50 protein-coding genes and 2 tRNA genes (2 of these 52 cut by a window edge) are annotated in these 57,671 nt (G+C 45.1%); 25 read left to right on the top strand and 27 right to left on the bottom strand.

Annotated elements, in window-relative coordinates; translation table 11 throughout:
* Nucleotides 1–316 carry the end of a vitamin B12 ABC transporter ATP-binding protein BtuD gene (gene btuD / locus AACT42_RS06420; protein ID WP_094133607.1) on the top strand. 440 nt of this gene lie to the left of the window's left edge, so 316 of the gene's 756 nt are visible here — the last part of the coding sequence; its start codon lies beyond the left edge, outside the window; it ends in the stop codon at nt 314–316.
* Between the two features lie 227 nt (nt 317–543).
* Here btuD and AACT42_RS06415 read toward each other — a convergent pair whose 3' ends face one another.
* The 3 genes from AACT42_RS06415 to AACT42_RS06405 all read right to left on the bottom strand — a co-directional run bounded on the left by AACT42_RS06415 (nt 544) and on the right by AACT42_RS06405 (nt 3,127).
* The gene (locus tag AACT42_RS06415) at nt 544–1,119 is read right to left on the bottom strand and encodes a nucleoside triphosphate pyrophosphohydrolase family protein (RefSeq protein ID WP_094133608.1); all 576 of its coding nucleotides are present in this window, start codon (nt 1,117–1,119) and stop codon (nt 544–546) included.
* 157 nt (nt 1,120–1,276) lie between these two features.
* A complete protein-coding gene (locus tag AACT42_RS06410) occupies nt 1,277–1,843 on the bottom strand; it encodes a DUF1415 domain-containing protein (RefSeq protein WP_026027360.1) in 567 nt (188 codons plus the stop codon).
* A gap of 69 nt (nt 1,844–1,912) precedes the next feature.
* The gene (locus AACT42_RS06405) at nt 1,913–3,127 is read right to left on the bottom strand and encodes an MFS transporter (protein ID WP_094132970.1); all 1,215 of its coding nucleotides are present in this window, start codon (nt 3,125–3,127) and stop codon (nt 1,913–1,915) included.
* Between the two features lie 154 nt (nt 3,128–3,281).
* Between AACT42_RS06405 and AACT42_RS06400 the strand changes: the two genes are divergently transcribed.
* Nucleotides 3,282–4,151 carry a LysR family transcriptional regulator gene (locus AACT42_RS06400; RefSeq protein ID WP_026027359.1) on the top strand — a complete coding sequence of 290 codons (870 nt, stop codon included), beginning with the start codon at nt 3,282–3,284 and terminating at the stop codon, nt 4,149–4,151.
* 23 nt (nt 4,152–4,174) lie between these two features.
* Here AACT42_RS06400 and AACT42_RS06395 read toward each other — a convergent pair whose 3' ends face one another.
* A complete protein-coding gene (locus AACT42_RS06395) occupies nt 4,175–4,402 on the bottom strand; it encodes a glutaredoxin family protein (protein WP_010318599.1) in 228 nt (75 codons plus the stop codon).
* A gap of 165 nt (nt 4,403–4,567) precedes the next feature.
* Between AACT42_RS06395 and AACT42_RS06390 the strand changes: the two genes are divergently transcribed.
* The 3 genes from AACT42_RS06390 (at nt 4,568) to AACT42_RS06380 (ending at nt 6,389) form a co-directional block, all read left to right on the top strand.
* Nucleotides 4,568–5,071 carry a M48 metallopeptidase family protein gene (locus tag AACT42_RS06390; protein WP_094132971.1) on the top strand — a complete coding sequence of 168 codons (504 nt, stop codon included), beginning with the start codon at nt 4,568–4,570 and terminating at the stop codon, nt 5,069–5,071.
* Entirely contained in the window at nt 5,071–6,105 is a 1,035-nt protein-coding gene (gene rlmF, locus AACT42_RS06385) for a 23S rRNA (adenine(1618)-N(6))-methyltransferase RlmF (protein ID WP_094132973.1), read from the top strand. The genes AACT42_RS06390 and rlmF overlap by 1 nt, the downstream gene beginning before the upstream one ends.
* A gap of 62 nt (nt 6,106–6,167) precedes the next feature.
* On the top strand, nt 6,168–6,389 hold the full coding sequence (locus AACT42_RS06380; RefSeq protein WP_010318596.1) for a hypothetical protein: 222 nt from the start codon (nt 6,168–6,170) through the stop codon (nt 6,387–6,389).
* Between the two features lie 22 nt (nt 6,390–6,411).
* Here the strand turns inward: AACT42_RS06380 and pilW are convergent, their stop codons facing one another.
* Nucleotides 6,412–7,125 carry a type IV pilus biogenesis/stability protein PilW gene (gene pilW, locus AACT42_RS06375; RefSeq protein ID WP_017049141.1) on the bottom strand — a complete coding sequence of 238 codons (714 nt, stop codon included), beginning with the start codon at nt 7,123–7,125 and terminating at the stop codon, nt 6,412–6,414.
* A 145-nt stretch (nt 7,126–7,270) separates the two neighbouring features.
* Complete coding sequence (gene metA, locus AACT42_RS06370; RefSeq protein WP_013856656.1) at nt 7,271–8,212, bottom strand: homoserine O-acetyltransferase MetA; 942 nt, start codon at nt 8,210–8,212, stop codon at nt 7,271–7,273.
* Nucleotides 8,213–8,349: 137 nt separating this feature from the next.
* Here metA and AACT42_RS06365 point away from each other — a divergent pair, with 137 nt between their 5' ends.
* Nucleotides 8,350–8,724 (top strand): ATP-binding protein, encoded by a 375-nt coding sequence (locus tag AACT42_RS06365; RefSeq protein ID WP_047691756.1) that lies wholly within the window; start codon nt 8,350–8,352, stop codon nt 8,722–8,724.
* 4 nt (nt 8,725–8,728) lie between these two features.
* On the opposite strand, the gene AACT42_RS06360 is transcribed toward AACT42_RS06365, so the two are convergent.
* The 5 genes from AACT42_RS06360 to AACT42_RS06340 form a co-directional block, all read right to left on the bottom strand.
* Nucleotides 8,729–9,865, bottom strand: coding sequence for an ABC transporter permease (locus AACT42_RS06360; protein ID WP_013856658.1), 1,137 nt, complete (start codon nt 9,863–9,865; stop codon nt 8,729–8,731).
* Nucleotides 9,858–11,006, bottom strand: coding sequence for an ABC transporter permease (locus tag AACT42_RS06355; RefSeq protein WP_094132975.1), 1,149 nt, complete (start codon nt 11,004–11,006; stop codon nt 9,858–9,860). The genes AACT42_RS06360 and AACT42_RS06355 overlap by 8 nt, the downstream gene beginning before the upstream one ends.
* Before the next feature lie 5 nt (nt 11,007–11,011).
* Entirely contained in the window at nt 11,012–11,986 is a 975-nt protein-coding gene (locus AACT42_RS06350; RefSeq protein WP_017042989.1) for an HlyD family secretion protein, read from the bottom strand.
* Entirely contained in the window at nt 11,983–13,407 is a 1,425-nt protein-coding gene (locus AACT42_RS06345) for a TolC family protein (RefSeq protein ID WP_094132977.1), read from the bottom strand. Before AACT42_RS06345 ends, AACT42_RS06350 begins: the two co-directional genes overlap by 4 nt.
* A gap of 144 nt (nt 13,408–13,551) precedes the next feature.
* On the bottom strand, nt 13,552–13,806 hold the full coding sequence (locus AACT42_RS06340; protein WP_013856662.1) for a hypothetical protein: 255 nt from the start codon (nt 13,804–13,806) through the stop codon (nt 13,552–13,554).
* A gap of 360 nt (nt 13,807–14,166) precedes the next feature.
* On the opposite strand from AACT42_RS06340, the gene AACT42_RS06335 reads away from it, so the two are divergent.
* The 6 genes from AACT42_RS06335 to AACT42_RS06310 all read left to right on the top strand — a co-directional run bounded on the left by AACT42_RS06335 (nt 14,167) and on the right by AACT42_RS06310 (nt 25,950).
* Nucleotides 14,167–15,786, top strand: a complete 1,620-nt coding sequence (locus AACT42_RS06335; RefSeq protein WP_017044817.1) for an ATP-binding protein — start codon at nt 14,167–14,169, stop codon at nt 15,784–15,786.
* On the top strand, nt 15,783–16,463 hold the full coding sequence (locus AACT42_RS06330; RefSeq protein WP_013856664.1) for a response regulator: 681 nt from the start codon (nt 15,783–15,785) through the stop codon (nt 16,461–16,463). The genes AACT42_RS06335 and AACT42_RS06330 overlap by 4 nt, the downstream gene beginning before the upstream one ends.
* Nucleotides 16,464–16,620: 157 nt before the next feature.
* The gene (locus tag AACT42_RS06325) at nt 16,621–17,400 is read left to right on the top strand and encodes a substrate-binding periplasmic protein (RefSeq protein WP_094133401.1); all 780 of its coding nucleotides are present in this window, start codon (nt 16,621–16,623) and stop codon (nt 17,398–17,400) included.
* A gap of 24 nt (nt 17,401–17,424) precedes the next feature.
* A complete protein-coding gene (locus AACT42_RS06320) occupies nt 17,425–18,399 on the top strand; it encodes a chemotaxis protein (protein ID WP_026027355.1) in 975 nt (324 codons plus the stop codon).
* A gap of 488 nt (nt 18,400–18,887) precedes the next feature.
* Nucleotides 18,888–24,929 carry a pullulanase-type alpha-1,6-glucosidase gene (pulA, locus tag AACT42_RS06315; RefSeq protein ID WP_094167979.1) on the top strand — a complete coding sequence of 2,014 codons (6,042 nt, stop codon included), beginning with the start codon at nt 18,888–18,890 and terminating at the stop codon, nt 24,927–24,929.
* A 349-nt stretch (nt 24,930–25,278) separates the two neighbouring features.
* A complete protein-coding gene (locus AACT42_RS06310) occupies nt 25,279–25,950 on the top strand; it encodes a DUF2726 domain-containing protein (protein WP_094131690.1) in 672 nt (223 codons plus the stop codon).
* Here AACT42_RS06310 and AACT42_RS06305 read toward each other — a convergent pair.
* A complete protein-coding gene (locus AACT42_RS06305; protein ID WP_017042981.1) occupies nt 25,938–26,999 on the bottom strand; it encodes a GGDEF domain-containing protein in 1,062 nt (353 codons plus the stop codon). The genes AACT42_RS06310 and AACT42_RS06305 overlap by 13 nt on opposite strands.
* 272 nt (nt 27,000–27,271) lie before the next feature.
* Here AACT42_RS06305 and AACT42_RS06300 point away from each other — a divergent pair.
* The 4 genes from AACT42_RS06300 (at nt 27,272) to AACT42_RS06285 (ending at nt 29,199) form a co-directional block, all read left to right on the top strand.
* Nucleotides 27,272–27,348, top strand: a tRNA-Val gene (locus AACT42_RS06300).
* A gap of 37 nt (nt 27,349–27,385) precedes the next feature.
* A tRNA-Val gene (locus AACT42_RS06295) sits at nt 27,386–27,462 on the top strand.
* A gap of 309 nt (nt 27,463–27,771) precedes the next feature.
* Nucleotides 27,772–28,818: a lactonase family protein gene (locus AACT42_RS06290; protein WP_094131689.1), complete on the top strand. Its 1,047-nt coding sequence runs from the start codon at nt 27,772–27,774 to the stop codon at nt 28,816–28,818.
* Between the two features lie 18 nt (nt 28,819–28,836).
* Entirely contained in the window at nt 28,837–29,199 is a 363-nt protein-coding gene (locus AACT42_RS06285) for a RidA family protein (RefSeq protein WP_094131688.1), read from the top strand.
* Between the two features lie 114 nt (nt 29,200–29,313).
* Here AACT42_RS06285 and cydX read toward each other — a convergent pair whose 3' ends face one another.
* The 8 genes from cydX to AACT42_RS06245 form a co-directional block, all read right to left on the bottom strand.
* Nucleotides 29,314–29,415, bottom strand: coding sequence for a cytochrome bd-I oxidase subunit CydX (gene cydX, locus AACT42_RS06280; RefSeq protein ID WP_094131687.1), 102 nt, complete (start codon nt 29,413–29,415; stop codon nt 29,314–29,316).
* A gap of 12 nt (nt 29,416–29,427) precedes the next feature.
* On the bottom strand, nt 29,428–30,564 hold the full coding sequence (gene cydB / locus AACT42_RS06275; protein WP_094131686.1) for a cytochrome d ubiquinol oxidase subunit II: 1,137 nt from the start codon (nt 30,562–30,564) through the stop codon (nt 29,428–29,430).
* A gap of 11 nt (nt 30,565–30,575) precedes the next feature.
* On the bottom strand, nt 30,576–32,156 hold the full coding sequence (locus AACT42_RS06270; protein ID WP_094131685.1) for a cytochrome ubiquinol oxidase subunit I: 1,581 nt from the start codon (nt 32,154–32,156) through the stop codon (nt 30,576–30,578).
* 120 nt (nt 32,157–32,276) lie between these two features.
* The gene (locus AACT42_RS06265) at nt 32,277–32,876 is read right to left on the bottom strand and encodes an HvfX family Cu-binding RiPP maturation protein (protein WP_094131684.1); all 600 of its coding nucleotides are present in this window, start codon (nt 32,874–32,876) and stop codon (nt 32,277–32,279) included.
* Nucleotides 32,873–33,619 (bottom strand): HvfC family peptide modification chaperone, encoded by a 747-nt coding sequence (locus AACT42_RS06260; protein ID WP_094131683.1) that lies wholly within the window; start codon nt 33,617–33,619, stop codon nt 32,873–32,875. The genes AACT42_RS06265 and AACT42_RS06260 overlap by 4 nt, the downstream gene beginning before the upstream one ends.
* The gene (locus AACT42_RS06255; protein ID WP_094131682.1) at nt 33,612–34,475 is read right to left on the bottom strand and encodes a DUF692 domain-containing protein; all 864 of its coding nucleotides are present in this window, start codon (nt 34,473–34,475) and stop codon (nt 33,612–33,614) included. The genes AACT42_RS06260 and AACT42_RS06255 overlap by 8 nt, the downstream gene beginning before the upstream one ends.
* Nucleotides 34,463–34,777: a hypothetical protein gene (locus AACT42_RS06250; RefSeq protein ID WP_094125505.1), complete on the bottom strand. Its 315-nt coding sequence runs from the start codon at nt 34,775–34,777 to the stop codon at nt 34,463–34,465. The genes AACT42_RS06255 and AACT42_RS06250 overlap by 13 nt, the downstream gene beginning before the upstream one ends.
* On the bottom strand, nt 34,767–35,723 hold the full coding sequence (locus tag AACT42_RS06245; protein ID WP_094131681.1) for an MBL fold metallo-hydrolase: 957 nt from the start codon (nt 35,721–35,723) through the stop codon (nt 34,767–34,769). The genes AACT42_RS06250 and AACT42_RS06245 overlap by 11 nt, the downstream gene beginning before the upstream one ends.
* Nucleotides 35,724–36,118: 395 nt before the next feature.
* Here AACT42_RS06245 and AACT42_RS06240 point away from each other — a divergent pair, with 395 nt between their 5' ends.
* The 4 genes from AACT42_RS06240 to AACT42_RS06225 all read left to right on the top strand — a co-directional run bounded on the left by AACT42_RS06240 (nt 36,119) and on the right by AACT42_RS06225 (nt 42,180).
* Nucleotides 36,119–36,538, top strand: coding sequence for a hypothetical protein (locus tag AACT42_RS06240; RefSeq protein WP_017048641.1), 420 nt, complete (start codon nt 36,119–36,121; stop codon nt 36,536–36,538).
* A 153-nt stretch (nt 36,539–36,691) separates the two neighbouring features.
* Complete coding sequence (locus tag AACT42_RS06235) at nt 36,692–39,496, top strand: TolB (RefSeq protein ID WP_094131680.1); 2,805 nt, start codon at nt 36,692–36,694, stop codon at nt 39,494–39,496.
* Between the two features lie 354 nt (nt 39,497–39,850).
* Nucleotides 39,851–41,191: a cytochrome ubiquinol oxidase subunit I gene (locus AACT42_RS06230; protein WP_094131679.1), complete on the top strand. Its 1,341-nt coding sequence runs from the start codon at nt 39,851–39,853 to the stop codon at nt 41,189–41,191.
* On the top strand, nt 41,188–42,180 hold the full coding sequence (locus AACT42_RS06225; protein WP_017042970.1) for a cytochrome d ubiquinol oxidase subunit II: 993 nt from the start codon (nt 41,188–41,190) through the stop codon (nt 42,178–42,180). The genes AACT42_RS06230 and AACT42_RS06225 overlap by 4 nt, the downstream gene beginning before the upstream one ends.
* 63 nt (nt 42,181–42,243) lie before the next feature.
* Here AACT42_RS06225 and AACT42_RS06220 read toward each other — a convergent pair whose 3' ends face one another.
* Complete coding sequence (locus AACT42_RS06220) at nt 42,244–43,875, bottom strand: methyl-accepting chemotaxis protein (protein ID WP_094131678.1); 1,632 nt, start codon at nt 43,873–43,875, stop codon at nt 42,244–42,246.
* Nucleotides 43,876–44,338: 463 nt separating this feature from the next.
* Here AACT42_RS06220 and AACT42_RS06215 point away from each other — a divergent pair, with 463 nt between their 5' ends.
* Complete coding sequence (locus AACT42_RS06215; RefSeq protein ID WP_094167978.1) at nt 44,339–45,106, top strand: potassium channel family protein; 768 nt, start codon at nt 44,339–44,341, stop codon at nt 45,104–45,106.
* Nucleotides 45,107–45,152: 46 nt separating this feature from the next.
* On the opposite strand, the gene AACT42_RS06210 is transcribed toward AACT42_RS06215, so the two are convergent.
* The 3 genes from AACT42_RS06210 to AACT42_RS06200 all read right to left on the bottom strand — a co-directional run bounded on the left by AACT42_RS06210 (nt 45,153) and on the right by AACT42_RS06200 (nt 49,240).
* Nucleotides 45,153–46,541, bottom strand: a complete 1,389-nt coding sequence (locus tag AACT42_RS06210; RefSeq protein WP_237666841.1) for an EAL domain-containing protein — start codon at nt 46,539–46,541, stop codon at nt 45,153–45,155.
* Between the two features lie 254 nt (nt 46,542–46,795).
* A complete protein-coding gene (locus AACT42_RS06205; protein WP_094131823.1) occupies nt 46,796–47,716 on the bottom strand; it encodes an aminoimidazole riboside kinase in 921 nt (306 codons plus the stop codon).
* 84 nt (nt 47,717–47,800) lie between these two features.
* A complete protein-coding gene (locus tag AACT42_RS06200) occupies nt 47,801–49,240 on the bottom strand; it encodes a sucrose-specific PTS transporter subunit IIBC (RefSeq protein ID WP_088728884.1) in 1,440 nt (479 codons plus the stop codon).
* A 272-nt stretch (nt 49,241–49,512) separates the two neighbouring features.
* On the opposite strand from AACT42_RS06200, the gene AACT42_RS06195 reads away from it, so the two are divergent.
* The 4 genes from AACT42_RS06195 (at nt 49,513) to AACT42_RS06180 (ending at nt 54,839) form a co-directional block, all read left to right on the top strand.
* On the top strand, nt 49,513–50,499 hold the full coding sequence (locus AACT42_RS06195) for a LacI family DNA-binding transcriptional regulator (RefSeq protein ID WP_094168049.1): 987 nt from the start codon (nt 49,513–49,515) through the stop codon (nt 50,497–50,499).
* A gap of 118 nt (nt 50,500–50,617) precedes the next feature.
* A complete protein-coding gene (locus tag AACT42_RS06190) occupies nt 50,618–52,297 on the top strand; it encodes a glycoside hydrolase family 32 protein (RefSeq protein ID WP_094134231.1) in 1,680 nt (559 codons plus the stop codon).
* Between the two features lie 246 nt (nt 52,298–52,543).
* Complete coding sequence (locus AACT42_RS06185) at nt 52,544–54,082, top strand: methyl-accepting chemotaxis protein (protein WP_081245236.1); 1,539 nt, start codon at nt 52,544–52,546, stop codon at nt 54,080–54,082.
* Nucleotides 54,083–54,107: 25 nt separating this feature from the next.
* Nucleotides 54,108–54,839 (top strand): transporter substrate-binding domain-containing protein, encoded by a 732-nt coding sequence (locus AACT42_RS06180; RefSeq protein ID WP_013856728.1) that lies wholly within the window; start codon nt 54,108–54,110, stop codon nt 54,837–54,839.
* Between the two features lie 92 nt (nt 54,840–54,931).
* Here the strand turns inward: AACT42_RS06180 and trhO are convergent, their stop codons facing one another.
* From trhO to AACT42_RS06165, 3 genes are all read right to left on the bottom strand, one after another.
* On the bottom strand, nt 54,932–55,915 hold the full coding sequence (trhO, locus tag AACT42_RS06175; protein ID WP_094134232.1) for an oxygen-dependent tRNA uridine(34) hydroxylase TrhO: 984 nt from the start codon (nt 55,913–55,915) through the stop codon (nt 54,932–54,934).
* A 90-nt stretch (nt 55,916–56,005) separates the two neighbouring features.
* Nucleotides 56,006–56,788, bottom strand: a complete 783-nt coding sequence (locus AACT42_RS06170; RefSeq protein ID WP_094134233.1) for a heme ABC transporter ATP-binding protein — start codon at nt 56,786–56,788, stop codon at nt 56,006–56,008.
* Nucleotides 56,785–57,671: the 3' portion of a FecCD family ABC transporter permease gene (locus tag AACT42_RS06165; RefSeq protein WP_232471681.1), read on the bottom strand. 58 nt of this gene lie beyond the right edge of the window; the window shows 887 of its 945 coding nt (coding positions 59–945); the start codon falls outside the window, past its right edge; its stop codon occupies nt 56,785–56,787. Before AACT42_RS06165 ends, AACT42_RS06170 begins: the two co-directional genes overlap by 4 nt.

The raw sequence follows: 57,671 nt of genomic DNA, 5'->3' as shown, positions 1-57,671 counted from the left end.
TTGGCCAACCTTAAACCCTTACGCGCAGTTATTGATATTAGATGAACCTGCGGCGCCTCTTGATATTGCTCAAGAAGGGTTGCTTTATCGTTTGATTGAAGAGGTTGCACAGCAAGGGATAGCGGTAGTGATGGCCAATCACGATCTCAATCGAACATTGCGCCATGCCGATCGCGCTCTGTTACTGCAAGATGGCGTATTGCAAAGTTCCGGCTCGGTTGAACAAGTATTAGAGAGCCAAGCGTTAAGTGCAGCGTTTCAGACTCAGGTGAAGCAGGTTGTTGTTGAAGGAAAGCCTTATCTTATCTTTGATTAAAAGCACAACTGTCGTGCAGTCAGCACACTTTTAGCGCATCAATGTGCTGAAGATAGAATGATAAAAATAGTAAGTCTATTAAAAACAAATGGTTAGGTTTTATGTGAAAGTTGGCACGCCAATCGCATTAATAGAATCGATACATTCTCGTTCTTGTTAGACTTTTTATAAGTCTCTTAACCACCTTGCTCCCACAAGGTGGTTTTTTTATCTGAGTCTTTGCAAGGTTATTGCGTCAATGAAGCAAGGTCAGCAGGACGGTAATAGACTGATTTGAGCACTTTACCTTGGCGAATCGTTTTGCCTTCAGAGACAAAATCTTGTGCGCATTTAGCAATAATGTAGTCGCCTTTTTGTACGGCCATCAGCTCAATACCTTGCTCAGCATAGTAGGCTTGGGTATCGGCATACTCTTTTTCATTGCGACACACTTTACTCATGTTCGAGCTGTGCACTTCATCCCAGCATGGAATAAATTCGATGCCACGATTCACGGCAACATTGAGCAGAAGATCAATCAAATAGCTGATCGCTAAGTTGTCACTCACTTGGCTATGCCCAAGGTGGACTAAGCGACCCATCAAAACGTACACAGTATCGATGATCGCATCCGCTTGTTCTGTTTTATTGTCAGCTTCAGCAAGTTCAGTCAATTCTTCAATCGCGAGCGAAGTATGCAACGTGTCAGCTTTATCGTTTAAGCTGCTGGCATCAGCAACGGGGAGATCAAAGGAGCTACGAAACTCGGTAATATCGCGGTAAAGATGATCGTAAATCTCTTGAGTAAGCTTGGATAAATGCATTATCTCGGTCCATTGGTTTGGTTAACAGGGATTGTGACGCGTAGTAACAAATTAATAGTAATAAATTAATAGTAATAAACTGATAGTAAGAAAATGGATAGTAACAAACTGATGGTAAAGCTGCGACCCATGCCATCAGTTTGGTTAAAGAACAGGGTTACTTATTGAGAAACAAATAAGGAAACAGTTGGCGGCGTTCTTGGTCACTTAGAGCACTAACACGAGCGATATTGGTATCGGGAATCGCTTCTGGGTTAGGGTAGTGCTTGAGTACTTTTTCCATGCTCTCTTCGCGAATAAGATGGAAAATCGGGTACGGCGAACGGTTAGTTAGGTTTTCGTCATCTTCGGGGCGTGTGCCGCCAAAACAGTAGTGAGGGTGAAAGGTAGCGACTTGGAAGATGCCTTGCCAATCTTGTTGCGTAATTAATGCTTCGACCCAATCGATAAAAAAGTTGTACTCAAAAAAATCTTCGAGCATGTTTGGCACTACCACTAAGGTGGTCTCAAGAGACTGTGCCGAGCTGCCTTCTAACTCTAGCAATTGTTGCAAAATATCTTGCAGCAATTGTTCTTCAGTATCGGCTTCACTGACGAAAATTTTGATCTGTTGGTTACGTTGTGGTTTTGCGGCGAAAGGGCAGAGATTTAAGCCAATCACCACATCGTTAAGCCACTGTTCGACTTCAGTTGTGATGGCGGTTTTATTTATCGTTACGCTCATAGTGCTTATTAAAACAGTCAATTTGGCGCAAGCATAACATGAGTCTTTTGATAAAGTGAGTGGATAACACTACTTGATCAATTCATGCAGCGGCTGGCGGTGTGCAAGGGCGCGGTCATCATGGCGCAATTTCCAACAGAGAAAAAACATCGCCACATACAACACCATTCCACCCGAAACCACCACCGCCCAACCGCCATTTTGCCAGCAATAGAGTAGGAAAAACCCGCCGAGGCTGCCACCCACATAATAATGAACCAAATACAGAGCGGTCGCGGTTGCTTTTGCGCTGCTGGCCTTTTGGCTCACCCATGAATAGGCGAGCGTATGAGTAAAAAAGGCGCCGAAACTGATCAACATTAAACCGATCAGCATAAACGGGATTGATTCAACCAAGGCTAGCCACATCCCCGATAAACTGAGCAAGGCTCCCAACATCATGCCCGAAATGGCATTGTAGCGTTTTGTCCAGTTAGCGGTCAGTTTCGAGCTGAGTGTTCCCGTCAAATAACATAGGAAGATCAATGATGCTAAGCCAATCGGTAGCGAGTAGGGTTCGGCGACAAGCCGAAAGCCCATCACTGAGTAGAGATTAACAAACAGCGCGAAGTTAGTACCACCAATCAGCATCGCTAGCCACAGTGTGCGGTTAGAAAGATGTTTTACCAGCGCACGATTGTGGTGAAAGAACAAGCCTCTTTGCGGCGTGAAATTGCGTTGAATGGGTAGTAACCACAGCACAATGATGGCGCATACGAAAGTCAGTATGGCAATCACAATCACGGCTTGTTGCCAGCCAAAGGCATCGGTCAATATACCGCCTAAAATTCGGCCACTAATGCCACCTAATGAATTCGCAGCAATATAACCGCCAATCGCTTGGCTAAATGCTTGAGGCGAAAGCTCCTCAGCCATGTAAGCCACGGCAACCGAAGCAAAGGCGGCCAATGCGACGCCCATTAGTGCACGTGTTAAAACCAGCACCCATAGCTGTTGGCTGATCAACATTAAGCTGCCGATTAATGGCATCATGAATAGCCCTAATAACATCACTTTGCGGCGGCCAAAGGATTCAGAGCTGATTGCCCAAGGGACTAAACTGACGGAGAGTGCGAGGGTTGATGCGGCAAATAACCAGTTAATTTGGGTTTCCGAAACCGCAAAATGCGTAGCAAGGTAGGGCAACATTGGCTGAAAAAGATAGAGATTACAAAAGACTAAGAACGAGCCGAGCGCAAGTCCCCAAGTGACTTTTCGGTATTCTTTACTGCCAATTTCGATCATGATTACGCTTCACTTACGTTATGTATCTGTGATCACAGTAGCAGTGGCTTGATGATTAATAAAATATATTAAAAATATCGTCGTGATATATAAAATATATCCAAACCTCGTTGGACGAATATCGCTTCGTTTGATTTTGTGGAACCATAACGCTATGGATACTCGCCATCTAAAACATTTTTCGGCTGTGGTTCAGTGCGGCAGCTTTACTTTAGCAGCCCAGCAACTGCACATTGCGCAGCCAGCGCTTAGTATTTCGATTAAAAAATTTGAGCAGCAATTAGGGGTTGTTTTGCTAAAAAGAGATGAGCGAAAAGTGACGCTGACCCATGAAGGGCAAGTGTTATATGAACACGCCACTCGTATTTTGCAGCAACTTGAAGATGCACAATTGGCAATGGATGAGCTTAAAGGGCTCGTCAAAGGCGAAGTGAGGCTCGGCGCGCCGAGCATGATGGGATCCTATTTCTTTCCAGAAATTGTAATGGCTTTTAAAAGTCACTTTCCCTTGCTAAAAATGACGGTGATAGAAGCAGGAACTCAGTCGATTAGAAAAATGTTGCTCAGTGGTGAGCTAGATATTGGCGTGATCCTCAATCATGATCTTCCTCCGGATTTAGAAGTTGATCCCCTCTTATCATCGCAAATGGTGGCGGTAGTGGGGAAAGAACATGAGTTAGCACAACGAGAATCGATAGATTTTAAGACCTTTTTTGAGCATGAATTGGTAATGTTTAAGCCCGGTTATTTCCACCGCGACTTCATTGATAAAGTGTGTAAAGAGCATAAGCTCAGCGCACATTTCTCTTTTGAAACCAATCTGTTGCCAATGATTTTAAGTATTGTCAAACATGAGTACGCAGTGACTGCGTTATTAGAGCTTGTAACGGAGCATGAACCGGATGTACGAGCGATCCCTTTTGAACCGCCAGTCTGGTTAGATTTAGCCCTCGCATGGCGCAAAGAGGGCTATTTGTCTAATGCCGACCGTACTTTTATTGAATTTGTGAAACAGTATGTGTGAAAGGGGTGATGTGTATCGTTCGATTAACTTTGATAGATTTTTTCAAAGTTGTTTGGGTTCCAGCCAATCATAATTCGATCACCAATTTTTAAAGCCGGTACACTGCGCGCGCCGATCGCATCCAGTTCCTTCCGGCCGCGTTGCATTTTTGCGTTACATAAGCGGTAGGGGATCTGTTTGGCGTCAAGATAGCGCTGAGCATCTTTACAGTGCGGGCATTTATCTTTGACGTAGAGCACAATACGTTTCATCCAATTCACTCATTAACCGAACATAAAGGGCGGCAAGTTTACCCACCGAGGCGCTGAGTTTCAACTCTCTCGGATACGAAGCCTTGCTCCTTGTGATTGGAAAGATGAAACGCAGGCTTGATTCAGTTACACTTAGCGCCTTTTTTATGAGTCAGTTGCTGGGCTATGCATCCATCTTTTCGTTACATACAAAACTATCCGCCTCATCTCGTTTCACAAGTTGAACAGTTGATCACGGCCGGTAAATTCGTTAGCTGGTTTGAGCAACGCTACCCACAGCGCCATTCGATTCAAAGTGAAAAAGCGTTGTTTAACTACGCGATTGATCTCAAAAATCAATACATGAAGAAAACGGCGCCGATCAGTAAAGTGGTGTACGACAATAAAATCCACATTATCAATAACGCACTAGGGTTGCACAGTTATGTTGCCAAAGTGCATGGTGGGAAAATCAAATCTAGAAATGAGATCCGCATAGCGAGCATGTTTAAAGAAGCACCGGAGCCGCTGTTGCGCATGCTAGTGGTACATGAGCTGGCTCACATCAAAGAGAAAGAGCACAACAAGGCTTTTTATCAACTGTGTTGCCATATGGAACCGAATTATCATCAGCTCGAGTTTGATGCACGATTGTTTATGATGTATCTCGATTTAAAAGAGGAGCAGTAATGTCAGCCAAAGCGAAGTCGCAGAAAAGCCAACCTGAAGCGAGCCATAAAAAACCTGCGTTAAAAGCAAAGCAGGGGTTACATCCTCGTAATCAGCATCAAGGACAATACGATTTCCCCGCGCTGATTAATACACTGCCTGCTTTGAAGCCCTTTGTTATTCGCAACCCGAGTGGTGAACCGAGCATCAATTTCTCCGATGCGATGGCGGTGAAAATGCTCAACAAAGCGTTATTGACACATCATTATCATGTGACCCATTGGGATATTCCCGCTGGGTATTTGTGCCCGCCGATCCCCGGTCGAGCTGATTATATTCATCGCGTGGCCGATCTGCTGCTAGATGAGTGCTCAGCAATCAAGCATGAGAAGGTTCAAGCACTTGATATTGGGGTCGGAGCGAACTGTATTTATCCGATCGTGGGTGTGGCAGAGTACGGCTGGCGCTATGTTGGTAGCGATATTGATCCTATCTCTATTAAATCCGCCAATCTGGTGGTTAATAGCAACGCTTCACTCAATGGGCGTATTGAATGCCGTTTGCAGAGCGATGCAAAACATATTTTTAAGCAGATTATTCAAGAAAATGAGCGTTACGATCTCACCACGTGCAACCCGCCTTTTCATGCATCACAACTACAGGCGCAGCAAGGCAGCGAACGTAAGTTGAAAAATTTACAGCGTAATCGAGTCAAAAAAGGTCAAGAAATTGTGGGGCAAGACGCTAACAGAAGTAAGGCGGTTACGCTCAACTTTGGTGGACAAAAAGCTGAGTTATGGTGCCCCGGTGGTGAAGCTGCCTTTATTAAAAACATGGCCTTTGAAAGTCAACACTACGCTCAGCAAGTGCTGTGGTTCACCACATTGATCTCTAAAAAAGAGAATGTACGTTGGATGCAAAAACAGTTAGATAAAGTGGGTGCTGCAGTGGTGAAGGTTGTTGAAATGCAACAAGGGCAAAAAGTGAGTCGATTCATCGCATGGAGTTTCCAAAATGACAGTCAACGCAAACAATGGTTAGCGGCAAAGTGCTAGGCTGACTTCGTTGATTGACTATATTGGTCAGTGAGTTGAGATAGCAATAGAAGGAGTAAGGTATGGACTTTGACCTTTATTTACCTTGCCAACCTGACTGGATCTGCCAGCCTTTCGCTTATCTGTTTGCCTTGCTTACGATGATTGGGCTTGGGTTTTTTATTCGTATTATCTATCGCGAATATCAAAAAATTCAGCGCGCTCAGAAAGTCAGACGTCTTCGCCGTATCCACTATCGTGACCGTAATGGTGGCAAAGACGGTAGACCTACCAATATCAAATAACCCTTGCCCTAGTAATACGATGTTAGGAAAAGGTATCGAGCGCCGCTTGATATTTTTTCTCTAACGCTTTATTTCCTGCCTTTTTCTCTAACTCTACCAATAATTGAAGCGATGTTTTTTGGTTACCGTAGCGCTGATTAAATTGCATCAAGCGGATGCGAGCTTGCGTGTATTGTTGAGCGTCAATTTCCAATTTAGCTAATTGCAGCAATGAACGAGCTCGATTAGGGTCATGGTCTAATGTTTTTGCAAAATAGTAGTGCGCTTGTTCTTTATCGCCAGATTTTAACGCGCAAAAGGCTGCGTTCTCATAGCTTGCAGGGACAAGGTAATAATAGGGTTGAGCAATGGCGCGGTTAAAATATTCATCGGCTTTTTGATATTCGCCCTGCTTGCACAAAAATGTGCCGTAGTTATTGAGAATATTGCCATTTTTGGGATGGGCGCGAAGCGCGGTTTGATAGGTTTTACGTGCGGCCTCTGTTTCACCGACAGTTTCGTAGTAGTGAGCCATCGCAAGTTGCGATCGATAGTAAGTTGGCGCATGTTGTGTGGCTTTTTCTAGGTTCTCACGCGCTTTGCTCATGTTGCCATTTTCTAAATAGCCTAGGCCGAGCGCAATGCGAGATTCGGCCATTTCAACCGGATCCGCTTTTACTTCAGGCTCACCTTTTTCGTTCACGGTGACACAGGCCGATAACGTGAACATTATCAATATCATCAGTACTTTTTTCATTATCTGCAGCTCCTAAATCGCTTAGACGCATGATAAGGAAATCAGAAGATCGAGGGGGAAAGAGCAGAGAAGAATGCGAGTCAGTATGCACTATGTTTGATGAAAACCTGAACACCTCATTACTGAGATGATCAGGCATGAAACACTAATCGTCTTTGGTAAATTTATCTTCGCTAAAGTGTTCAAGGTCGTAAGGTGTTTGTTGGTAAACACAGTAGTTTAACCAGTTTGCAAACAGCAAGTGACCGTGGCTTCGCCAACTGGCGACTGGTTTATTATCTGGATTATCATTGGGGTAGTAGTTGACTGGGATTGCGGGTTCCATCCCTTCACCTAAATCTCGAATATATTCACCATGCAGTGTATGTGCGTCGTACTCAGGGTGACCTGTGACAAACACGTTACGTTTGTCTTTGGTTGAGGCTAAGTACACACCTGCCACATCAGAGGTGGCGAGAATATCTAAATTCGTATGTTCGGCTAAGTATTCTGGTGAGAAATCAGCATAACGAGAATGGGGCGCTAAAAAGGTGTCGTCAAAGCCGCGTAATATCGGATGAAAGGGATGGTGGATTTCATGATGATAAACGCCCGATAATTTTTCTTTGCGAGTTCGTTTGGGCAGATTGTAGAGCAGTTTTAGCCCCGCTTGCGCTGCCCAGCAAACGTAGAGTGTGGAAGTGACGTGATTTTTAGCCCATTCCATCACGCTTTTTAAGTGTTCCCAATAAATCACATCTTCAAATTGGACCAACCCCAAAGGTGCTCCGGTGATGATGAGCCCGTCGAAGTTGCGATTTTTTACCATCTCAAATTGACGGTAAAAGTTCTCCAAATGCTCAGTGGGGGTATTTTTACTTGGGCGCTCATCAATTCTCAGTAATTCAATATCCACTTGCAGCGGAGTATTGGATAACAGGCGCAAAAACTGAGTCTCGGTTTCGATTTTCTTCGGCATTAAATTCAAAATCAAAACTTTCAGTGGACGGATGCCCTGTGTGGCGGCACGTGTTTCTGACATCACGAAAATGTTCTCATGACGCAGTACATCACCGGCTGGCAGTTGGTCGGGGATCTTAATCGGCACAGCTTTCTCCCTAAGCTATTTTTGGACGTCTATACTGCCGAACTTAACTCAATCAAAACCAGATGTCGATAGCAAAATGAATCTTGCTGTGAAATTGGTTACTATTGGATATCCGTTTACTTACCTGTTGGATACACATGGCGCTAACCTTAACTTTGATCAGGGGATTACCCGGCTCAGGCAAAAGCACCTTAGCAAGGACGCTACATGCAAAGCATTTTGAAGCGGATATGTATTTTATCAATGAGAAAGGCAACTATTGTTATCAGCCAGATAAAATCGAGCAAGCTCATCGGTGGTGTCAACAGCAAGTGGAGCGCTGTTTAGCGCAAGGTGAGGACGTTGTTGTGGCGAATACTTTTGTTCGACAGTGGGAGATGCGAGCTTACCGCCAGTTGGCTAAACATTACCATGCAACCTTAGTGATTAATGTTTGCCGTGCGCAGTACCAGAATGTTCATGGTATCGATGATGCCACTGTTGAGCGTATGCGTCAGCAGTGGCAGGAATGATTAATTAACGCTTCCGCTGGAGTTGGTAAAAAGCAAGGGCTCCCCAACCAAACACTTGCACCCACAAGATCCCCCACTGAGTGCTGATTTGATCCCATGATGCGCCCATTTGGTTCAAACTGAGAAAACTCTGAATGGCAGGCGTACTTGGAAAGAGGTTGGATATCCAAATGATAGGGCGTGGAATTGCTTCTAACGGCCAAATAAAACCAGCTGAAAAAATCAGTGGCATTGAGCTGATTAATACCACTAACGTCACCAATTCTCGCCGCGGTGTAACTGAACCAAGCCAAATGCCGCATAGGCAAGAGGCCAGTAAGAAAGGCAGTAGAAGTAGCAATAAATGCCCCGCACTGGCGAGGGTGTTGACACCATGTGAGGTAAAACTGGCACCAAAGTAGTACATGCTGAGTAGATAATAAACAGCAACAAGGACAATGCTGCGTACCAATATTAATCGTAGCGGTGTGGTATGGCTCCAGTAGCCATTTCCGTGCTTTTGTGTTCCGCCCATTAATCCTGCCGCCATGATCATGGTTTGTTGTAAGATCAAAACAAACACCGCTGGGACAACGTAATCAACATAACCCATGCGTGGGTTAAAGGTCGGTTTTAGGTTGATGCTTGTGGCGGAATAGTGCTGAGCGGCCAGAGAAAGCGGTTCTCCTTCCATCACTAAACGTGACACTTTACTTTTCGCGGCTAAGGTTCCACCAGCTTGCGATAAGCCCTCAACGATGGTGCCGTACACTAGAAAGTAAGAGGCATCGCCAGCGTAGGCCAGTGTTGGACTTTTCCCAAGCAGTAGGTCTTTATAAAAATGTTCAGGAATCACTAAAATACCGCTAACTTTGCGGTTAAGAAAAGCCTGCTTGGCATCTTCAATGGTACTGTCTCGTTGAATCACTTTGACTTGTGGCGTTGCGTCAACCATGCGTTCTAGTTGGTAACTAGCTTGGCTTTTATCGAGATTGACAATCGAGAGTGTCTGCTCGCGTGGAGTTTGCTGCGTATAAGGCAAAGGGTATAAAAAGGAGTAAAAAACCACGCCACCAAAGACAGTCAACAGCACCACAGGGTTAGTGAATAGCGCTTTTAGCTCTGCTTTAAGTAGAGCAATGAATCGCGTAGTTTCAGTCATGGTTGATTCGCTCGGCTTGCTTGTGTTTACGGATAAGAATCAAAGTGAGCAGCAGCGGCAATGCATAGCCCAGCATTGGCACTAAATACTTCAGTGATGACAACAGCTCAGCGTTATAACTCACTTGGCTTACTTGCACTTCAATGTAGTGACTCACTGGTAGCAGGCCTCGCCACCACTGCGCTAGAGTATTCATATCCGTCACTGGGAACGTAATGCCCATAAACGCAAAACTTGGTGCGGTAAAAGCGCCAGCAAAACTCATCGCTCTGGCCGGATCGAGTGTTAGAAAGAAAAAGAGTGCGCCCATGATCATACAGGCGAGCGTCATTGCAAGTTGTGCGATAATCAATAGAGCAAAACTGCCGTGCATTGGCCACATTAATACTTGATAAAACCAGATTAAAAAACCAATCCCTTGCAACATAAAAATCGGCAGATAACGCATCAATGTTAGCGTTAAAATTCGTAATGGCTTTTCTCCAAGCCACGTTTGCAAACCAAAGTGACGATGGTTTGCAGCCAAAATCATAATGGTACTGACCACGACAACGATTTGCCAAAGAGCGGGTACAACCGCCGAGACTAAAAATTGCGCATAGCTTGTATTGAGATTAAACAGGGGCGTAATCTGTGTCCTGATTGGTACGGCTCGCCCCATCGCACTCAATGTGGTTTGTTGGCTAGTCGCTAGGTTTTTTACGACATCCACTTGGGCATTGAACGTACTTTGTGCTTGAACAATAGCAGAGTTGATCAATCGTCCAACCAAAATGTATTGGCTATTGAAGAAGGTCGATACTTGTGGCTGCTCACCACGAAATATTGATTTATCAAATTGATACGGAATGACAACGTACGCGTAAATGTCACTTTCAATTAACGCAGTTTTGGCTTGATTGACATCTTGGAACTGGTGCGTGACTGCCATGGTCGAGGTTGCATCGAAATCTCTTATCAATTGACGTGACAATTGGCTGTGAGACAAATCGACCACGCCAATCGGCAGATCGCGCACTATCCCTTGTGAAAAAATCCACCAAATACTGAATGCCAATACTATTGGTATCCAGCTTAGGCTAGACAATAGCCAAGGGTCATGGCGCAGCAGAGGCCATTGAGGGCGAACCTGAATCGACATAAGGCTTATAGCTCAACCACTAAACTCATTCCCATACGCAAACCTTCGACAGGTGTGGTAGGGCGAGCTTCGATTTCAAAGGTGCGTAAATCAAACCCTTGTGAGGCGTCTGTTGATCGCCACGTGGCGAAATCACCCATCACTGCAATGTGGGAAACGATAAATTCTACTTTGGCTTCTAAAGCAGGTAAGTAAGCCGTAAATGTTGTGCCTTTCGTAAAATGCTTGAGTTGATCTTCGCGTACGTTGAGTACCGCCCATGAGTCTTGGGTATCCACGACAGTGACGACAGGGAAGCCCTGTGGAGCCAGTTCGCCGCTTTGCAGCAGTACTTGGGACACTTCACCGTCAAACCAACTCTCAATTTTAGTGTCCGCGGCATAAGCTTCAACTTCCGCTACGGCACCAGCAGCCATACGTTCTTTTTCCGCGGCTGCGAGTTTAGTTTCAGAGCGTGCGCCTTCTTTGGTCATTTGATACATCTGAAAAGCGGCGCTTTCAGTATATTTAGCGGCCTGCCATTGGGTATTCGCTTCATCACGCTTTTGTTCAGCGACGACACCATCACGGTAAAGATTATTGACACGCAAATAGGTTTTTTCCATTAAATCCGCTGCGGCTTTGGCTTTAAGCCATTGATCTTTTGCCGCTTGGATCTGCTGATCGCGTGCGCCTGTTTCTGCTTCTTTAGCCAGTGCTCCCGCCGCTTTTTGACCCGCAATCGCTTGATCTAATTTGGCTTCAATTTCAGGGCTGTGCAGCGTGAAAATGAGCTGGCCACGTTCAACGCTATCGCCTTTGCGCACCAGTACCTGATCAATACGGCCGGGAACTTTTGAAGAAATACTGTATTGTTGAGATTCAATCTGTCCTTGTAAGCGAACAGGTTTAGGTTGAGATGCTTGGTAAAAGCGATAGCCTACCCAAGAGATCGCCACCACAGCAGCAAGAGCAATCAGTGTTGGTTTTACGGCTTTCATAAGGCATCCTTTTGAGCAGGTGATTCGTGAGTCATTGATGAGTGCAACAAAATCGCTGATTGTGTGTAGATAGGGAAAGTATTCATTTCACTGGTCAATGCCAGTAACTTATTTAAAGAAAGTAAGTAGTTGAAGCTGGCTAATGACTGTTGCGTTTTTATACTAGCAAGGTAGAGCTCTGCATCCACTACATCTAAAGACGTTGCTAAACCCTGACTGAATGCCTTTTGGCGTAGGTTCAGGTTTTCATTAGCCAGTGTGAGACTTGAGTTTAGTCCCATCACTTCTTCCAATGCTTGTTCGGCTTCCAAATAGGTTTTTTCCACCAACACGCTCAAATCTTGCTTAGCTTGCGCCTTTAAGTAACGTACTTGTGAGACTGCACTGTGCGCTGCTTTGACTTGATCGCTGCGACCCGATGTTTCAATTAACGGAATGTTGACCCCAACACCCACTAACCAATCCGGTTTCATTTGGCTGGCCAGCGAATCGTCTTCATGTAGGCTGTAATCACCGTAAAGGTAGACTTCTGGATAGTATTTGCCTTGTTCAGCTTTGATCAAGCTGCTTGCTTGCTTTTCTTTTGCTTCAAGTAGTGCCAAGCCCGGATAGGTATTGAGCGTTTGCTCCACAAAAACAGAGAGCGGCGGTAAGCGGTCATTGACAAACAGTGAACCACTTGGCTCGACTTTTTCTGTTTGACCTAGAATTTGGGTTAGTGCGCTTTGGGCAATATCTAAGGTTTTTTGTGCTTTTTTGCGTTCAACCGTTGCTTTATCTAATGAGGCTTCAGCTTGTAGCCGTTCCACATGGGCAATTTGTCCTTGTTGCTCTAACTTTAGTGCATTATCACGGTGCTTGGTTAACCCTTGCTCAACGGCTTGGCGAGTCACTAAAACCTCTTTTGCCAAAAGAACACTAAAGTAATATTTGCTCAAGTCTTCATAGCGCGCTTGTGTTTCCATTGCGAGCTGGCTTTGTGCTTCTTCTTTTTTACCTTCCGCAGCGGCTTGTGCGGCGCTGATCCGTCCGCCTGTAAAAATGGGCCAAATAGCGCGAATCGAAGAGCTGAAAATATCACGTTCGGTGATGGTTGATGTGATGGAGCCAGCACTGGCGAGTATCGGTCCTAAAGACGATGGGATAGATTGCCCAGTGCTATCGAATATCTGCTTTCCTGACAAAGTAACATCTTGGTCTAAACGCGTGTAGTTTGCACCAATAGAAACAGCAGGCAAATTGAGACTGTCTGTGGAATTTTCAATATGCTGATAGCGTTCGACATTTGCCCGCCCAGCGGCAAGTGAATTATTGCTCTGTTGCAAAAGATCCCATGCTTGTTGAAAGGAAATCGGCGCGGCGAAAGAAGGGGCTGCACCAAGCAGAGTAAAGACGAATAGGCTGAGTGTTTTCGCTTTCATGCTAAGCTCGAGTAATAGTAATTAGAGTTAATGCTCTAGTTTTTTGCTGCGGAAGTCAACAGTGCGATGGGTTGAAATGTCGAAACAACAGCAAGTGATATGCGCTAGCATGAAGCGCATATCACCAAAATTCAATATTTAAATTTAATACTTATGGTAAGAAGGGCAGAGATAATCGGCCCGCCAAACCAATTTTTTACTACCTCTCACGTTTGTACTACCTTGCATCGTGGTCAGCACGTCCTTACCCGACATCTGCGGGAAAGCGAGCAGCACTCTCAGGTCATCATTTGACTCAGTCGCTATTTCTTCATAAGCCCGAACATGAGTAAAGGTTGACTGTAAATGGTTAAACAGCATATCTCGGGAAAGGCAAATTCCAAAGGCATCGCGTTTCATTGTAAGTGTCCTTCTGACAATGTTATGAATGGAATCGATAGCAATTGGTATGGTTATTATAGGGCTATCTTTTTGTGAGGTTTCCTCATCATCTTCTTCACTGCACAATTAGTATACAAATGCTTTGGCATTATAAGATAAAATTTTTCTAAAATAGGCGTGATATAGATCACGAAATAACTATGATAATTTTTTATAAAACCTTGTGCATATTCTGCTTGGCAAGTCTTCGAAATAGATTGCAATAAAACGAACCAAAATGGTGCGTGGAATGCGTAGTATTGTTCACAGTTATTCGTTTCTCTCTTCGCTCAAATGTTAAATAAGTGTTAGCTTGTATGCAGAGTTAAAGAGGGATTTATGGTGTGGAGTAGTATCAGTTTTCGTAAGCGTATGCTGATCATAATGACCCTTTCAGGGTTGATTGAATTACTGCTGTTAGTTGCCGCTGGTTTTGTGTACATCAAACATTCTCAAGAAGAAGAGATGGGCCTAAAAGCTTTGGGGGTTGCTTCATTTCTTGCACAAACTCCATCAGTGGTCGATATGCTTGAATCTGGTAGTGGGGTGGATCACCAACAGCGTTATCGAGAGTTAACAAAATTAATCGGTGCAACCTTCATTGTTATCGGCGATCAACATGGGATCCGCTTAGTCCATCCTGTTGATGAACGAATTGGTCTTCCCATGAAAGGGGGAGATAACGATCAAGCTTTGCTACATGGTGAGTCATACGTTTCTTTTGCTCAGGGTTCATTGGGTAAATCCGTGCGTGGAAAATCGGCGGTAAAAAATGCCCAAGGACAGATCGTTGGTGTGGTGTCAGTTGGTTACTTAATAGAACGACTACAAGATAAAATTGAACCTTTTCTTATCTACTTAATTGGGATGGCACTACTGGTAGTGCTGGCGAATGCTGTACTTTCCAGCTACGCCTCGCGCCGTTTTCAGAAAGCGATACTCGGTTTTGAACCAGAAGAGATTGGCCGATTGTATGTCGAACTCGATGTCACCATGAGTACCTTAAAGGAAGGAATTTTAAGTATTGATGAGGCGGGTATTCTTCGTTCCATTAATAAAAGTGCGTGTGAGATTTTGGCGATTAACCGAGAGAAAGCACTGAATCAACCACTTTCTCTGTTTCTGCCTGAAAGTGATCTCATGAGTGTTATTGAAAGTGGCACGCCTGATCACGACATCGAGCTGTACCTCAATCAACAACGTCTGATCGCCAATCGAAGTCCGATTATTGTTGACGGTAAAGTGGTTGGTGCGGTGTCCAGCTTCCGCCTCCGAGATGAAATCAACGAGTTAACCGAGCAACTCTCCCAAACCAAAGAGTATGCTGAAATGCTGCGCTCTCAAACTCACGAACATCGCAACAAACTCAACACCATCAGTGGGCTTGTACAGATGGGAGAGCTGGAAGCGGTTCAGCATTTAATCGGCCAAGAAACGGCTCATTACCAATCGCTCATTGAATTTCTACGCGAGACAGTTAGAGATCCACTCATTGCCGGAATGCTGCTGGGTAAAACTGAGCGAGCTCGTGAACTTGGTTTGGAGTTAGTCGTTGAAGAGGGATCGCGTCTAGAACCTTTGCCGCAGCGTATCAATGCCGAAGATATCGTCACTATCTTGGGTAACCTGATTGACAATGCATTTGATGCGACACTCACGATGATCCGCAATGAAAAACGGGTGACACAAGAACGACGCATCATTGAAGTGTCACTCAGCGATTATGGTGCCGAAATTATTCTTGAAGTGGATGATAAAGGGTGTGGTTTACCCGAACAAATGTCGCCACAGCAATTATGGCAAAAGGGAGTCTCTAGCAAAGCAAAACATAACCGAGGTGTGGGTTTACACCTGGTAAAACAGTTAGCTGATCGCTATCAAGGGCAGCTAGAAATGAAAAGTAATCAAGATGTTGGAACAAGAGTTACGGTTTATCTGCCTAAGGAAGAACAAGTATGAATACCCGTGTCATGATCATTGAAGATGATATCGCGATTGCGCAATTACATCATCGTTACCTGACACAAATTGAGGGATTTGAAGTCATTGGCATTGCAACGACTCATGCCGATGCCCAATTGCAGTTAGATATCCTCAAACCCGATTTAGTATTGCTGGATGTTTATCTACCGGATGGTACGGGGCTCGATCTCTTACAGAAAGTTCGAGGCAATAACCAAGGCTGTGATGTAATTTTGATTACTGCAGCGCGCGATGTTGAGACGCTACAACAGGCAATGCGTGGTGGCGTAGTCGATTACTTGCTCAAGCCAGTCATGTTTCCCCGTCTTGAATCGGCATTGAAGAAATACCAAACCCAACAATTAGAGCTGGGCTCCGTGGCTGATGTTGACCAAAACGTAGTTGATAAAATGTTGACAGCCAATACCAGTGAGCTTCCCACTCATCTGCGTCTTCCTAAAGGAATTGATGGGGTTACGCTAGACAAAATACGCCATCTTTTTAATACACCATGCAGTTTGACCGCGGACGAAGCGGGAGAAAAAATTGGCGCAAGTCGAACCACGGCAAGGCGTTATCTGGAATATTTAATCAGCAGTGGTGAGCTAACCGCCGACTTAAATTACGGCACGGTTGGTCGCCCGGAGCGTTGCTATAAAAAAGTTGTGCGTTAGGCCGAGAGATTTAATGAGTTAACCGCATGAAATTTAATGCTATTTAATCACGTCGTTCGTATTGTTGATGATGAATGCTTGCGATGAACTAGACGGCGTTTCAAACCCCATCTAAAGTTTAAGGACAAAAGGCAGATAACATCATGTAGGAGAGAGGATGAACGTAATCAAATATCTGCGTACTATTCTACCTATGTGGCTAATCAGTGTGTTGGCATCATCACCTGCTTATCCCGCTAGTCTTGAAACACTAACGTATTATACAGAGGCCTATCCCCCTTTTAATTTTATGAATCAGGGCAAAATCACTGGAATTTCGGTTGATTTACTTCAAGAAGCCGCTAAATTCTCAGGACATGACCTATTATTAAGCCAGATCGTATTGCAACCGTGGGCTCGTTCTTACCGCTCTGCCATTTTGAAAAAAGACGGAGTACTTTTCTCGACAACAAGGACGTCACACAGAGAGGAATTATTTCATTGGGTAGGCCCAATTGATGACATCAAAGTTTCGGTAATTGCACGTAAAGGCAGTAATATCAAACTTGGGGATCCTTTAGAAATTACCTCCTATAAGATCGGGGTGATAAAAGATGACGTCGGCGAACAAATGCTATTGCAATATGGTGTTCCTAGAGACTCAATGCAAGAAGCAACGGATGTCACTATGTTGGCAGAGCAGTTAGTGAAAAAGCGTATTGATTTGATTGCATACGATGAACGGTCAGCCCATTGGTGGATAAAACAAGCAGGATATGCCCCCGATCAATTTGAAACACTTTATGTGTTAAAGCAGGGATTACTTTACTATGCTTTTAATAAAAATATAGACCAAACACTATTAGACGATTTACAAATGGGTATTGATAAAGTAAAGAACACGGTTAATGAAGACGGTGTTAATCGATATCAAGCCATATTAAACAAATACCAATAACCATTCTTAAGATTAGTGACCAGTATGAGCAACCCAAGTAGTACAATTTTGACAGAGAGTGGTACCAACGAACTTGAGATTATTGAGTTCCATTTAGAAAAGGTACTGCCAGATGGACGCACGAAAACCTGCTATTACGGCATTAACGTTGCGAAAGTTAGGGAAGTGATACAAGTTCCTGATACCACCGATTATCCCAATGCTCAGCCGCATATGATCGGTGTATTTTCGTCACGTGATGTACTGACTCCGTTAGTTGATCTTGCCGGTTGGCTTGGTGTGCCTACTAATCCAAGCCTTGATCGAAAATTTGTTATCGTGACGGATTTTAACCGCATGACCAATGGCTTTTTGATTGACAGCATTAGTCGTATTCACCGTATTTCTTGGAACGATGTTGAATCGCCGAGTCAGTTTTTAGAAGCGGGTGAGCAAGATTGCGTCGTGGCGGTTGTTCGCAAAGACGGCAACCTGATCATGATTTTGGATTTTGAGAAAATCATCGCTGACATCAACCCTGAATTGAGTATGGAAAAATACGATGTCACGGTGGACAGATCGGTCGACCTCAACCAAAAAATGATCAGCAAACGTAATGCGAAAACCATCATGGTGGTGGATGATTCGGCGTTTATCCGCAGTTTAATACAAGACACATTAAGCTCTGCAGGCTACAACATTATTGCGTGTAAAGACGGTGGTGAAGCCTATGAGAAATTGATGGAAATTGAAAAAGTAGCCAAGTCCGAAAACGTACCCGTGACAGAGTTAGTGAATGCGATCGTAACGGATGTAGAAATGCCGCGCATGGATGGTATGCACTTGTTGAAGCGCTTGCGTGACAGCGAAACTTATAAAACAACGCCGATAGTGATGTTCTCCTCGATCATGAGTGATGATAACCGAGCAAAAGCCTTAGCACTGGGTGCTGATGATACCTTGACCAAACCCGAAATTGGCAAAATGGTCACCCTGATGGATAAATATGTATTTGCTTAACCTTTATACTCTTCCCACTTAGAGTTGTTTGGGTATAGCGGTCAGTCTGCGACCAATTAAGGAGAGTCTCATTTGAGGCTCTTTTTGTTTTACCACAATTCTGAACGTTAAGCTCAGCGGCGCGAATAGCGAGCAATGAGTAAGGAGAGATGGGAGGAAGATCAAACTCTATTAGATTGGTCAAAATGTAATATTCTTTCACACTTTATCATTCCTCATTCTACGCTTTGTCTTTCCGATCACGTTTTTATCTTGCTCTCTCTGCTTTCCTTTCATCTCATTTACCCTGAGCGTGAGTGAACTCTGTGTTTTTCTTCTCCTCCCTTGGCTCTACGCCCTGAGAGCAAAATGGCAAGGGGGAGGTAATTGGCGGTGTCAAAATTATAACGTTAGCTTAGGTAGATATAGGCATATGTCTACTGATTTATAGGTTTTCTGCCAGCAGTGAGAGCAGGACGAGCACTAACGTTATAAAACGGATTACAACAATGAAAACAAACCTAACGAGAATGACTTTAGCGTTTGCTTCAATTGGTATGCTAGCGGGTTGTAATGACTCGTTAGACGTTCAAGTCATGGATGGGTATTTAACCAATGCCCAAGTTTGGCTGGATGTGAACGGCAATCGTCAATTTGAACAAAACGAACCTCAAGCGTATACCGACCAAAAAGGTATCGCAAAAATTAACGTGGCGGGGCTGCGTGGTGACGTAAAAAATTATTATCTGATGGCTTCTGCTATCAAGGGAAAAACCGTTGACCAAGATATTCCCACCGTCAAAATGGCGCGCAATTATTTAATGATGGCGCCAGCAAATTATCCGGTGATCAGCCCTTTTACGACTTACCTCAGCGTGCAGATGCAAAATGGTAAGCGAGAGAGTAAAGCGTTGGCTGAGCTGAAAAAGGCGCTGCGTATTCCAACTTTGGATGTCCAAGCGGATTATGTCGATAACCACATCTTGGTTGCTCAATCTGCTAAAGCGCTAGCGCAACTGCTACCTGCTACTATCGATGACTCCAGCTTGCCTGAATTGGCCAATACCTTGAAAAAAGCCAGTAAACGGTTTGGCGATGAGATCAAAAAAGCGCAGCGAGAAAAGAGCGATATTCGCGATAAAACACTGATGCTTGAAAATGGTGAGCCTGTTATTGGCTTTGATAGCGATAGAGATGGCGTAGCCGATTTGATTGACCACTTTCCTTACGACATCCAAGAGAGTATTGACTCCGATAATGATGGCATTGGCGATCACGCAGACCTAGACGATGACAACGATGGCTGGCCTGATGAAACTGAATTGCGATTAGGGACAGATCCTTATGACGCCTTAAGCTTTGCTGCCGATCTCGATGGCGATGGCATTGCGGATGTCGAAGATGATGATATTGATGGTGATGGGTGGAGCAACGCCGATGAAGCGCGTTTAGGAACGGACGCCAATGATGTTTCAAGCGTTCCTGCTGACCTTGATAGTGACGGTATTACCGATAGCGAAGATGACGATATTGATGGTGACGGCGTGGGCAACGCGCAGGATGTATTCCCACGAGATCGCTTAGAAAGCCTTGATACCAATAACGATGGGCTAGGGGATTTTGCCTCAAGCGACGATGACGGTGATGGCATCCCCGACAGCATTGATCCACAACCGAAACAGGCGGATAACTCGACAACCGAGCCAACCCCAACTTATCAAGAAGCGATCATTTACTACCTGCGTGATGACAATAATTATGACGACTGGGGACTACACCTTTGGAACAACGGTAGCTGTGATTCTGTTTCTGAATCTGCGCTTAATGGTGTGGATTGGGGAAATCCTTACTTAGCCTCAGAAATCGACCCGATTTATGGATCGATATATCGCATTCCACTTAAAGCAGAATATGGCAACTGCATGAACTTTATTGTGCACAGTGGCAATGATAAAGCGCTAGGAGGCGATGATTTAGTGCTGGATTTTGTCAAAGGCAATACGCTTTATACGCGCCACGGTAGTGCGGTATTGAACTACTCTCCGAATGAGCAAATTCAAGTTGCCATTGAGGGCGCAGCTGCACATTGGCTTGCGGTAAATCAACTGGCGTGGTTCGATCACAGCGAAGCGGCAAGCTATGAGCTTTGGAGCCGCGCGCAAGGCAATGGTGATATCGCCCATCCTGAACAATTCATTCATTACCCATTAGCCTTGTCAGGCGTGACAAATAATGCGCATTTCCCACATTTAGCGGGTCGAACAGCCTTCACATTGGATGTGAGCAATGAACAAGCTAAAGCGCTGTTGAAAACTCAGCTACTGACAGTGGCGAGAGATGCTGAAGGTAAAGTACTGGTTGCAACAAAAGTACAGATCCCAGGAATAGTCGATAATCTTTACACGGCGGGCAGCGATGATGCCGATGAAGCGAAACTTGGCGCTTGGATAGACGGTGATAGCGCGCATTTTGCGCTATGGGCTCCGACCGCGCAGCAAGTGGAGCTGTATCTGTATGATCAAGATAAAACCCTTCGCAGTACCTCACCGCAGATGATGGTTGAAGATCCAAACACCGGAGTTTGGCACTATCAAGGTGAGCGCTCACTGAAAAACAGTTTCTATCGTTACCGCGTGCAGGCCTACCATCCTAAAACGGCGCAACTTGAATGGATGACGACGACCGACCCGTATTCGCAATCGCTCAGCACATCCAGCCTTTATTCTCAATTGGTGGACTTAACCGCAGCAGAGTCAAAACCGGACGATTGGGATGCTCAAATTATTCCTGAACTGAGTCATCCTGAAGATAACATTCTTTATGAAGTACACATTCGTGACTTCAGCAACAGTGATAGCAAAGGAACAGCGGAATACAACGGTAAGTACCTTGCCTTCTTGGAAGAAGAACGTGACAGTGTTGCGCACCTGAAAAGTTTAAAACAAGCGGGTTTAACCACCATTCACTTACTGCCAAGCTATGATTTAGCGTCGATTCCAGAAGATGAGCAAAAGCGGGTCGATCTTAATGATACGGTCGCAAAACTGTGTAGTATTAACCCGCAAGCGTCGCTCTGTTCTGATGGCACGTCGATGAGCGCGACCATACTTTCTTTGTTGGAAAAAACCGACCCGGATACACCGCAAGCACAAGCATTACTTGCGGATGTGCGGCCGCTTGACAGCTTCAACTGGGGTTATGATCCATTCCATTACAGCGCGCCAGAAGGCAGTTATGCAGTGCAAAGTGATGGTGTGTCACGGGTGAAAGAGTACCGCCAAATGGTGCAAAAACTGCATCAGCTTGGTTTTCGAGTCGTGCAAGATGTGGTCTACAACCATACCTACTCGTCAGGTTTGTATGACAAATCAGTACTGGATAAAACCGTGCCCGGTTATTACCACCGCTTGAACCCCATCACAGGTGCGGTTGAAAATTCTAGCTGCTGTGACAATACCGCTTCAGAAAACCGTATGTTCGAGAAACTGGTGGCCGATAGTGTCACGATGTGGGCGCAAGATTACAAAATCGACGGTTTCCGTTTCGATCTTATGGGACACCTGATGAAATCAAGCATGCTCAAGATTTATGAGGCGGCGAAAACGGTTGATCCTGACACTTGGTTCTATGGTGAAGGCTGGAACTTTGGTGAAGTCGCCAACGGTGCCAGAGGCGAAAATGCCACGCAATGGCCAATGGCTGGAACGGGAATAGGGACTTATAACGATCGCTTACGTGACGGTGTGCGTGGCGGTGGTCCATTTGATAGCGGTGAGGCGCTATTAACCACTCCGGGTTTTGCTAATGCAGGTGATCGATTTAGTGATGAGCTGAAATCGAAAATGGACTTAATTCGCTATGGCATGGCTGGCAATTTACAAGCCTATCCATTGCAAACCGCCAGCGGCATGACAGTACTTGGCCGTGATTTCCAATACGGTGGTCAAGGCGCGGCCTATACACTTGACCCACAAGAGTCGATTAACTACGTCTCTAAACACGACAATCAAACCCTGTGGGACTTCAACCAATATAAAGCAAAAGCAGAAACCAGCTCAGCGGATCGAGCGCGCATGCAGATCATTGGTCTTGCGCCAGTAATGCTTGGGCAAGGTGTTCCTTTCTTCCATATGGGTTCAGAACTACTTCGCTCAAAATCGATGGCGCGCGACAGTTACGACAGTGGTGATTGGTACAACCGTGTTGACTTTAGCAAGCAGACCAACAACTGGAATGTCGGCTTGCCAAGAGCAGATAAAGATCAGGCCAACTGGAGTGCGATTCAAAGTGTGATAACCAACCCCAATACAGTGGCTTCCGCGCAAGATATCGCATGGACAGACAATGCCTTCAAAGCCTTGCTGGCGATTCGTGCGCAAACACCGTTGCTCAAGCTAATCTCTGAGCAAGAAGTGTTAAATCGTGTTCGTTTCCATAATACGGGGCCAAATGCGCAGCCTGGCATGATTGTTATGTCGGTTAATGATGGTGTTTCAGCTGGTGCGGATCTCGACCCTAACGTTGAGGCCATTGTTGTCGCCATCAACGCCAATAGCGTTGAGCAAAGTGTGGTTATTCCGAACGCGCAGCGCTTTGAATTACATCCTGTTTTACGCACAGCGCAAGATGTGCGCGTCAAAGAGAGCCAGTTTAACAATGGCCGCTTTACCGTTCCAGCCTTAACGGCGGCAGTATTTGTGATGCCGCAGCAGGGCGAGCAGGGTGCTGGCTTAAGCATTGATGCGCCACCAATTGATGTGGCACCTTATGGTTCAACCACGGTGTACGTGCGTGGTTCGATGAACGGTTGGGGAGTTTCAAATCCATTATCCTATCAGCAAAATGGTCTCTACACGTTTGAAGGTTATCTGACTCCCGGAGTGTATGAATTCAAAATTGCTTCTGAAGATTGGAGCACACTAAACCTGGGTTTTGGTGGCTTTAGTATCGCTAGCGGTTCCGCGACATTGGAAAATGCAGGAAATGGCAATATCAAGCTTACCGTAACAGAGCAAGGTGTTTGGAAGTTCACATTGGATGCATCCAACACATCGCAACTGGTGGTTGGCGTTGTGGATATGGGTGTTGACTACGCGTGTTATCAAGACAATAACCCCGCTTGTGATTTGCGAATTTATCAAGTGATGGTGGAATCCTTTGTTGATGGAGATTCAAACGTTGGTTACGGCGTTGGTTACGGCAACTCGCACCACCGTGGTGATTTGCAAGGCATCATCAATAGCTTGGATTATATTGCTAGCTTGAACGTTAATGCGTTGTGGTTAACGCCAGTATTTGATTCCTGCGCGGGTCAAAATGGCGATGATAAGCTTGACGCTACTGGCTATTTTGCGTGTGATTATTTCAACGTAGATCCTCACTTTGGCAGCAACGCTAAACTAAAAGAGCTGATTGATCGTGCGCATGACAAAGGGATGTACGTGTTATTGGATGGCGTATTTGGCCACACCAGCTCTGTTGGCGTGAAAGCGTCACCGAGCGGCAAGTTGCCTCAGCTTCATGACGGAGAAAGTGGTTATCCGGGCAAGTTGGTCACTTATCCTAGCCAAGCGAGTGAGGCCTTTTTCACTGAAGTTGCCAGCTACTGGATCCGTGAGTTTGGCATTGATGGCTGGCGTTTAGACCAAGCGTATCAAGTCCCGCTTGAGAGCTGGCGTTCGCTGCGCGCGGCGGTTGAACAAGCATCGCAAGATAACTTCAATGCAGGGAAATCATGGGGCACATTAGGTTATATGGTCGGCGAAGTGTGGCAAGGGGCTGATGACATTACCCTAACTGCGTATGGCAGTGATGCAAACCCAGCGCTCTCCTCTGCCTTCAACTTTCCTTTACGCTATGGTGTGATGCAAGCACTAGCAGTGGAAGAATCTGGTGCAAGCGGTAGCGCTCTGAGTCTAGAAGCCAGTTGGAATAACCGAGCGAAATCGCCTTATCACGCCATGCCAAATCTAATGTTAGGTAACCATGATTTGGTTCGCTTTGGTGACCTGATCCAACGAGGTAATTTAGGCGATTATTATGCGCGACATCTTGCCGCGTTCAGTTTTCTTGCTGCTTATTCTGGGCCAATCACGCTTTATTATGGTGAAGAGATTGGGGATGAAGTCGAAAACTTTGCAGCGCAAGTGACACAAAATTGTGCCGCTGTTGGTTTGTGTGATGATCACGTTGCTCGTTCTAGTGGCAAAGTAGATGGTTCAAGCTTGTCACCACAACAGCAAGCGCTGAAAAACAGCGTCAGTCAATTAATGCTACTGCGCAGCCAATACCCGTCACTGGCTAAAGGGGAGCGGCGTAATGTGTGGATTGACGAGAGTTTGTACGCGGATCTTAAAGTGTACGGTGATGAGCAGATCCTCTATGTGCTGAACACCAGCACCGCGGAGCGGAGATTATCTCTTGATATGGGAAGCGTAAAAGCTGCGACTCAATTGAAGGATTTAATGACTGAAGAGACGATCGCCACGCAAATCGGTACAACGACAATCATCGTTCCGGCTTTAACTGGTCGCTTACTTCGACTGGATTAATCGTTAAAGCAATGAAAGCTCGCTGCGGCGAGCTTTTTCTTTCTTTCTTTCTTTCTTTCTTTCTTTCTTTCTTTCTTTCTTTCGCCTACTAAGACTCTCATTAATGAGCCTCTCGTTGGTCATTGTCCATTGACAGAAAACACAAGTTGCGACATTTCACTCATTGGCGTAGCTTATCAACCTGAATGACACTCTGGTACACATTCTAGATTCAGCTTACAAGAGAGCCTGCTGCCATGTGGATTAGGTCACCCTCTTCAACAAATCCATAGTAATAAACTGGCCTTTGGGCGGTACTTCGTTTATTAATTAGCGAGTTAGCTAATTACTTCAACATGGTTTTTATCGTATGACCAACATTTTTATCATTGTTGCACTGCTGGTGCTGTTTTTTGTCTTTATCCAAAAGTACGTGATCAAACACGACGATACCAAAGATTACGCTTATAAGAAGAAAGGGGCGTTACTCAATATGTCGGAAGGCGCCTTTCATAACGCACTGAAATCTGCAATAGGGGAACACGGTGTGGTGTTGGCTAAAGTTTCAATGGCCAACGTGGTTACCCCAGCGGCGAACTTGAATAAAAAGCAGTGGTTCATCGCCAATAACCGAATCGCCAAAAACTATTTTGATTTTGTGGTGTGTGATGCAAGAACCTTAGAGCCGCGAGTCATCATCGAGTTGGATAACGGAAAAGAACTGCATAAAGGCAAGGTAGAGCGTGAAAAATTGCTGATGCATGTGTGTAAGTCTGCCAACATTCCATTGATTGGTGCGAACATCAAACACAGCTATCAAGTGAGTAAACTAAGAAGGTTACTGGCTGCACATATCGATTTGATTGAAACCGATAAAGAAGTGCGTTTTTGTAAAAAATGTGGCAGCCCAATGGTGATAAAAATTGCCAGCCAAGGCGAATTCAAAGGCCGACGATTCTTTACGTGTAGCCGTCAACCACAGTGTACCTATACTGAAAATTATAATGTGGTGTATGAAGTCGGAGAGGATCAAGAACTCTGAGAAGCCCAAAGTGTCGCATCATTTTTGCTGTCATTGACTTGGCAAATACGAACTTGGTTACGTCCATTTTTCTTCGCTTTATAAAGCTCAACATCGGCTAATTTCAGTAGTACATCCAACTTGTCACCTTCACGGTATTCACAAATACCGACACTTAAGGTCAGTTGGATTCGCTTCGAGCCATAAGCGTACAAATGTTGATTAATCGCTTCGCGTAATTTTTCTCCCACATGTTCGGCTTGCGCGATACTGTTATTAAACAAAGTCACACAAAACTCCTCCCCGCCGATACGGTAGAGGTTATCGTCGCCCACAATTTGAGACATTACCTGCGCCGTATCGATCAGCACCTTATCACCGGCATCATGCCCATGGGTGTCATTGACTTGCTTAAAATAATCAAGGTCAATCACCAGAAGACATAAAGTGGTATCTACCTTATTTTGCACAAAGTGAGCGAAGGCATGAGTGAGTGCTAAACGATTGTGAGAGCCCGTCAACGCATCACGAGAAGCAAGATAGCGTAGTGAGTTTTCGGTTTTTTTACGGCTAGATTCAAAAATATGAGCCACTGTCCAAATTCCGCAGTAGCAAAGAAGCAGATTGATCATCAACGGGATTGGATCATAAGCTTCATTCCATAAGGCTTGATAATAAATGTTGAACAGTTGCGGAATGAGTGCGATGCCCGTAGCGAGGCGGCCATGCTTAACCCCTAGCAATAGGTAAAAAAGTACTGGGAAAAACGTGGTCCATAAAAATAGACCATTACTTAAAGGCTGGATAAAAGTCCCTGCGCTGATAATAAAGATTAGAAAATAAACGTAGACACGAATATGAGTAGCTGAATGTGTTTGTTGCTTTGCAATCAAGTAAACGTAATAGGAGTAACACATGAAGACAAATTCTAATGCTGCTAGCCCGTAGCTGTAAGTGTAAAAAACGTTAAATAGGACGAAGAAAAATGCAATAGCGGTCAGCAGTAAGCTTAACCCACAAAGTACAGAGGCTCTCAAATGATGAGAATGATTGAATAATCGCACATCCATGTTACGTCACCGTATTGCATATCGAAGATATTGATAAAGCTTATAGTACGAGATAATTGGTCCGAATCAATGGATAATCTCACATAACTTATACAATGAAATAAATTGGACAGCTTACATCTATTGTTAATCCGGTTATTGTGCTTAAACCCAGAGTTGTGAATAAAAAACAGACAAGCTGGTGATAGATAAGCCAACTGGCTCAAAAACAAAGAAAATAGACTTGCACACAGCAAAAACAGCCGTTAATATCCACTCCGTTCTGAAGATATGCGTCCGTAGCTCAGTTGGTTAGAGCACCACCTTGACATGGTGGGGGTCGGTGATTCGAGTTCACTCGGACGCACCATTTCAGTTGCATGTATCATGCTCAAGAACAAAAATTTGGGTCTTTAGCTCAGTTGGTTAGAGCGTCTGGTCGACATCCAGAAGGTCGTTGGTTCGAATCCAATAAGACCCACCAAATTCAAACAAAGCCCGCCACGTGCGGGCTTTGTTGTATCTATGACATACCAAATCAGTATTAGACGAAAAACCCACGCAACGTTATCGCGGAAAATTATTTAACAGCGAAGATGGATTTTATCCCCTAGGAAAAATAAACATTATTCCGAGCATGTTGTTCATTGATTGTGTTCCGCAATCGCCCGATTGGATTTAAGTTTGGACTGTATGGCGGTTTTCATCACTGCCACACAGGCAGCTTAATTAAATTATCCCAGATTAAGGTGAAATTTGGGTATAGTGTTTTATTTTTGATGATAGGTGGAAAATGAGCACACACACTGCCGCGCGTTTTTACATTGGTACTTATACGGATGCACCAAGCAATAGTAACGGCGTTGAGCTGATTGAGCTTAATACCATTACGGGTGAACTTAGTGTTTTGCAAGAAGTGATGGCGACGCGTAACCCTTCCTACCTTCTTGAAACCACCAAGGGCTTTTACACTTTTAACGAGGTAGAAGCGAGCGACAACCCACAATTAATACACATTAACAAGGGCTCTGTTTCTCAAGTGCCACTGTCGGGTAGCTATGCATGTCATCTTGCTATTGATGCCAAGCAGCGCTATTGCGCCGTGGCGCATTATGGGTCGGGTAATGTGAACATTGTTCGTTTGGACGACACTGGCAAACCGGAGTTATGTATCGCTGATCTATGGATTAATGGTCAGGGGCCAAATGCAGAGCGCCAAACCTCACCTCACGCTCATCAGGTGGTTTTCCTTAAACAGTCGTCGCAACTGGTTGTGGTCGATTTAGGGAGTGATGCAATTCATTTTTTCGCCATCAACAGTGATAATCAGGCATTTTCATTGGCGCAAACTGTAGAGATGCCTGCGGGGAGTGGGCCGCGCCATGTGGTGTTTAATCACGCAGAAACCCGAGCTTTTGTGGTCTGTGAATTGTCGGAGACTTTGGTCACCTTAGTATTTTCCGGGACACAATGGCAAATAGAGGCTGAGTGCGATCTCTTGCCGAATGAGGCGAAAAGTGGAGCGGCTGCGGCGATTAAGTTGTCGCCCGATGAACGTTTTCTCTATGCTTCCTGCCGAGAGCAAAATAAAATCGTTCTTTTTGAACTATGCCAGCCACAACCGCAATGGATTGCCGCATTTGACGTCGGTGGCCAATTCCCGCGTGACTTCACTTTGTCTGCGGATGGAGATTGGTTGTTGGTTGCTAGCCAACATTCACACACAATCGCCAGTTATCGCCGAGATGAAACCACAGGCAGGTTGGTTGCCAGCGGCTTTAGCTGCAAAGTCGGCGCGCCAGTCTGTGTGATCGAACAGCACTGTTGCGAGTTATCTTGACCATAAAGAGAGAAATTAATGACTATTCATCGTATTAATCCAAGTAAACGTTGGTCTGACATTACCGTATTCAACGGCATTGCCCACTTTGTGGAAGTGGCTGATAGTGATACAAAAGCCGATATGAAAGGGCAGGTTGAGCAGATCTTAGCCCAAGCCGAGCAGCAGTTAACGGCGATCGACAGCGACAGAAGCCGTGTGTTATCGGTGACGATTTATGTCACAGATTTTGCACATTTCGCCGCTTTGAATGAAGTGTGGGATAGCTGGTTTCCAGAAGGATGCGCACCAAGCCGAGCCTGCGTTCAAGCACAACTGGCAAGTTCTGACTATCTGGTTGAAATGGCTTTTGTTGCCGCAGCTGGCTCAAAATTTCAGTAAATACGTTTCTTACTATGTGATGAAAAATGGCGCTACAATTTGCGCCATTTTTTTATCTCAAAGCTTGATGATCTTAAACCTTGTTAACAGGTTATCGGCTTGCATATGAGTGAGTTACGATTCATCGAAATGCTCAGCTTGCTCAAGCCATAATCCATTGATTATGCCCAATGCGCAGGCGAGTAATACGCCAAGAACCCAACAGAAATACCACATCAGTCATCTCCTTTAGTACAGCGATACGCTGTGGTTGCGAATATAATCATCATTCAATCGACCGAACATTTTGTAGTAACCCCACGCGGTGTAACTGAGAATAACTGGTACCACTAAGATGGCGACAATCGTGATGATATTGAGTGTTTTTTGGCTGGATGTGGCATCCCAAATCGTCAAACTGTGTGATGGCATTAAGCTTGACGGCATGATCATCGGAAATAGCGCCACGCCTGCCGTTAAAATAATGCATGCAATAGCAAGGCTAGAGAATAAGAAGGCCCAGCCAGATGCTCTTTTCAGGCTTGCCCATATGCACGCCAATAAGCTCGCGATGCCCACGCAAGGGATCAACCACAGCATGGCGTGTGCTTGATAGTTATGCAGTAAATGACGAGCGACGCTAACCACTTCTTTGTGCAAGGGGTTTGAAGCGGCATCCGTGACAATCGGGCTCACGATAATATAACCCGCTATGTTGGCGGCAAAGAATCCGCCGATGAGAAATAAAGCCACCGCAATGCTGGCAATGACCACCGACGCGCTATGGGCTCGCTCACGTAACGCATCACAAGTTTTGAGCTGTAAAAACGTTGCGCCTTGAGTGACGACGATGGCAAGGCTGAGCAGGCCACACAGTAGCGGAAATGGCGTGAATAGATCCCAAAAATGGCCTTGGTAATCAAGCATCAATAAGTTATTGAGCTGAAAAGGGACTCCTACCAATAAATTACCAAAACCAATGCCAAAGATGAGCGGCGGCACAACGCCACTGATGAACAGTGCGTTATTGCACGCCTTGCGCCATGAGGGATTATCGATTTTCGAGCGATAATCCATACCTATTGGGCGCAGCCATAACGCGGCAAGTAGCAACATCATCGCTAAATAGAAACTAGAAAATGCGATGGCGTACACCAGTGGCCAGATGGCGAAAATCGCACCGCCAGCGGTAATCAGCCATACTTGGTTGCCATCCCAATGAGGCGCGATACTGTTGATCATCACTCTTCGTTCAACATCACTGCGTCCCAAAATGGGCAGTAGCGCTGCAACGCCCATATCAAAGCCATCGGTGATGATAAAACCAATCAATAGCACACCGATAATCGCCCAAGTCAGCAGACGTAAGGTTTCGTAATCAAACATTGTGTTCTCCCTTAATGGTGTACGTGAGATAGAGATCCGTGCCCATCTTGAGTTTCAAAATGGTAACGTCCGGTATGTAGGGCGCTTGGACCGCGCCGAGCAAACTTCACCATCAGGTACATTTCCACCACCAAAAATGCGCTATAGAGTAAGTAAACTAGGCCCAGTGAAATCCATAAATCGCTGGGTGATAGGTTAGATACGGCCGTATTAACCGGAAGCACTTCACCGATAGCCCAAGGTTGGCGGCCAAACTCAGCGACAAACCAACCCGCTTCGCTGGCAATCCAGGGAAGTGGAATAGCGAATAATGCCGCCTTAAGTAACCAAGGCTGAGTGCCGATTTTTCGCCGACAAAGTTGGATGAAACAGAGCCCAATCACAGCGAACATTGCCATACCGCAGGCCACCATGATGCGGAAGCTCCAAAACAGAGGTGCAACTTGCGGAATGGTATCTTGCGCGGCTTGTTTGATTTGGCTTTCAGTCGCATCAGTTACTTTATCGGTGTATTTTTTGAGTAATAAACCGTACCCCAAATCCTCTTTTAGCGTTTCAAACTGAGCGATGTTTTGCAGTGAATCGTCACCATTGCGTAAGGCTTCCAATAACCCGTAAGCGAGCATGCCATTGCGAATGCGCTCTTCACTGCGCGCCATCAAATCTTTTAAGCCGATGACGGGCTCATCCAATGAACGCGTGGCGATAATACCCATCAAATAAGGGACTTTAATCGCCGCGTCTGTGTGCATGGTTTCTTGGTTGGGTAGCCCAAACAGAGTGAAAGAGGCAGGGGCTTGTTCGGTATCCCACTCGGCTTCAATGGCGGCCAGTTTCACCTGTTGCACTTCACCTAAGGTGTAACCTGACTCATCACCTAGCAATAAAGTGGCGGTAATGGATGCCATGCCAAAAGCGCAAGCCACAGCAAATGAGCGGCGTGCAAAGGGAAGGTCGCGCTTTTTTAATAGGTAGTAAGCGCTGATACCCATGATAAACAGTGCGCCTGTGGTGTAACCCGCCGCAACGGTGTGCACAAACTTCACTTGGGTTACTGGGTTAAAAATGACCTCAGTAAAGTTAGTCATTTCCATACGCATGGTTTGATAGTTAAACTCGGCGCCGACGGGGTTTTGCATCCAGCCGTTGGCCATCAAAATCCACAATCCAGAAAAGTTAGAGCCTAAAGCGGTTAACCAAGTCACGCTTAAGTGCTGACGCTTAGAAAGGCGCTCCCAGCCGAAGAAAAATAATCCAACGAGTGTTGATTCAAGGAAGAAAGCGATTAAAGCTTCAATCGCCAGTGGAGCACCAAAAATGTCACCCACATAATGAGAGTAGTACGCCCAGTTGGTGCCAAATTGAAACTCCATAGTGAGGCCGGTGGCGACGCCAACGGCGAAGTTGATGCCAAACAGCTTGCCCCAAAAACGAGTCATGTCTTTGTAAACGGTTTTGCCGGTCATGACATACAGTGATTCCATGATCGCCAGTAAAAACGATAAGCCAATGGTCAGCGGAACAAAAATAAAATGGTAAAGCGCCGTACTGGCGAACTGGAACCGTGACAGTTCCACCACATCTGTAAGCATAAAGTCTCCCTCCCGCCAGCAAAATGGCAGGTAAGATAGTCAGAGATGAATGTGTGATTGATAACGCCTGCCACTTGAAGCTGCGGGCGGCAACTTCAAGTTAGTAGGCATCATTAGGTGTTAAGCGGTTTGAGGCGTGCGAGTGAATGGTTTTTTTAGCCAGTAGTCGAGGCTGACGTAGCGGCCACCACCATAAATGAAAAGAACCATCAGCATCACAAAGTAAGTCGCCGCAAATTCCATCCCGTTATTGAGCATCACAGGGTCACCAAGTTCTGTGATGTAGTTGTAACGGCCCGGAAAATTGACCGCTAACCATTCAATAAAACCGTTTAAGCGCACCGTCGCTTCCATACTGCTGGTGGCAATCGCGTCCCAGCCATGCTTCCAGTGCACCATTGCGCTCGCCACACTCATCATGAGAATCATAGGGATAGCCATAATGCGAGTAAAAAGACCAAGTGCGATGCATATACAGCCGAGAACTTCTGTCGCGGCGGCTAAAAATGCCAGCAGTTCTGGAAAAGGTAGATTTAAACCACCATCGGCGGTTGAGGCGCCAAACCAAGCAACGGTTCCAGCGAAACCAACCACTTTGGAATGAGCGCCGACAAAAATCACCGGCACGAGGAAAAGTCGAATCGCAAGTAGTACTATAAAATCGAATTTTTTAAATTTTCCGATCACGCCATCGTACCAATTGAGGGCTGAGTGAATCATAGAGTTTCTCCTAATAAATACAGGCTGATGAGTCCTTGTTGCTGAAACGTTTGAACCCACGCCAAAAAATGGAAGTTGGATAGGTGTTGAGCTATCTGTTGTTCTAGTTGCGTTAGTGACTGCGCTGGGGCGTTTTGAATCATCTGAATTAGGGCGATATCTACTTCTCTGAGTTTTTGTGATACCACCTGATGCGATGCATGACGAAATACCCCATAACAGACAGTTTTCTGTTCTTGAATCAAAAAAGTGACCGATTCTGGATGGACAAGAAAAGGCACTTCGACCAGTTTTAACGTTGGGTTAAGCTGTATGCAAAACGCCTCCGGTTGAGCTTCAACATCATCCCACCATACGTTGAGATTCGGCACATGAGCGCTATCCATTTCAGCGTTGAAAACGATCCATTCATATTCAAGCAGTGCGATTTGCTCAGCACTGAGGTTAACACTGGCGTTATAGTTATTTTGCTGTTGGATAAACTGAACAAATTCAGTCGCAATCTGATGGAACTCAGGCTCCATAGCGCCATGTATTACCAGCCATTCGTCCGTCAAAATGTAGAGTGTTTCCTCGTTAAGTTGAGCGTAAAACAGAGGAAAAGTGTGCTTAATGACAGAGTAGATATTCGCTCGAATGAACTCTCGATAACGGCAGGGCGGTTCGCCTTGCGCGACAGGAGAGCGGATCACACAGGTCAGTGCGTGCATTGACATACTGATGTTCATTGGTGGTTTAAGCATGGCTACGCTCCACATCGATAACTAATGATGGCGCTGGTTGCATAATATCGTGATGGATAGTGCGCAACTCTTCAGTCAAAACCACCAGAGGAGGCACATGATGATCACGTTCAAGCAGCAAAGGACGGCTACCTTGTTGAGCGTAAGCATAACGAGCCAAGTCAATCACCTCTTGTTGTACTGGTTTGCCATGGGTATCGAGCAAGAAATCTTCGCGCTCTTTTAAGTGACCTGCGATGTGGTAATAGCCGATCGCTTCGCTCGGTAAAGTGGCCAGCATGTCAAACGGGCAGTAATTGTGGTTACGGCTATTCACATACACATTATTGATATCAATCAGCAGCTGGCAGCCGCTGCGCTCAACTATCTCAGCAATAAATTCGCCTTCGGGGATCTCCTTGCCGTAACTGTGGTAGTAGGAGATGTTTTCCAGCACCAAAGGGCGTTGCACAAGATCTTGAACGCAGTGAATGCGATCGACCAAGTAAGCAATGCTCTCTTTATAGCGCGTGATAGGCAGCAGTTCATACAAGTACCCTTGGGCATCACGCGAAAAGCTCAAATGCTCACTGTAAATGTCGATGTTAAATTCATCTAAAAATGCCGCTACCTTTTTCACAAACGCTTTGTTCAGTGGCTGACAATCGCCAATCGACAAACTCAGCCCATGTGCAACTAGAGGATAGTGCTTTGCTATCTGCTGCAACTGCTCGCGTTTAAGGCCGCCCATGTTCATCCAGTTCTCCGGAGCAAGCTCAAGGAAATCGATGTCGGGATGGTCAGGCAACTGGCATAGCAAATCGATGTGTTCGCTACGCAAGCCGATGCCTTTTGAAGTGCGATCTATTGCCCGCATACACCACCAGTGATTTTGCTGTTGGTTAGAGTAATGGTTTCAGCGGAAGGTGAGATTCCCTCTGCGGTTAAGCCGCATTTACCATCTCTGGCGCGTACTAAACGTCCTTGCGGATCGCTTTTTAAATCCTGTTTCTCAAAGCGTTTTTCAGTACCACATTTGCCAGCCGCGCATTTGCCACCATTTTGAGAGGTGGGTTGCGCACTCACTGGTGCTTCCGTTGACGTTTCTGCAACGCTCATTGCAGGATGAAGAGCAATGGCCGAAGTCATCGCAATAGACAAAACAATTTTACAATTCATGGGTTATCTCCTTCACGGAACTCATTGGGTAGCTTGAGAGATCACGGGCGGCAATAACTTCGCCGTGATAAAACTGTTTGATGATCTTGGTGGACTCTGATTGATGTTTAAGGCCGACTCCCATCCAGTGGTTGAGCACGAGCAGTTTAGGATTGATTTTGGCTGCAATTTCGCCAATCACTGAAGGTTTAGCGTGCATAAATGCAGAGACTTTATCGGCTGACTCATGAACAGCCATCGGCATGACTAAAATGTCAGCGCCTTGAGCAAAATCGAGAAATGCTGGGTTACTGCCGTTTTGATCGGCAGAAATAACAATAACGCCCTGATCACTTTCAATACGATAAGCCAAACATGGCACGTCCCCATGAGGAATACCTAGTGCGTAAATGGTTAAACCGTCTTGTTGATACACTTTAGTTGGTGTCGTGGTTTTGTAAGAAACATCAGTGATGGTTACTGGGAACAAACCATCGCTGCCATCATACAAACCGTTCAAATAAGCATAAGCGCCATCTTTGCTATTAAAGAGTGCGTCCATATAGCCTGATAGGCTAGGGAAGGCTGATCCCGCTTGCGGGCCTGCAATATCTAGTGGGTCTTCTCGCTTAAAGAAGTAGCCGCCTTTGAGCAGCGCGGGCAAGTCTGCAACGTGGTCGGTGTGAAAATGGGTAATGCCTAGAAAATCCAAATCTTCTAGTTTAGAGCCGGATTGGCCAAAGCGCAGATACGCGCCGCCGCCAGCATCAATCATGATTTTAGATTTGCCTTTCCACCAAATCACTTCCGCTGAAGAAGAGCGCAGATCATCTGAAATTGGCCCTCCCGATCCTAAAACTTGTAAAGTGAACTCTTTGTCGAGCGGTTCTAACGAGTTTGCGTAAGCACCGATGGCACCGCACGACAAACTGATTGCGAGCACCAGCGCCTTGAGTGGTTGTTTCATGCTGACTACCTTTTGATTGTCTTTTTTATGATATGTGGATACCTAGGGCGAAAAGAGACTTGCGATAAAAGTGCAAGCTTTTTGATTCTCGTCAAGGTGTAGGTGAAAGATATGATTTAAGAGAATGTTTGGTCAATCTTGATTTTCTTACCTATTGGTTAAGGTAAATTGAACAATGTGGTGTGATGCAATGATAAGCCTGTTAGATTCTAGGTTTGCACCGCATAGCTAGAACCAATTAATACAATAAAAAAATAACAAATGTTCTATTTAGAACGGCATCACTCAAGTGTTCAGTGATATTTAACCCACGTTTACTTTTAAGTGATGTTATTTTTGGGTGGTTTTGAATAGGGTAAAGCTATTATTTTTTACAAATACCTATGATGTCAGTAATGTTTATGATGAAGATGAAGCCAAGCTATTACGTGATTCCTATGCTTATTGCATTTAATGTCCATGCGGCTGACAGTCAGTGTGATGTGATTTCCAGCCAGTTACACGATGTGAGCAATGGCTCTGAAGCGGTTGAACATTCTGGCGGGTACAGCGTTCGTGACAATCCGCCTATTCGCTGCGCCGAGGTCGTGTTTAAGACCAAACAGAGTTACGACAAAGTGGTTGCTTGGATGAATGATGATTTCACGGCGATTTATGTCGATGGTTCAGAAGCAACGTCCAATATGGTTCGATTTCGAGAGGATGATGTAAAAGCTGGCTACGTGAAAATGAAGGTAAATCAACCAATTACCGCTTATGTCTGTTTTGGTCAATCGAGCGTTCCGATCAGTCAAATAGAGTGCGATATAAAATAGATTGCTTAGCAATGTTAAGTGCCATCTCCTTAAATGGGGGAGCAAATGATAGTCAGGCCTTATCCTGACAAAGCCATACATTTCGATACCCAATCCTTTTCTCATTCAACGTACAATCGCCGCACTTAATTATTGAAAAGGGTTGTTGTAACGATGTCAGCAAAATTTGTACTCTCACCCATTATGGGTCTGATGGTTTGTTTGGGTATGCATACACCAACAGTATTGGCTGAGTCAGTCGCTTGGGATCAAGCTGGTCAGCAATGGCAGACTCAACAATCGCAACATTTTATCGTGCACTTTCGCAGTGAATTGGCCCAGTACGCGGCGCATTCGTTAGATATTGCCGAGAAAGTGCATCAAGACCTTGCCAGTCAATTCTCAAAGATGCCAGCTGAAAAAACGCACCTAACGTTGGTGGATGACTACGACTATTCCAACGGTTGGGCAACGCCGCTGCCTTATGCTCAAATTCGCTTGATCTTAAATCCCCCCAGCGATGTCAATGGATTGGAAGGCAATGATGAATGGTTGCACATGCTCATCCGCCATGAGTACACTCACATTGTTCATATGGAATTAAATGAGCGTGCGGTCACCGGAGCTCGACGTATTTTTGGCCGTCACACACTGCTTTTCCCGCATGCAATGACACCCTCGATGCTGTTAGAAGGGTTAGCGGTTTACATGGAAAGCCAAAATGAACAAGGTTATGGACGTTTGCACAATAGCCATTTTGCGATGCAAATGCGCATGGAAGTGGCGAGCGGACAACTAGCTGATCTCAACCAAATCGTGGTAGCGAATAAACGTTTACCGCTTGGCAGTAATTACCTCTACGGCGCGTATTTTATTGATTATTTAGCCAAAACGTATGGCGAAGACGCACTCCAACATTTTTTAAGCGATTATAGTGGCTACCTAATTCCGGGCGTTTTCTTAAACCGAAGCGCTCAACGTGCTTTTGGTAAAGACTTTTTTGCGCTTTGGCAAGAGTTCCGTGCCGATCTAATCACGCAGTTTTCAGATCAAATTGTGCAAAGTAAGGAACAGCCTTCGGAGGCTCAATCTCTCGATAGCCAGCCGTTTGAATATCTATTAGCCAATGGTGGATCAGAGCAATTACTGGCTTGGCGTCGTGATGGGGTTGATCGAGCAAATTTAGCGATGTGGGATAGTAAGCAAAATCAATGGCAGCGTTTATTGACTACAAAAAGCTTAACTAGCCTCGATGTTCATCCCCAGCAAGGTATCGTCGTGTCACAAGTGAATAGTTATCTTGATGGACGAGTGTTGAATGATCTTTATCGCTACGTTGATGGGCAGTGGCAGCGTTTAACCGAGCAACAGCGCTTTACCCAAGTACGCTGGAGCCGAGATGGGCAAAGTGTTTTCGCTACCCGTCATGAACAAGGGTTGCCTGAGTTATGGCAGGTGACGCTGGATGGGCAGCAAACCCGCCTATGGCAAGGCACATATGGTTGGGTCATTGGTGATATGGCGCTATCTCCGACAGGCGACATTTATGCTTCCGTGAAGCAGCCGTCTAGCGCTTGGAATATCATGCGTTTTGTCGTCAAAGAGCAGCGCTGGTTGGCTGTCACTGAAACATCATTAACTGAGCATCAATTGAGTTTTACCCAAGAGGGAGAGCTGCTGTTCAGCGCCGATTACACGGGGCGTTATCAGATCTACCGAATGGACTTAACCAGTCTGCAGCTAGAGCAATTGACCAATGAAATTGGTGGTGCTTTTTCTCCGCAATGGAATCAATCGCAAGGGCTTATCTACCAAGCTTATGAGCATGATGGTTACCATTTGCGCCACATTCCGGCGGTGACGGCTTTCAATGAGGCTCCGCTGTCTTCCTTTGCCAAGGTGACATCCGTTGCTTCGACGCCGATATCTCAGGCCGAAAAAAGTGACACTACCGACTACTCACCGTTGTCGACTTTAACGCCACGTTATTGGGTTCCCGTTTGGCAAGGGGATGAGAACCAATCGTTACTTGGTTTCTCGACCAGTGGTTCAGATGTGTTAGGGCGACATCAATATGAGATACAAGCGGCTTGGGATACAAAAAACGCGTTGGCGGCGTACCAATTGGGGTATCAATATGACAACCGTTGGCAAGCGATGCTCAGCCGAGAGCATGAGTTTAAGTTAAACCCATTGACCAATAAAGACGATCGTATTGTCCGTCAAGATGACTTGACGTTACAACGTAATTATTTATGGCATGGTCTCGATGATAACTTAACGTTTGGTATCGGAACTTATTGGCAGAAAGAGTCATTGATCAAAGCGCCTCAAGGTACGCGCTATACACAAGCCAGTGATGAGTGGCTAGCAGGGGCTGCGCTACAATGGGATAACCGTGAAGGCTTATTGAATGTTCCCGGTTATGCGTGGGGTCATTACGCTGATTTGATATGGGAGTCCAATGTTGGCGGTGATTACTCTGGACAAAAATGGCAGGCGCAGTGGCAAGCACATTGGGACCTCCCGGGGAGCTTCAACCTTACCACTCATCTTGCGGCAGGTTATGCGGACTCAAAAGCCAAACGGTTTGAGCTGGGCAGTTACGAAGGTGACAGCGCGCAGCTCTATGGCCGCCAACAGATAGCGTTGCGTGGCTACAGCTCTGCGGCTCAAGTAGGGCAAGCTTACGCGACACAAAGTGTTGAACTAAGTCGCTTATTGTATCGCGCTGAACGAAACTGGAATTTGTGGCCAATTGGCTTGGGTGATATTTCAGGTTCTGTATTTGTCGACTCAGGATCAAGCTGGAACGATAACCAAAACTACCAAGCCCTGACGGGGATTGGTGCTGAAATGCAGATCGATACCATCGTACTTTATGGCGGCACGTTACCAGTACGGATTGGTTACGCTCATGGATTAGACAGTAAATTAGGCAAAGATGAAGTGTATATCAAGCTAACTGCTCAGTTTTAACCGTTTGTTGAGGAGGAAAGGGTCGCATCAAATGCGACCCTTTTTGCGCTGTAAGCCGAAGCAAGGCTTACTGCTTACTCAAACCTAACGCTTCTTGTGGGGCATGGTTATTTTTTGTCATAATTCTTCCGTAATTTGATACATCTTTTTCCTCGGTCTTACAGCTGATGATTGGTACAACTCATTGGCTGCGCTGTTCTGGATTTTCATTCCCCTCAATCGACGAGGAGCCTTAGTGACTTTAAGTAAGAAAATCCTCAGGCAGTGAACTTAATTAGGTCGATCAACGTAATTAACAATTAAGTAAATTGTTGTTATTTGATTGCCTAGTCTTTTTTGATTGAGGAAAGAGTGATGTTAGAGACCCTCATGTTGTCGCGGATCCAGTTTGCCGCCAATATCAGTTTTCATATTTTATTTCCAACCATTACGATTGCGCTTGCATGGGTGATGGTGTTTTTTAAGTGGCGTTTTGTACGAACGCAAGCTCAGTTGTGGTTGGATTTATATTATTTCTGGGTCAAGATCTTTGCCCTGACTTTTGCGCTCGGTGTTGTTTCTGGTATCACGATGAGTTTTCAATTTGGGACTAACTGGCCAGGATTCATGGAGAGAGTCGGTAACGTCGCTGGGCCATTGTTAGGCTACGAAGTGATGACGGCTTTCTTTATGGAGGCGACTTTCCTTGGCGTGATGCTTTTTGGGCGTGGAAGAGTACCTGAATGGGTGCATACTTTAGCAACAGTGCTGGTGGCGATAGGCACATCACTCTCTGCTTTTTGGATTTTAGTTTTAAATAGTTGGATGCATACACCCGCTGGTTATGAAGTGATTGAAGGCATTGTTCATGTCACCAGTTGGAAAGAGGTTATTTTCAATCCTTCTATGCCGTATCGGCTTGTTCATATGTTGCTGGCTTCTTTACTCACCGCAAGTTTTGTTATTGCAGGGATCTCTGCTTACCAATTTTTGCGTAATGCGCAACTGGAAGCAGCGAAAGTGGGCCTTAGAGTCGGCATTATTCTCGCGGCCATTGCTATACCAATACAAATTTTTGTTGGCGATTTACACGGCTTAAATACGTTAAAACACCAACCCGCTAAAATTGCTGCGATGGAAGGGGTGTGGGACACGGAGCAAGGAGCACCGTTACTCTTATTCGCTTGGCCGGATGAAGCCACACGTAGCAATCACTTTGAACTCGGCATTCCTAAATTAGCCAGCTTAATACTCACGCATGACCTCGACGGTGAAATTGTGGGTTTAAATCAATTTGCACCGGACCATCCCCCGGTTAAGCCACTGTTCTTTGGCTTTCGAATTATGGTCGGAATTGGCGTGCTGATGCTGCTAGTGAGCTGGTTTGGTACATGGCGTTTAATTCGTAAAAAAACCTTACCCAAGTTCTATCTTTATACCGTTGTCGCGATGACGTTTTCAGGATGGGTAGCCACATTAGCAGGGTGGTATGTTACTGAAATTGGCCGTCAACCATGGCTTGTTAGTGGTGTATTGCGTACTTCTGATGCGGTCACTGCGATTGGAAGTGGTTCTGTTGTGCTGTCATTAGTGATGTATTTAACCATTTATGCCGTATTGCTAGTTGCTTATATCCATACACTGTTTTATTTAGCAAGGCAGTTCTCCACAGGCATAACGATTCAACCGATTGACGAGCAAAAGGCACCATTATGATCTCTTATCTACCGGAAATTTATCTTTTACTGCTTGGTTTTAGTGTTTTCATGTATGCGGTACTTGATGGTTATGATTTAGGTGTCGGTATTTTATTACCCCAAAATAATGAGCAACAGCGCGATAGAATGATCGCCTCAATTGGTCCTTTCTGGGATGCCAATGAAACATGGCTAGTGCTAGGCGTTGGTATTTTATTGATTGCGTTTCCAAGTGCACATAGCTTGATTTTGACAGAGCTGTATTTGCCCACCGCACTGATGCTGATCGCATTGATTATGCGTGGTGTAGCGTTTGATTTCCGTGCAAAAGCGAAAGCGGATCATAAAGACCACTGGGACTTGTGTTTTAAAACCGGTTCTTTACTTGCCGCATTAACCCAAGGTTACATGATTGGACGGTATGTGATGAGCTTTGAGGAGTCGATGCAGGCTTATGGCTTTGCACTACTCAGTTCGCTGTGCGTGACGGCCGCTTATGTTTATATCGGTGGTGCTTGGCTGGTGTTAAAGACCGAAGGCGCGTTACAAATTCGAGCGGCGCGCTGGTCACGCCGCGCGGGTTGGTTGGCCGCGCTGGGTATTTTCTCAGTCAGTATTGTTAACCCGCTATTTAATCCACTGGTCGCGGAACGTTGGTTTAGCTTCCCTGAAATGCTGTTATTAGCTCCTGTTCCGCTGGTGGTGTTAGTCACGATTTTTATGGTTGACCGCTATTTAAAAAGAGTGCCTGTAGTGAATGATATGGGCGTTCAATGGCCATTTTTTGGCGTGATGCTAATTTTTGCATTAAGCTTTCTTGGATTAGCCTATAGCTTTTTCCCTGATGTCGTCCCCGGGATAATGACGGCTCAAGAATCAGCCGCCTCTACGGCTAGCTTATTGGTAGTGGGCATTGGTGTCGTGATTGTGATGCCGATGATCTTGCTGTACACCTTTGTGGTTTACCGAATCTTTAAAGGTAAAGCGACAGATTTAAGCTATAAATAGCAAGAGAATGGATACTATAACGGCCTCAAAAGAGGCCGTTATTTTTAAACCCACGATATGAGGCTAGACTTGGAAGCGACGTACCGTATTTTGTAGCATTGCTGCCAACTGACTCAGCTCTGCACACGCTTGAGCGGCGCTGGAAGAACCTTGTGCAACTTGCTTAGCTGATTCACTAATGCGTTCGATATTGCGACTGAGCTCTTCGCTAACCGAATCTTGCTCTCCGCACGCACTGGCGATTTGAATGGTCATATCAGCAATATGCGCGCTTTGATTACTAATGTGGTCAATCGCGATTTGAGTTTGGCCACTTTGCTCAACACATTGTCCCATAAGTACACTGCTTTGTGACGTCGCTTCACGAGCACGAAGTGCGCATGTTTGTAGGCTTTGGATAATATTGACGATGTCGCCCGTCGATTGCTGAGTTTTGCCAGCTAAAGCACGGACTTCATCAGCCACAACCGCAAAACCACGCCCTTGTTCACCAGCACGCGCCGCTTCAATTGCTGCGTTAAGTGCAAGCAAATTTGTTTGGTCGGCGATGTTGCTTATCACGTCAACGACAACGTTAATTTGCTGTGCTTGCTGCTCAAGTTCTAATACGCGTTGTTCTGCTTGATCAATTTCTTGAGTCACAAGAGAGATAGCATTGGCGACGGAATCCATCTGTTTTGATCCAAGGATGGATTGTTGGTTACTTTCACGAGCGGCGTCAGAAGCGACTTCTGTGCTTCGTGCCACTTCTGCAACCGTTGATTTCATTTGCGTCATGGCCGTAGCAATGTGCATCACCTCGACCTGTTGCTCTTGCATGCCCTGTGATGTCTGTTCAGAGACGGCGCTAACTTCATCGACAGCATGAGATAGTTGAGTCGCTCCGGCGATGATCTCTTCCACCATTGAGCGTAAATTCTCTTGCATACTTGAACACGCATCGGCCAATTCACCTAGCTCATCTTGTCCAATATGCTGACGTGCTAATCGATGGCTTAAATTACCTCCAGCAATGGCGTTCGCTTGCTGTACAACCAACTGTAGTGGCTGGCAGATTAAGCGAGAAAGCAATAGTGTAATGAACACCATAAATGCCATCAGCGCAACAATGCTGCCTGTGGAAAATGAGGTGATAGCTTGAATAAGCGTCATCAGTTCAGAGCGGTTTTTGACAACAAAGGTTTGGTTTAAATTGAGAAGATCATCAACCGCACTCTCTAAACGTTCAAAGGTAGCCAGAGAAGCGGAGATATCACTTTGCGCTTTTGCTTTGTTTTGACTGAGAATATCATTATTAAAAGAGCCTAATGCGGTTAAATAATCGCGCCACAGATTCTTAACAGGCATAAAAATAGACCGTTCATGATCGGTCCAAACGGCGCGTTCATAAGTGGCTAGCGCACTATCAATTTCCTCATAACGTTCTTGCATCCAACGAATGTCTTCCGTAATTTCGGCTTGATCGGTTGCGGAAAGCAAACTGATTTGAGCACGTCGCACAGAAGCCATATTGTATTTGACGTTATTGACCATCATCATTGATGGGAGTGTGTCATCCGTTAGATTGAGTAGGTCATCTTGTATTTCGTTCAATGAACGATATAGGTAATAACCGAAGGCGATGTTGACTAACGCGATAATAGTAAAGGCAAGCGCAATTTTTTTGCGAATGGCTAAATCTTTTAAAAAAGACATGGTAATAAGTGACCTCGGAGTAAAACAACGGAGTTATACCTGTCCCACTTGCAGCATTGCTGTATTGATCATGTTCATTGACGCCAATTCCACCATTTTATTGATGTTTTTTCGGCCTCACTTACTGGTCATCGACAGCATCCTAAGTGGCTTGGGTATTGGGTCACGTCCATATGAAAATAGAGAGATATCCATAAAGTTGTGCATCGTATCACAATTGAAACTTGACTCCTATGGTGTTTTTGAGATTTTTGTGAGTGAGATATTGGGTGTGGAGAGCTTAGAATAACGCTCAAGACGGTTATTTTAAGCTCTGTTAAGGTCACAATTCTTTACATCTCAATCACCTAGTTTATAGTGAGTTCCATTTTGAGTTGGGTGCTAATTAGGTAATGAAAGGGATGGTTGTACTGTTCACTTGGTACTTTTGGCGTTAAGGTAAACGGAAAAAGGTATTGGAATCATGAAATTAAAAACACGTTTACAGCTACTGTCTGCGATCGAACATAAAACTGAAATTCCGATGCTGCTGCTATCGGTAGTGTATGTGATCGTCGCATTACTGCCAGATATTGCACCTTTACAGCCTGAAGAGCTTGATTTTCTGGAGCATCTGCTATGGATTATTTGGGGATTGTTTGCAACGGAGTTACTGGTTAAGGTCTTACTCAGCCCACATCCTATGCATTACATGGTAAAAAACTGGCCAGATGTACTAATTGTTGCCATGCCATTCCTGCGTCCGCTCCGTTTTTTGCGTATTTTACTGATTTTGCCAAGAGCATGGCGTCAAACCAAAGCTGTATTAAGGCAAAAAACGCTCAGCTTTATTGGGCTAACCAGTTTATCGACAGTGCTTCTTTCTGCGGCTTTTGTCTATTTGGTCGAAAAAGGAACGGATAGCCCAATCAATGATTTTTCTGATGCGATTTGGTGGGCAATGACCACGATTACTACGGTAGGGTATGGTGATATGTATCCTGTTACCCCGTTTGGCCGTGGTGTTGCGGTCTTTTTAATGCTGACGGGCATAACACTTTTTGGTTTATTGACGGCCAGCGTTGCGTCTTTCTTCATTGAAGATGATGAACAATCAGCGGCGAATCATAGCCAGCATCACAATAAACAACTCAACCAAGTGTTAAAGCAACTGTCTGCTCATCAGCCAGTTCGAAAACGTTTTCATTTAGCTCGCTACCGTGCTCAGTTGGCCTCTCGTCATAAGAAATAACCACTGAAGTTCCAGTTATCATCCTATTGGAATGCCAGAGATTGATTTAGGTGGTTTTAAGCAGAGTGATAAACTCACTGAGCGGCATAGGCTTATAAAAGAAATAACCTTGTAAATAGTCAATCTCCCTTTCGTTCAAAAAGTCAACTTGCTTTTGGGTTTCCACACCTTCTGCGATGGTTTTTAACTCAAGTCGCTTGGCTAAATCGACTAAGTTTTCAACAATGTGGCTAGAGATCGCATCGCTACCGATCATGGTAATAAAGCTTCTGTCGATTTTTAAAATATCAAACTTGAACTCTTGCAAATAGTTCAAACTAGAGTGCCCTGTACCAAAATCATCAATTGCTAGCAACATACCTATCTTATCCAATGATTGGAAGAGTTTTTTTGCTTCATCACTGTCAGTAACCAACTCTCTCTCAGTGAGCTCTAGCGTTAAAATATGTTTACGATTGTTGAAGGTTTCAATGAAATGTTTGCAATCATCAAACAAATTGGAAGCTACGCAGTGCTTGGCTGAAATATTAAATCCAATACTGAAATGCTCTGGAAATTGTGACTGATGTAATGAAAGTTCATGCTCTACTTGGGACATTAACTGAGTCGTAATAGGAATGATTAGCCCAGATTCCTCCGCTAGGGGAATAAAAAGATCGGGCCTCACTAATCCATGAACAGGATGTTGCCAGCGGGCAAGCACTTCGATATGGCAGAGCTGACCACTACCATCAACAATCGGTTGTACATACGGAACGAATTCGTTGGATTGAATAGCGCGTTTCACTTCTCCCTGCATTGACGAAGCTTGGCCGGGTTTCCAAAAAACAAATCCGCCTAAACCGATTCCCATTAAGAGAGCTAACATCGCACTGGTTTGTTTGGTGTTTTTAAAATAAAGCCAGTAGTCATCAATAGTTAATAGGGTCGATAGTGAATAAGGGTAGCGTTCTGAAGTATTAATGATTGTGGGAAATAACGGTTCGGAAGTTACAACGCCGGTCTCGTCGAGATGATTTTTGCCAACGTGAAAATAAAATTTGCCATAGCCATCTAGTAAAATAAGCATGTTAGTTAGGTAATAGGAACTAACTCCAGTGATCACCATACCCTGTTCGTAAGTTCTGTGAAAAGCTAACACAGGCCGGAGAGGTGTGAGTCGATTACCAGCCATTAAATAGAGCTCACCACTGACATAGCTGTCGATTTGGTAGTGATCGTTTACTTGACCGTTTAACGAATTACAATAAATCGTATTTTGTTTGGCTAAATTGATGGTCCGGATATCGGGAGTTGTCGCCACTAGCTCTCGTAAATAACGAGTAGCATCTAGGCAATCCATATTGAGATAGGGTGCTGCACGTTCATTGGCAACATGAGCATTTCTTAGCAGTAGATCAATGTAATCCGTACCTTTTACCAAAACGTTTTGCATGTGATGATTCAAATCAGCTCGTGTTTGCCAAGCGATAATTGGACTAGCAATCACAATGGGTAGTAAGAACGCTAGTAAGCTTAATACCCACCGTTTACATCTTTCATATTTAACAAATGTCTGCATCTTATCCGAGGGCTGTTTGCTTAATCATGCAGTAAGCGTAGCAAACATCCTCTGAAAATCATCCGTTTATTTCGCAGTTTGCTTGAACTTCAACACGACTTACGTCCTTGTAAGTACAAGCCATCATTTTAGCCAATCCATTGAGCAAGCATGTGCTTATCTGGTAGCGCTGTCATTGCCCCTTTTTGAGTGGTGGCTAATGCTCCGCAGCCATTAGCCCATTGCACTGCGTTTATGATATTACCCTTAGTAAACCACTCTTTATGTAATGACAACTGGCACAGCAATCCACCGACAAAAGCATCTCCGGCACCTGTTGTATCGATAGGTTTTACGGCTTTTCCCGTAATCATTGTTTGCATCTCTGCTGTGATCACCAGCGCTCCTTTTGCACCTTGAGTAATGACAATCAGCGGAATGTTCAATTCTTTCACTGAGATTAATCCCTGCTCAAGGCTAGGGCGCTGCGTGAGCAAGAGCAGTTCGTCATCGGAAAACTTAACCACATCCGCCATTGCCACCACGCTCATCACCACTGGGATCATCTCTTCGGAGTTAGGCCAGACCTCTTCTCGTAGATTGGGATCAAAACTGACAAATCCCCCGTTGGCTTTGATGCGTTTAATCGCTTCAATGGTAGTGCTGCGACTCGGTTCACTGGCCAGTGCAATGGAGCAACAATGCAGCCATTCGCCCGCTAAAAAGGTGGGAATATCTGAACATTGGATGAATTGATCCGCGCTAGGTTTCACCATAAAGGTAAAACTGCGTTCGCCGTGCGAGTCTAAATCGACCACGACGGTTGATGTTCTTTGCTGTTCATCCAACTGTAAATATCGGGTGTCTACTTTCTCTTCGGTTAATGTGGATTGCATAAAGCGCCCCATAGGGTCATTACCCACACGGCCAAAAAAGGCGCTATTACCCCCCAATCTTGCGATGGCAACAGCCACATTCGCCGGAGCACCGCCCGGACATTTTAGATAGTGTGCTTCACCATCAGGAATTAAGTCGACGACCGCGTCGCCTGTCACCCAAACTCGATTCATTTTTTCTTCCAATATCCGTGTTATTCGCTGAAGAAATAAGCCCACTCACATCGAGCGGGCTTAGGAGCATAACAGCCTTGGGGGTTACGCTGTTGCTTGTTTATCAAGCTTTGCGCGCTCTTTGGCACCCAAAACAAGTGTTAAGGTAAAGGCAATGACAAAAGAAATCAGCATACCAATCATGTAGTAGCTGATTTTCTCTGGGTTAATGGAAATCACTCCTGGAAGCCCAGCCGCGCCTAACGCTTGTGCTTTGACATTAAACAAGGTAATGAATGCACTGGCACAAGCTGAACCGATGATCGCAGCAATAAATGGGTAGCGAAGTTTCAGGTTTACACCGAACATTGCGGGTTCGGTAATGCCCAGAAGGGCGGTCACACCGGATGGAATCGCAATGCCTTTTAATTTGATATCTTTGGTGTTCATACCAACCGCTAAAGCTGCTGCACCTTGTGCGACGTTTGACATGGCCGCAATAGGAAAAATAAACGTACCGCCAGTAATGGCGATGTCAGCCAATAGTTGTGTTTCGATAGCAATAAAGCTGTGGTGCATGCCAGTAATCACAAACGGTGCGTAGATAAAGCCAAGCAGTGCACCACCAATGAAGCCAGCAGAATCGTATAGCCAGTTCAGCCCATCACCCAATAGAAAGCCGATATCGCGGGTAATTGGGCCAACCAGAGTGAAGGTTAAAAAGCCTGCAATGAAAATCGAGAGCATAGGCGTCAGTAAATTATCCAGTACAGAAGGGATAATTTTGCGCAGGCCATTTTCGATTTTTGCAAGAATAAAGGCGGAGACTAAAACGGGTAAGACAGAGCCTTGATAGCCGACTTTCTGGATCTCAAAGCCAAAAATATTCCAAGTAGGGATGGTGCCTGCGACGGACGCGCCGCCAAATCCCCAACCATTGAGCAGGTCTGGGTGAACCATCAACATACCTAATGCAGCGCCAAGGAATGGGTTGCCGCCGAATTTTTTAGAAGCAGAAAATGCCAACAAAACAGGAAGATAAACAAAAGGGGCGTTAGCGAAGGTGTTGATCATGCTGGCAAGATCAGCCAAGCCCGGATTAGCATCAATCAGTGATTGCCCTTCGATAAAAAGCCCAGTAGCTGTCAGTACATTGAACAGCCCCATCAATAAACCGCCAGCAACGATGGCCGGGATAATAGGGACAAAAATGTCAGACAACCCTTTAACGGCGCGCTGCACTAAGTTCTGCTTTTGTGCACCCGCGCTTGCAACATCATTGGTTGACATTTCAGCAAGGCCGGTCAGCTTGGCCATTTCCGCATAAACTTGGTTAACGATACCGGAGCCAAAAATAATTTGATATTGGCCAGCGACTTTGAATTGTCCTTTGACACCTTCAAGTGAATCAATGGCTTGTTCATCAACCAATGCGTCATCTTTTAGCGCTAATCTTAAACGTGTTGCACAGTGAGCAAGGGCTTGGATATTTTCTCTGCCACCTAATTGCTCTAATAATTGTTTTGCTATGACTGGATAGTTCATAACCCACCCCGGTTGTTGTTTGGTATCCAGATGACTTGATCTCTTTAAGATAAGCATGGTGGATAAAATTAAAATAAGTATTTTGGGAACGTTTGCAGAATGGATTTTTGATGAATAATTCAAAGTAGTCAAAAGCCAACCATTGATTCTGTGAATTAGATCGGTAAAAGAGAGATCGATAATTCTACAAACAGCGTTAGAATCACACTATTCGATCGTTTGCCGCGCTGAGTTTTGCAAACAATCCCAAAACAGAATAAGTAAGGTTATGTATGTCGAGTTTGCACGATGTCGCTAAGCTGGCCGGAGTTTCTAAATCGACGGTTTCACGCGTTGTAAATGATGAGTATGGTGTTAAAGAGTCTACAAAAATCAAAGTGTTAAAGGCAATTTCAGAATGCGGCTATATGGTCAACCAAGTCGCTAAAGATCTCAAATCACAAAAAACCAATTTAATTGGAGTCATCGTTCCGCGAGTCTCTTCACATGCGACAGCACAAGGCGTTGATGGTTTAAGTGCCATATTTGAACAAGCGGGCAAACACGTGTTGCTTGCCAATACTCATCAAGATCACGCTAAAGAGTTGGAATATATTCAAATATTTAATCAAAAGAGGGTCGAAGGCATTGTACTTTACGCCACACACCTTGATATGCCATTAGTGAAAGCAATCCAACAATCTAATGTCCCGGTGGTATTGGTTGGGCAAGATGGCTCACTGCACGATATCCCAAGTATTGTTCATGATGATCTTCGCGTTGGATTCGAAGCGGGTAAACGGTTGATAGCAAAAGGTTGTCAACACATTGGTTTTATTGGTGTTCAGAGCGATGACGTAGCGGTGGATTGCTTGCGTTCTCAAGGGTTAGAGCAAGCACTGGGTATCAACAATTTAACCCTGTTGTTTCATGTGCGTGGTGATTTTTCGATTGAATCTGGTTACTTACAAGCTAAAACATTAATCAATCAATACCCACAATTAGATGGTCTTTTCTGCGCAACCGATAGAATTGCGGTTGGAGCGGTGAAAGCACTGCAAGAGTCTGGGTTTCAGGTTGGATCGCAAATAAAAGTATTAGGAGTTGGCAATGATGAGCTCGCATTTGTCAGTAACCCAAGCTTATCAACATTCAACTATGCCTTTGATAAAGCGGGTGAAAATGCAGCCAAGATGTTGCTTGAACGTATTGCTGGTCGTGGGCAGGAGATGAGTAAAGTCGTGTTAACATTCCAAAATATCGAACGTGAAACCGGCTAAGGCTGAAGGTGCTTGCTGAGGGGAAGCCCGCATAATTGAGGGCAATATTTCACCAATGCTTGCAAGCAGGCTTATTTTTTTATATTTTGCAATCGTTCCCAAAAATTGAGTGTAAGTCATGTCATTAGAAACAGTGCCAGTAGAAAAAATGTCATTTGAAGATATGGTGAGATTAGTTGGCGGCCCGGCCAATATTCAGCGAGTACTCGCACCAAGAGGCGAAATCATTATTGCGCTGCGAGATCCAGCTTTAGTCAATGTTTTGCCTAGCCATATGCGATTGCGAGAGGTGCTCGGTGAATGGCAGCTTTCATTTTTGATTCAACAAGATAGTATCAATGAATATGCCGATGAACTGATCAATAATTTAGGTCGAATGATTGGTTCTCAGCTGCGGCTTAATGCGTACGCCTATTCCTCGCCAAACGATTGTCCCTTTCGTCCAACGTGGCATATTTCGCCGCCGCAAGGGCTGCTCAATGATCCAAACGGTTTCATTTATCACCAAGGAAAATATCATCTTTTTTATCAGTGGTATCCTTATGGGTGTGAGCACAAGGATAAATATTGGGTACAACTGACGAGTACTGATCTTATTCACTGGCAATGGCAAGGTATTGCACTGACTCCATCAGATTGGTATGACAGTCACGGAGTTTTTTCTGGTCATGCTTTAAGTCACAACGATGAGTTGATGCTTTTCTATACTGGCAATGTTCGGTTAGGTGAACAGCGATTGCGTCAAACAACGCAGTGTTTAGCCGTGTCGCAAGATGGCCTCCGTTTTGAAAAATGTGGCCCAGTGATCCGTAATTCCCCAACGGGTGTCACGGAACACATTCGCGACCCTAAAATAGTGCGCCACCGAGGAAAATGGCTCATGTTGCTTGGCGCGCAAACAACGCAGTTGCAAGGTCGGCTGGCGATTTACCATTCATATGATCTTAAAGAGTGGCATTTCGATGGTCTATTTGGTGAAGAAATCGCACCGCTAGGTTACATGTGGGAATGTCCCGATCTGTTTGAAATCGCGGGCCAAAGTTATTTTGTTTTTGGCCCTCAAGGGATTATTTCAGATAACGTGAACCACACAGTTGTCCATCAAAACCGTATTGCAAAAGTCTTATGGGATGAAAATGATCATCCTCACTTTTGTCATCTGCAACCACTGGATCACGGCTTTGATTTTTATGCCCCTCAAACAATGCAAACGGCAGACGGGCGGCGCGTCTTGTGTGCATGGATGGGGCTGCCTGACGAAGTTAATCATCCTAGCTGTGACAACGGCTGGTTGCATCAACTTACGGCACTGCGTGAGTTGAGTGTTGAGAATGATCAAATTATTCAAAGGCCTATAAGAGAACTAGAGCAGTTATGTCACCAGCCGGTAAGTTTGGAGTTAAGCGATAAATGCACCATTCTCAACACCAAAAGTTTTGAAATGTGTATCACTTTGCCGTGGGGGGCAAGGTTACGTTTGTTTGAAAAAGATGAGCAATACGTTGAACTGAGTTTAGATGCCCAGCAAAAAGTATTACGCTTTGATCGTTCCCATACTTTGATACGCCAAGGTGATGTGATTCGTGAATTAGCCTTAGAGTGTGAACAGGTTGAGCTGCAGATTCTCGCGGATAATTCTTCATTAGAAGTGTTTATCAACGGCGGAAAAGCAGTGATGAGTGCAAGAGTGTTTACCGAACAAGAGGCGACAGGAGTATCACTATTAAATGCGTTGGTTACGGCCAAATACTCTTCTATCCAGCCCGTCAGCGCTTCTTCATTCGCTACTCAATTCTAAATTAAGCCGAAAGTAAACTTTCGGCTCAAAAAATAATAACCTTTTTCTTTCTTGGTCTATCCTTAAGTAAAAGATAAGTGAGATCAACATGATCGGTATGAGTTCAGACAATAGCAGAGATGATATGGACCTCTCTTCTGGTCTGCGTCCTATTCATTAAACACAAGAGTCAGATGGCTATCATGCGGTGCGATGAAGTCAACGCACAGTGCTTAACTCATACCATTGATTAAGGCGAAATGAAGTATGTGGAAAAGTGTCAAAGTGATCTTTGTTACCCAAGTTGTTCTGGCAGTGTCCATTGTGTTGGGCATTTCTAGTTACATTGATTACCAGTCAAAGAAAGCGGAGCTACAGCATAGCCTAGATACATCAATCTTGAATGCAAAAGAGCGCTTGAGCTACAGCCTACCTAAAGCAATTTGGGATTTTGATTTACATGCCGCCAAACTCACTATTTCAGCAGAGTTAAATAACCCAGACATACAAGCGGTTAGAGTGAAAGATGCGGGTGGTACACCGCTTCTTTTCCTGAGTACATCATCCGACTCTCAAGACGTCAAAGAGATGGAACCCAATGAGGGGAAACAATACGAATCCATGCTCTCTTCGGTGCAAAAGCTCACCTTTGTTGAGTATGAAAAGGAAAATGAAGTTGGTCAGGTAGAGCTTTTCTATAACACAGATAGGCTAGAAAAAACCTTGTTACAAAGTCTGCAATATAGCCTGATTGAGTTGCTGATTTTAGATAGCGTAATGATTGTATTCTTAATTTTGGCGTTAACGAAAACCGTCCTTCGCCCGCTCAACGATTTAACAGAGCGAGTGGCCGATCTTGCAACCGGTGAAGGGGATTTAAGTCGTATCATTCCAGAACCCAAATATAGAGAGTTTTCACAGATCATCCGCAGTATTAATCATTTTACGGAGTCGCTAAGGGAGATAGTTGTACAAGTAACGAATGCTTCTGTGCAGTTAAAAGACACTGCAGAGATGAGTGGTCAGGTTGCCATGAGAAATGCGCAGCAAATTGATCAACAAAAACACAGTTTATCGACCGTCGCTGCCGCTTCCACACAGATGAGTCAGTCGGTGGCAACAGTGGCTGAAACCGCTAATGACGCCGCAAGGCAAGCAAGTGAGGCTTCTCAACTGGTCGATAATGTTTACCACTCAATAGAACGCTCTGCCGCCGAGATTGTAAACATGCGTTCCGAAATGGGTTCGGTAAACGCGGAAATGCATAAGCTGCTTGATGAAGGGCGAAAAATATCAACGGTGGTCGGGGTGATTAATGACATTTCCGAGCAAACCAACTTGCTGGCACTGAACGCTGCTATTGAAGCGGCACGCGCAGGTGAGCATGGCCGTGGTTTTGCAGTAGTGGCTGACGAAGTGCGCAACCTTTCGACCAAAACTAGCCAATCCACCGAACAAATCCAAACCAATATTCGCTCACTTAGCAGTGCAACAGAATCGGTTGAGCAAGAAATTATTCGCATCTCTAATTTGTTAGAAAGCACCGCTAAGCGAGTATCAGAGTCACAACATTCTGTTGAGCAGGTGAAAAATACTATCTCTGAAATTTCTGAAAGAAATGGCGAGATTTCGCATGCTACAGAAGAGCAGAAACAAGCCATTGATGAAGTCAGTCAGGCGATTGTTGAAGCATCAGAGGCCACTAATGAGCTGTCGAGTAGTGGTCAAGATAATGCTCAGAGAACGAAAGAAGTTCTTCAACTGAGCTCAAACATTAAAACTCATATGCGTAAGTTCAAAACATAAGTTCCACCTTCAAGGAGAAGAAAGTATGAAGCGTCTGTTGATCTTTATTTTCAGTATGATGATGGCCTTACCGAGTAGCTTTGCTGCTACTATTACGGCTGCGCAAGATCCATGGCCACCGTTTATTTCACCGGATAAAAGCATGCCGGGGCTATCGGTAGAAATCGCTGTTGCGGCTATGAAAACACAGGGCTATGACGTCAATTTTCAAATCATGCCTTGGTCACGAGCATTAGATGAGGTGAGTAAAGGCAGAATTGATCTGTTGCCTGCAACTTGGTATACGCAGGAGAGAACGGCTTATTTACTTTACAGTGATTCATATTTAGAGAATGAACTGAGCTTTATTAAAAGAGCAGGCGATGCTTTCGAATTTTCAGGTTTAAATAGTTTGAGTGGCAAACAAGTTGGCATCGTTAGGGGCTATGGTTATGGGGATGACTTTTTATCCGCCACTAATTTCAACAAACCAGACGCTAATGATCTCACGACTAACTTGAAGAAACTGCAAGCCAAACGAATTGATCTTACCCTTGAAGATAAGTTGGTTGCGTTATCGACCATGAAAGAGGCGGGCTTAAATAGCAGTGATTTTCAGTTTACCACTGCATCTTTGTCTAAAAATCCTTTACATGTTACCTCAGGTAAAGCAAACCCTAATGCGCAGAAATATATTGATGCGTATAACAAAGGGTTAGCCACGATTAAAGCTGACGGAACATTTGATGCCATTTTAGCGAAATACGGTATTCAGTGATTTTTTTAAAAAAAAGGCCGCAGTTTTAACGCTGCGGCCTTTTTCTATTCCAATAGGATTTGAATCCTTTGAGGTAAGCATTGGGGTAAATATTAGCGCTTCGAGCCGCGCTGCTCAGCTTTGCGTGCTAATTTTTGCGCACGCTTTTGCTCGATCAGTGATGCGGTATCACCGCCAATGTGTGCTTCTCCACGCTGTTTTGCGAGCTGAACTTGTTTTTCTCGCTCACGGAAACGGGCCAGTTGTTCCGCAGAGTGAGTACCGAAGCAGGATGGGCAACTGACGCCTTGCTCGTAGACTTCGCTCTGTTTGTCTTTATAGGTAATCGGCAAACGGCAAGCGTTACATACATCGTAGTGACTCTCTTTTAAAGCGTGCCCTACAGCCACTCTGCCATCAAACACATAGCAGTCACCTTGCCATAAGCTCTCTTCTTGCGGCACTTCTTCTAAGTATTTCAAAATGCCACCTTCGAGATGGTACACCTCATCGAACCCTTGCTCTTTTAAATAAGCCGTGGACTTTTCACAGCGAATCCCGCCAGTACAAAACATCGCGACTTTTTTGTGTTTCTCTGGTGCGAGGTTCTTCTTCACATAATCAGGAAACTCACGAAAGGTTTCAGTGTGTGGGTTAAGCGCATTTTTGAAGGTGCCGATTTGGATTTCATAATCATTACGGGTATCGACAACCAGCACATCAGGGTCTGAAATTAGCGCATTCCAGTTTTCTGGTTTCACGTAAGTGCCCACAACGTGACGAGGGTCAATACCTTCAACGCCCATAGTGACAATCTCTTTTTTTAGCTTCACTTTGGTACGGTTAAATGGCTGCTCTGAGGCTTGTGATTCTTTGTAAACCGTGCCTTTCAAGTTCGGTTCTGCATCAAGCCAAGCTAGTAGCACATCTATCCCTTTGCGTGTTGATGCCACAGTGCCGTTAATTCCTTCACTGGCTAATAATAGCGTGCCACGAATTTGGTTTTCCTCCATTAGTTCAAGAAGCGGTGCTTGCAGCTCTTGGTAGTGATTGAGTTCAACAAACTTATAGAGTGCACAGACGACGTACTGACTCATGGGGTACCTTTTAAAAAACGATATAAAGAATTGGGGCGCATTATAGCGAAGGGACGCGCCCACAAATACGGACAATTATTAAGGACAATATTAGATGGGGTAGACCATTGGGAAATCCATGGTTGGATGTGCGGCGACAAGCGACGAGTAGCCATACACCTGCTCAATTCTTTCTGCATTGAGCGCTTCCCAAGGTGGCGCATCACAAACCAGTTTGCCATTGTGCAGCATCACCATGCGATCTGCATATTGAGCCGCAAGGTTGAGATCGTGCAGCACGACTACAACAGCGCACTGCTCTTGGCGTGCTAATGAACGTGCAATGCGCAGTGTATTGTGCTGGTGAGCCAGATCTAACGCTGACGTTGGTTCATCCAGCATCAGGATTTTTTTGTCACCGGAGTGGTGAAGTTGAGTTAATACCCGCGCCAGATGTAAACGTTGTTTTTCACCACCCGATAAAGCCGGGTAGAGATTGTTCGCTCTATCGCTGATATCGGTTTGTTGCATGTAGTGTAGCGCGACTTCACTGATTTGTTGATGGCTTAAATTTAATGGCAGTGCGCCTAATTCCACCACTTCTTGAGCGATAAAAGGAAAGCTCAACGTACTTTGCTGCGGAAGAATAGCCAAGTGCTTTGCTAACTCATTCGGTTGCCACAGTGCTTGCGGAACACCGAAGTAAGCCATTTTACCTGTTGATGAGATTTCACCGCTGAGTATTTTCAGCAAGGTACTTTTTCCAGCACCATTGGGGCCAAGTAACGCTGTGACTTGACCTGAAAAAATCTCAATATCAATCTTATCCAAAATGGTTCGATGGCCAAATTTAACCGATATATTACTGGCTTGGATCGCTGCCGTTGTACTCAAAATACTTTGCCTTTTTGTTGAAACAGAAGATAAAGGAAGAAAGGTGCACCCACCAGCGCAGTCACAATCCCGACAGGCAGCTCCGCAGGTGCCACTGCTATACGGGCAAACATATCGGCGACAGTGAGTAAGAGTGCACCAAGTAAAGCCGAAATGGGGATCAAACTACGGTGATCGGGGCCAACCAGCATCCGGCCTAGATGAGGGATGACCAAACCGATAAAACCAATCATACCCACCGCGCTGACGGTCACTCCAACGCCGAGTGCGCTGAGTAAAATCATTGAACGTTTAAGCCGTTGCACAGAAATGCCTAGATGACGCGCTTCAGACTCGCCAAGTAATAGTGCGTTGAGCGCCATCGCTTGACGGGAGAAACAGACGAGCAGCAGCAGTAAGGTCACAGCGCACAAGAGAATATTTTGCCAGTTTGCACCCGCCAGTGATCCCATAGACCACAATGAGAGATCGCGTAGCATTTGATCGTCTGCAACATAATTCAAATAGCCAATACCCGCCCCCGATAGCGCGCTGATGGCGACGCCTGCGAGTAGCATGATGGTGACGGAAGTACCAAATTTACTGGTGCCTAATCGGTAAACCAACAAGGTAGTCAATGCACCGCCTAAAAAGGCAAAAATAGGTACCACCGCAGCGCTCATCCACGGGTTGGAAAACAGCGCTAAATTGGCGAATAACACAATCGCAAGTGCGGCTCCGAGGGCTGAACCTGCCGAAACACCGATAATGCCAGGCTCAGCTAATGGATTACGAAACAAGCCTTGCATCACCGTTCCGCACAGCGCCAAAATTGCGCCGACCAACAAGCAGAGCAGGGTACGCGGAAAGCGTATTTCGTGGATGACTAAATTGATGTGCGCGG

It is taken from the genome of Vibrio sp. V15_P4S5T153, from assembly GCF_963874485.1.
Taxonomy (GTDB): Bacteria; Pseudomonadota; Gammaproteobacteria; order Enterobacterales; family Vibrionaceae; genus Vibrio; species Vibrio anguillarum.
The sequence above is the reverse complement of the archived record's forward strand: the minus strand, read 5'-3'. Positions and strand labels throughout refer to the sequence as shown.

What these genes read in the sequence shown, in the direction of transcription:
- AACT42_RS06415 (WP_094133608.1), bottom strand. Translation starts at nt 1,119, where the DNA reads ATGCATTTATCCAAGCTTACTCAAGAGATTTACGATCATCTTTACCGC.
- AACT42_RS06410 (WP_026027360.1), bottom strand. Translation starts at nt 1,843, where the DNA reads ATGAGCGTAACGATAAATAAAACCGCCATCACAACTGAAGTCGAACAG.
- AACT42_RS06405 (WP_094132970.1), bottom strand. Translation starts at nt 3,127, where the DNA reads ATGATCGAAATTGGCAGTAAAGAATACCGAAAAGTCACTTGGGGACTT.
- AACT42_RS06400 (WP_026027359.1), top strand. Translation starts at nt 3,282, where the DNA reads ATGGATACTCGCCATCTAAAACATTTTTCGGCTGTGGTTCAGTGCGGC.
- AACT42_RS06395 (WP_010318599.1), bottom strand. Translation starts at nt 4,402, where the DNA reads ATGAAACGTATTGTGCTCTACGTCAAAGATAAATGCCCGCACTGTAAA.
- AACT42_RS06390 (WP_094132971.1), top strand. Translation starts at nt 4,568, where the DNA reads ATGCATCCATCTTTTCGTTACATACAAAACTATCCGCCTCATCTCGTT.
- rlmF (WP_094132973.1), top strand. Translation starts at nt 5,071, where the DNA reads ATGTCAGCCAAAGCGAAGTCGCAGAAAAGCCAACCTGAAGCGAGCCAT.
- AACT42_RS06380 (WP_010318596.1), top strand. Translation starts at nt 6,168, where the DNA reads ATGGACTTTGACCTTTATTTACCTTGCCAACCTGACTGGATCTGCCAG.
- pilW (WP_017049141.1), bottom strand. Translation starts at nt 7,125, where the DNA reads ATGAAAAAAGTACTGATGATATTGATAATGTTCACGTTATCGGCCTGT.
- AACT42_RS06365 (WP_047691756.1), top strand. Translation starts at nt 8,350, where the DNA reads ATGGCGCTAACCTTAACTTTGATCAGGGGATTACCCGGCTCAGGCAAA.
- AACT42_RS06360 (WP_013856658.1), bottom strand. Translation starts at nt 9,865, where the DNA reads ATGACTGAAACTACGCGATTCATTGCTCTACTTAAAGCAGAGCTAAAA.
- AACT42_RS06355 (WP_094132975.1), bottom strand. Translation starts at nt 11,006, where the DNA reads ATGTCGATTCAGGTTCGCCCTCAATGGCCTCTGCTGCGCCATGACCCT.
- AACT42_RS06350 (WP_017042989.1), bottom strand. Translation starts at nt 11,986, where the DNA reads ATGAAAGCCGTAAAACCAACACTGATTGCTCTTGCTGCTGTGGTGGCG.
- AACT42_RS06345 (WP_094132977.1), bottom strand. Translation starts at nt 13,407, where the DNA reads ATGAAAGCGAAAACACTCAGCCTATTCGTCTTTACTCTGCTTGGTGCA.
- AACT42_RS06340 (WP_013856662.1), bottom strand. Translation starts at nt 13,806, where the DNA reads ATGAAACGCGATGCCTTTGGAATTTGCCTTTCCCGAGATATGCTGTTT.
- AACT42_RS06335 (WP_017044817.1), top strand. Translation starts at nt 14,167, where the DNA reads ATGGTGTGGAGTAGTATCAGTTTTCGTAAGCGTATGCTGATCATAATG.
- AACT42_RS06330 (WP_013856664.1), top strand. Translation starts at nt 15,783, where the DNA reads ATGAATACCCGTGTCATGATCATTGAAGATGATATCGCGATTGCGCAA.
- AACT42_RS06325 (WP_094133401.1), top strand. Translation starts at nt 16,621, where the DNA reads ATGAACGTAATCAAATATCTGCGTACTATTCTACCTATGTGGCTAATC.
- AACT42_RS06320 (WP_026027355.1), top strand. Translation starts at nt 17,425, where the DNA reads ATGAGCAACCCAAGTAGTACAATTTTGACAGAGAGTGGTACCAACGAA.
- pulA (WP_094167979.1), top strand. Translation starts at nt 18,888, where the DNA reads ATGAAAACAAACCTAACGAGAATGACTTTAGCGTTTGCTTCAATTGGT.
- AACT42_RS06310 (WP_094131690.1), top strand. Translation starts at nt 25,279, where the DNA reads ATGACCAACATTTTTATCATTGTTGCACTGCTGGTGCTGTTTTTTGTC.
- AACT42_RS06305 (WP_017042981.1), bottom strand. Translation starts at nt 26,999, where the DNA reads ATGGATGTGCGATTATTCAATCATTCTCATCATTTGAGAGCCTCTGTA.
- AACT42_RS06290 (WP_094131689.1), top strand. Translation starts at nt 27,772, where the DNA reads ATGAGCACACACACTGCCGCGCGTTTTTACATTGGTACTTATACGGAT.
- AACT42_RS06285 (WP_094131688.1), top strand. Translation starts at nt 28,837, where the DNA reads ATGACTATTCATCGTATTAATCCAAGTAAACGTTGGTCTGACATTACC.
- cydX (WP_094131687.1), bottom strand. Translation starts at nt 29,415, where the DNA reads ATGTGGTATTTCTGTTGGGTTCTTGGCGTATTACTCGCCTGCGCATTG.
- cydB (WP_094131686.1), bottom strand. Translation starts at nt 30,564, where the DNA reads ATGTTTGATTACGAAACCTTACGTCTGCTGACTTGGGCGATTATCGGT.
- AACT42_RS06270 (WP_094131685.1), bottom strand. Translation starts at nt 32,156, where the DNA reads ATGCTTACAGATGTGGTGGAACTGTCACGGTTCCAGTTCGCCAGTACG.
- AACT42_RS06265 (WP_094131684.1), bottom strand. Translation starts at nt 32,876, where the DNA reads ATGATTCACTCAGCCCTCAATTGGTACGATGGCGTGATCGGAAAATTT.
- AACT42_RS06260 (WP_094131683.1), bottom strand. Translation starts at nt 33,619, where the DNA reads ATGCTTAAACCACCAATGAACATCAGTATGTCAATGCACGCACTGACC.
- AACT42_RS06255 (WP_094131682.1), bottom strand. Translation starts at nt 34,475, where the DNA reads ATGCGGGCAATAGATCGCACTTCAAAAGGCATCGGCTTGCGTAGCGAA.
- AACT42_RS06250 (WP_094125505.1), bottom strand. Translation starts at nt 34,777, where the DNA reads ATGAATTGTAAAATTGTTTTGTCTATTGCGATGACTTCGGCCATTGCT.
- AACT42_RS06245 (WP_094131681.1), bottom strand. Translation starts at nt 35,723, where the DNA reads ATGAAACAACCACTCAAGGCGCTGGTGCTCGCAATCAGTTTGTCGTGC.
- AACT42_RS06240 (WP_017048641.1), top strand. Translation starts at nt 36,119, where the DNA reads ATGTTTATGATGAAGATGAAGCCAAGCTATTACGTGATTCCTATGCTT.
- AACT42_RS06235 (WP_094131680.1), top strand. Translation starts at nt 36,692, where the DNA reads ATGTCAGCAAAATTTGTACTCTCACCCATTATGGGTCTGATGGTTTGT.
- AACT42_RS06230 (WP_094131679.1), top strand. Translation starts at nt 39,851, where the DNA reads ATGTTAGAGACCCTCATGTTGTCGCGGATCCAGTTTGCCGCCAATATC.
- AACT42_RS06225 (WP_017042970.1), top strand. Translation starts at nt 41,188, where the DNA reads ATGATCTCTTATCTACCGGAAATTTATCTTTTACTGCTTGGTTTTAGT.
- AACT42_RS06220 (WP_094131678.1), bottom strand. Translation starts at nt 43,875, where the DNA reads ATGTCTTTTTTAAAAGATTTAGCCATTCGCAAAAAAATTGCGCTTGCC.
- AACT42_RS06215 (WP_094167978.1), top strand. Translation starts at nt 44,339, where the DNA reads ATGAAATTAAAAACACGTTTACAGCTACTGTCTGCGATCGAACATAAA.
- AACT42_RS06210 (WP_237666841.1), bottom strand. Translation starts at nt 46,541, where the DNA reads ATGCAAAACGTTTTGGTAAAAGGTACGGATTACATTGATCTACTGCTA.
- AACT42_RS06205 (WP_094131823.1), bottom strand. Translation starts at nt 47,716, where the DNA reads ATGAATCGAGTTTGGGTGACAGGCGACGCGGTCGTCGACTTAATTCCT.
- AACT42_RS06200 (WP_088728884.1), bottom strand. Translation starts at nt 49,240, where the DNA reads ATGAACTATCCAGTCATAGCAAAACAATTATTAGAGCAATTAGGTGGC.
- AACT42_RS06195 (WP_094168049.1), top strand. Translation starts at nt 49,513, where the DNA reads ATGTCGAGTTTGCACGATGTCGCTAAGCTGGCCGGAGTTTCTAAATCG.
- AACT42_RS06190 (WP_094134231.1), top strand. Translation starts at nt 50,618, where the DNA reads ATGTCATTAGAAACAGTGCCAGTAGAAAAAATGTCATTTGAAGATATG.
- AACT42_RS06185 (WP_081245236.1), top strand. Translation starts at nt 52,544, where the DNA reads ATGTGGAAAAGTGTCAAAGTGATCTTTGTTACCCAAGTTGTTCTGGCA.
- AACT42_RS06180 (WP_013856728.1), top strand. Translation starts at nt 54,108, where the DNA reads ATGAAGCGTCTGTTGATCTTTATTTTCAGTATGATGATGGCCTTACCG.
- trhO (WP_094134232.1), bottom strand. Translation starts at nt 55,915, where the DNA reads ATGAGTCAGTACGTCGTCTGTGCACTCTATAAGTTTGTTGAACTCAAT.